Genomic DNA, 57671 nt, shown 5'->3' with positions numbered 1-57671 from the left:
AACCATAACCCATGTGTGCCTCAATAGCATGTCCGAATGTGTGACCTAAATTTAAAATTGAACGACGACCAAAATCATATTCATCATTAGATACTATATCAGCTTTTAATTCACAGCATTTACTAATACAATAAGAAATTGTATCTTTATTTAATGCCATTAGCAAATCAATATTTTTTTCAATCCACTGAAAAAATGAAGCATCTAAAATAATTCCATATTTAATTACTTCCGCTAATCCTGAACTGAATTCACGTGGAGGCAAAGATAATAAAAAATTAGTATCTATAATTACTGATATAGGCTGATGAAATGCGCCTATCATATTTTTGCCTAACATATGATTTACGCCTGTTTTCCCACCTACAGAAGCGTCTACTTGAGCAAGTAAGGTTGTTGGTATTTGAATAAAGCGCACACCTCTTTGATAGATAGCGGCAACAAAACCAGTAATATCACCGATAACACCTCCTCCAAATGAAATTAAAGTAGTATTACGATCATGTGATCTTTTTAGCAAAATACCTATTATATAATTAATAGTTTCAAGAGTTTTATATTGTTCACCATCAGCTATGGTTATATAATCGACCTCTATTTTTGATTTTTTCATTAATGATATAAATTTATTTAAGTACATGGGAGACAAAGTTTGATTAGTGATTATCATAGCATTATCACCAGGTCTTAAAGGTAAAAAAGAACATATATCATTAAATCTATCAGAAGATATAATAATTTTATAACTTCTCTTTCCCAATGAAATATTAATTTTTTTCATATAAAAAACCTATTTTGATTTTTATATTATTTCTTTTTCTAACATATGAATAATTTGATTTGCTACAATTTTTGTGCTTTGATGATCAGTGCTAACTGTAATATCAGCTATTTCTCTGTATAAAGGATTTCGTTCTTGGGCCAAAGTAGTAAGTATTTGAATAGGTGATAAATTTACTTGTAATAAAGGACGTTTTTTATCACGTTGTGTACGTGATAACTGTTTTTCTACTGTTGTTTCTAAATAAACAATTATACCACGAGCAGACAGACGATTACGAGTTTTTTGTGATTTTATAGAACCTCCTCCAGTTGCAAGAATAATACCTTGCTTTTCAGTGAGTTCATTTATAATTTTTTCTTCTCGATCACGAAAACCGTTTTCTCCTTCAACATCGAAAACCCATGTTATATCTGCTCCAGTACGTCTTTCAATTTCTTGATCTGAATCAAAAAAATCCATATTTAGCTGATTAGCTAAATGACGGCCAATCGTGCTTTTTCCAGCACCCATTGGTCCAACTAGAAAGATATTACGTTTCTCTGCCATTTTTTTTGATATTATATAAAGGTTTGTTAATGATATCCAGCATATATAATTGCTGGTAAGATAAAAGAATTGAAATACAATTATTGTCAAAAATTTTTACCATTTTTGAAAAAAATTGAATCTATTCTGTTAATCAGTTCAAATTATCTATGAATAAAGTTAATCATTTGAAATGACTCACAGTTCTTTATTATGACATATTGATTTTTATATTCATAGCATTATTTATAAAATATTAATTTTTTATAAGTTTTGTTTTGAATATATATTCAATAATATAAATAAAAAATAACAAGAAAATACTAGTTTTATTTTATCAATACATTGTTATATTAATATTAACCATATATAATCTATATTTTTGCGAATATAATTAATAATATGACATATAAAAAGCTATGTTATAATATTATTTTAGTTGGAAATTCAAATAAAAATATTTATTTTGTAAAGTATTATTTATATTTTATGTATTAGGAAACAATTAATAATTAATACGGCCCTTTTTTATTAAACTTTCTCGTATAAGAAATAAAGCACTTACATTACGTGCTTCACAAAAACTTGGTTCTGTTAATAATTTCATCATCTTATCTATAGGCCATTGATGTTTTATCATGAATTCTGGTTCATCTCCTTGTAATTTTTTTTCATAAAGATCTTCAGCTAATACGATATTATTGATACTGTAAAGATAAGATGGCGCAATAGTCAATTTACCAACTATTTCTAGTTTAGTGGAACCAAACCCTATTTCTTCTTTAAGTTCACGATTTGCAGCTTCTTGTATTGATTCACCTGAATTAATTAGACCTTTAGGGAAACCAAGTGTATAATCTTCCAGACTGACTGCATATTCTTGAATCAAGATTAAATGATTATTGATAACAGGTACAATTATAACTGTTTCAAGATTAGATGATTTAATGCGTTCATAAACACGATGCTTACCGTTGTTAAAAATTAAATCTACTGATTGGATTTTAAACAATTTAGAGTAAGCTACAGTTTTTACATTAATAATTTTAGGTTTTTTGATTTTTTTCATTTTTAATATTAAAATTTATAATATTGCTAGTTTAATGATAAAATAAATTATCAGTTCATACTTTGTTTGTCTGTTAAAAACGAACCTATAATTAAAAGTAATCAATTCATATTAATTTTTATCGTATTTTAATGTTAAGTAATAATAAATATTATATTTTAATTTCTTATTTATATTAAAAATTCAGAAATATATTTACAAAATGTATCAGGATGAGAAACAAAAGGAGCATGTGCTGCTTTTTTAATAATCATAGAAGATGATGCTGGAATTAGTTTATCTATCATTGGTACGATATCGCGAGGTACTAAACTATCTAGAGCACCATAAATACGTAAAAACGGTATTTTAATTGATACTAATTCTTTGCGCATATCTGTAACAATTAATATTTTTAATCCATCATTCAGTACTTCACTGGATGGAATAGGTTGAGTAAATATCGCTTTTTTTAATTTTAATATATCTAAATTGAGTTGTTTCGAACTTGATGTTTGCAATATTAAAAAACGTTCTACCGATCGCTTTAAATTTTTCTGAAAATAATATTGGAAATTTTGCAATACTTCCAATTTTATACCTGGCCAAGAATCTGTAGCAATAAATTTAGGTGATGATGATACGGTGATAATGCCACCTAGATTTATTGACTCAATCAAAGCTAATTTCATAGCTACTAACCCTCCTAAAGACCAACCAATCAAAACTGCTTTAGGAGGTATAAATGGTATTAGACTTTTCGCTAAATCATTTAAATTTAAATTATTAAAACTTTGACTACGTCCATAACCTGGTAAATCAACTAAATGTAAGCGAAATTTTTTTCTTAAAAAAGGTATAATACAATTCCATACTTCTGAATTAAGTGCCCATCCATGTATTAAAACTAGATCTATATTGCCTTTTCCACAAGTATACCAATACATTTAAATAATCATTGAAAGTTAAAATAAATTAATTAATGCTACATTGATAATTTTATTTTTACAATGACAAATTTTCACTAAATAATTATTTATTATTTATATTATATAAAATATAATACATAATTTTAATGTGTCATTTATGCATTAAAATAAATATACTCATAATTAATTTAACTTAATATATAAACATTGAGTAATGTAAAATGATTAAAATAAGTAATTCTGCAAAAAAACATTTTTTAAAATTACTAAAAAAACAAGAACATGGTACACAAATTCGTATATCTGTAACTAATCCTGGTATGCCTAATGCTGAATGTAGTGTTTCTTATTGTCAATTACATAATATTAGAGATACAGATACTGAATTGAATTTTGAAAATTTATCTGTTTATATTGATCCATTAAGTTTACCGTATTTAAAGGCAGCAGAAATAGATTTAATTGTTGACAAATTTGGATCTCAATTAACTTTAAAAGCTCCAAATGCTACTAAAGAATATAAACTACCTGAAGATGCACCAATTAATAAACATATTGAACGTTTATTACAAACACAGATTAATCCAAGATTATCTGAACACGGAGGGTACGTGTCTTTAGTTGAAATTACTGAAGATAGCTATGCTGTACTTAAATTTGGAGGAGGATGTAATGGATGTGCAATGATTAATTTTACATTACAGGATAGTGTAGAAAAAGAACTATTATCAGCTTTTCCATCTTTAAAAGGTGTTATTGATGTTACTGAACATTTGCATGGAAGACACTCCTATTTTTAATGTAAAGATTTAATTATTTAAAAAGATCATAAAATTTATTGAAAATAGTGCATAAAAATAATGATGTGCATCGGAAAGAATATTATTTAATTTCTTATGTTTTAACAAGATATGAAATTAATCTATTAATAAACGCAACATACGTCGTATAGGTTCTGCTGCACCCCATAATAATTGATCACCAACAGTAAAAGCAGAAAAATATTTTGATCCCATATTAAGTTTTCTTAAACGACCGATTGGCGTAAGTAATGTACCGGTTACTGCAGATGGAGTTAAATAAAGCTTTGTTTCATCAGGCTCATTAGGTATTACTTTGACCCATGGATTATGTGATGCTAAAATTTGTTCAATTTCTTTTAATGATACGTCTTTATTTAGTTTAATAGTAAATGCTTGACTATGACAACGTAATGTTCCAATACGAACACATAATCCATCAACTGGAATTATTGTTTTGTTAGAAAGAATTTTATTTGTTTCTGCTTGACCTTTCCATTCCTCTCGACTTTGACCATTATCTAATTTTTTATCTATCCAAGGAATTAAACTATTTGCCAAAGGTACACCAAAATTATCTACTGGTAAAGAACCAGATTTAACAAAATCACTTATTTTACGTTCAATGTCTAAAATTAGTGCTGCTGGATTATTTAAAGATTGTGATACATAATTGTAGATTAAACCCATTTGTATTAATAATTCTTTCATGTGACGAGCACCACTACCAGATGCAGCTTGATAAGTTGCTACTGATATCCAATCAATTAATTTTTGAGAAAACAAACCACCTAATGACATCAACATCAAACTTACAGTACAATTACCACCAACAAAAGTTTTAATACCACTATCTATACCTTGACAGATTATATTATAATTAACTGGATCAAGAGAGATGATTACATCATGATTCATACGTAATACAGAGGCAGCATCTATCCAATATCCTGTCCAACCCGTATTTTTTAATTTTGGATAAATTTTTCTAGTGTATTCACTGCCCTGACATGTAATAATAATATCTAAGTTTCTTAAGATTTTTATATCAAAAGCATCTTGAAGAATATTATTGTAGTAACCTCCAAAATTTGGAGCTAATTCTCCTTTTTGAGATGTAGAAAAAAAAATAGAATTAATAATACTAAAATCATTTTCTTCTATCATACGAGACATTAATACTGAGCCAACCATACCACGCCAACCAACAAAACCTACATTTTTCATATTATATCCATTTTTAAATTATTTAAATTACTAATTTCTTTTAAAATAAACACCAAAGTGTTAATTTTACTTAGCTATGTGTAATAATTAGATTTACGAAGAGATAGTACTTGATACATTGTATTAATTTCAACAAATAAAATTTATTTAAAAAAAGTGCTATAGGATATCAACTAATAATAAATTATATTCACAATCAAGGTGTATATTCAATGAATGAGATAATTTCTGTCACAATACTTTTGTTATTAATAATGGATCCATTAGGTAACTTACCTATTTTTATGTCAATTTTAAAATATATAGAACCCAAGCGAAGACAAATAATATTAATTCGTGAAATGATTATTTCTTTAATCATTATATTATTATTTTTGTTTTCTGGAGAAACAATCTTAAATTTTTTAAATTTACGTACAGAATCAGTATCAATTTCTGGTGGTGTTATTTTATTTTTAATAGCTATTAAAATGATTTTTCCGTCACCTGAAGATAATAATACAGGATTACCAGCTGGTGAAGAACCATTTTTAGTGCCTTTAGCTATTCCATTAGTTGCTGGTCCATCATTATTAGCCACTTTAATGATGTTAGCACATCAGTATTTTAATCAAATGCATATTATTATAATTTCTATATTAATAGCCTGGTTAATCACATTGATAATTTTATTACTTTCAGAATTGTTTTTACGTATCTTAGGAGAAAAAGGTGTTAATGCATTGGAACGTCTTATGGGATTAGTATTAGTTATGTTAGCAACACAGATGTTTTTAGATGGTATCAGAGTTTATTTGAAATTATAGATTTATCTATAATAAAATACAAACTTTGATATATCCATTAAGTTTTTTGTTGAAGTACATAATTAAACTATTATGAATATAAATTCAAAAATAGTTTGACTATTCTGAAATGATTTTTTTGAATTAGTTGCTAAACAGTTAGTAAATATGGTGTTTTATCAAAATTAAAGAAATTAATTACATATATTATATGTTTATGATTCAATGGCTACTCTAAGCTTTTTCATTGCATTTTTTTCCAACTGACGTACTCTTTCTGCTGATACACCATATTTATTAGCCAGTTCTTGAAGAGTTGTTTTATTATCCTCTTCAAGCCAACGAGTACGTATTATATATCTACTACGTTCATCTAAACTTTCTAAGGCATAACTTAATTTGTCTGCAGCATGTAATTCCCAATTATTTTCTTCAATATAATTAGCAAAATCAGAAGTTTTATCTTGTAAATAAAGTACTGGTGCCATTGATTTATCATCATTGTTTTCATCACTATTAAACAAATCAAAAGTCATATCCTGAGCTGCCATACGTGATTCCATTTCTCGTACATCCTTACTACTTACACCTAACTCACGTGCTACCATTTCTACTTCATCTTGATTGAACCATCCTAAATGTCTCTTGGTTTTACGAAGATTAAAAAATAGTTTTCTTTGTGCTTTAGTAGTAGCTACCTTTACAATACGCCAATTACGTAAAACATATTCATGAATTTCAGCTTTAATCCAATGCACAGCAAATGAAACAAGTCTAACACCAACTTCTGGATTAAATCTTCTTACAGCTTTCATTAAACCAATATTTCCTTCTTGGATTAAATCAGCTTGCGGTAATCCATAACCAGAATAATTACGAGCTATATGCACTACAAAACGTAAATGTGATAAAATTAATATCTTAGCTGATTTTAGATCACCATGATAATGTAATTGTTGGGCTAAATTTCTTTCTTCTTCTGCTGATAACATAGGGAGAATATTAGCAGCTTGGATATAAGAATCTAAATTACCTAATGGAGCTATATTTAAAACCGGTGTTTTTTTTATCATTAAAACTCCTTTTTGAACTAATGGAAAATAGGTATTGATTATTTAATATAAATATTTTTATAAAAATTATATAATAATTAATGACATATTGATCGTTTTACAGTTTTTTAATTATTTTAATGATAAAATCTTAAATAATAAACTGATATTGAGAATAATATGATAATATACAATACATTATAGTTGATAATAATAGAAATATTACAGGAAACGACAAGTTTCTAATTTTAGAGAAAACAAACTAAAATTAGAAAATTTTTGTTGCATAAATATATCAATTGATATGAAAATTTTACATAAATAAAATAGCTATCATTTATAATAGTGGATTATATCATCAGTAAAACAGTGAGTAAATCTGTAAATAAAATTTTATATCATTTTAAAGAAATATAATTTTAATTATAAATGTTTATTTGAAATTTTTACTCTAGTTTAAACTTAAGAAAATATTGCTTCAATAAATTCTCTAGACTTAAAAAGTCTAATATCTTCTACTGTTTCTCCTATACAAATAAATCTAATTGGTATATTTAATTGGTTAGCTATAGAGAATATCACACCACCTTTTGCAGTACCATCTAATTTTGTAATTGTAATTCCTGTTACATTAATATATTGATGAAATAATTTAGCTTGCGCAACAGCATTTTGACCAGTATTAGCATCTATAATTAACATTATTTCATGAGGTGCAGATATATCTAGCTTTTTTATTACACGAATAGTTTTTTGCAATTCTTCCATAAGTTGCAATTTGTTATGAAGACGTCCAGCAGTATCTGCAATTATGATATCTATTTCACGAGATTTAGCAGATTGTATAGCATCAAAAATTACAGAAGTAGAGTCAGCTCCGATATTTTGTGAAATTACCGAAATTTTATTTTTTTTACCCCAAAATTGTAATTGTTCAACAGCGGCTGCACGAAATGTATCTCCTGCTGCTAAAATAACTGATTTACCTAATTTACTATAATGGTAAGCTAATTTACCAATAGTAGTTGTTTTTCCAACGCCATTGACTCCTACTACTAATATAACAAAAGGTTTGTTTTTGTTTATTTTAAGTGAATTATCTGTTACTTCAAGCATACTAGTTAACTCAGTTTTTAATAAATTAAAAAGATCTTTTGAATCATATATACTTTTTAGATTTACTTGTTGAGATAATCTTTCAATAATTGTTTTAGTAGTTTCTATGCCAACATCTGCTATTAATAGTTGTTCTTCCAATTTTTCAAATAAATCATCATTTACTGATTTCCCATGAAATAATTTCATTAAATTCAATGTTAAATTTTGACGTGTTCTTATAAGGCTATGTTTTAAACGTGCAAATAATCCTTGTTTTTCTTTAGTATTATTTATTTTTATATTTTGATTTTTTTCGTTAATCTCTATAATTTTTTCTGGCTGTTTTGTCATTAAATTATCATTATTTATTTTTTTAGCAAACGATGTTTGTGTTTCTTTATCTTTTTTTAATCCTAACCAAGAAAAAAAAGAACTATTTTTTTTTACCATTATATTGAATATCTCCGATATTAATAACAAAAATATAATTTTTGTATTTCTTTTTCATTCATGTTGTCTTAACATTTTCAATTACATATTATCATAATAAATATCTCAATGAAAAAATTTTATAATAATTATCGTTCTGGTTATATTCGTATTATTGGAGGTCAATGGAAAAGACATAGATTACCTGTATTAAATAAAAATGAATTACGTCCTACTACAGATAGAATTAGGGAAACTTTATTTAATTGGCTAACTCCTGTAATTGAAAAATCTAATTGTCTGGATTGTTTTGCAGGTAGTGGATCACTTGGATTTGAAGCAATATCAAGATATGCAAATTATGTGATAATGCTAGAATTAAATTTTTCCATAGTAAAACAACTACAAAATAACCTTAATAGATTTAAGGTTATTAATAGTGAAATTATACAAACAGATACTTTGTTATGGCTAAAAAGAAAAGGTACACCATTCGATATAGTGTTTATTGATCCACCATTTAAGAATAATTTAATAAATAAAACTGTATATTTACTGAATAGAAATGGTTGGTTAAGTAGTTCTTCTCTTATATATATTGAAAACAAGATAAACGCTATAACAATAAACATACCAAAAAATTGGAGTTTATGTCATAAAAAAACTGCTGGAAAAGTAATGTATTCTTTGTATCAAATTAAATAAAACATTATTAACTAATATCTTAAAACAACATTAAACAAATCAAATAAAATTTTAAGCTTTAAACGCATTAAATAAACTAGCAGGTAATATCATTTTTTATATGAGTTGTTATTGTCATATTAAATTTGAACTAGCAAATATTATTATTTGATACATTTATATTTAAAAAACACGAAATTATTTGTAAATATAATAAACTATAAGTTTTGTAATATATTATTTTATAAATATTTTTTCAAAGCATCAATAATATTATTTAAATGGTTATAGTATACTATTTGAACATAGCCCTAAACATAGCACTAGTATAGCAGTAATTTATAAAAAATTATTTATTAAAGTGTTATAATTTTAATTTAATATATTATAAAACAATTCATATGAAATTTATTAAATTAATACATCGTCCAAGAAGACTACGTGCAAATGTTTTAATACGTCAAATATTTCAAGAAGTTAATCTTAGTCTAAATAAATTAGCTTATCCAATTTTCATAGAAGAAGATTTACATGACTATAAAGAAATATCAAGTATGCCGGGAATCATGCGAATTCCTGAAAAAAAATTAGCCTATGAAATAGAGCGTATAGCTAATGCAGGTATTAAAGTAGTACTATTGTTTGGTATCTCTCATAAGGTTGATGATATAGGAAGTGATACATGGAATGAAAAAGGTCTAATGTCGCGTATTATTCATATATGCAAAAACATCGTCCCAGAAATAATCTTAATATCTGATAATTGTTTCTGCCAATATACTACTCATGGACATTGTGGTGTAATACATAATGATAATATAGATAATGATAAAACATTAATAAATATGTGTAAACAAGCAGTAGTAGCAGCAGCAGCTGGAGTTGATTTTATTGCTCCATCAGCCTCTATGGATGGACAAGTGCAAAATATACGTAGATCTTTGGATTTATCTGGTTTTACTCAAACTGCTATTATTTCTTATTCTACTAAATTTTCATCTTCTTTTTATGGTCCTTTCCGTGAAGCAACTGGAATTAATTTTATAGGAGACCGGAATACCTATCAAATAAATCCAATGAACCGCAGAGAAGCAATTCGAGAATCTTTAATTGATGTTATCGAAGGTGCAGATGTACTCATGGTAAAACCAGCAGGTGCTTATCTAGATATTTTGCGTGATATACGTGAAAAAACAGAAATACCTTTGGCTGCATATCAAGTAAGTGGAGAATATTCTATGATTAAATTTGCCGCTCAGGCAGGTGCAATAGATGAATATAAAGCAATACTAGAAAGTTTAGGTGCAATTAAACGAGCTGGTGCCGATCTTATTTTTAGTTATTTTACTCTTGATCTAGCTGAAAAAAAAATTATTCAATGAAAATTGATTTTTATTGTTTGCAACATGATTAATGTTAATTATTTAAATGTTAAAATAATCTTGATATAATAATTTTATTGTTATTAATTAATATTTTATTAAAAATAGCATAATTTTTAATTATGTTACAATAAAAAATAATTCAATTATTTTTTATGCAAGTCAACTGAAATTATTTTTGATTTACGTTATTACATTAACTAATGTGAATTAAAATTCATTAAATGTTTTTATACTTAATTTTAAAAGTATCTAACTAAATAGTTATATTGATTTTATACACGTATTAAAAAATAATTTTATATATTAAATCTCTCTAAGGAGATAATAATGATTAAACTTGGCATATTAATGGATCCAATTTCTTCTATTAATATAAAAAAAGATACTACTTTTGCTATTTTATTAGAAGCAAAAAGACGTCATTATAAAATTTATTACATGGAAATAAATGATCTTTCTATACGTGAAAATACAGCTTATGCAAATGCTTGTTTATTAGATGTACAAAATAATAAAGAAAATTGGTATAAATTTGATAAAAAACAAAATATTAAACTTTCTGATCTTGACGTAATTATGATGCGTAAAGATCCACCATTTGATATGCAATATATTTATGCAACATATATCTTAGAATACGCTGAAAAATTGGGCACTGTAATTATAAATAAACCACAAAGTTTGAGAGATTGTAATGAAAAATTATATATATCATGGTTTAACGAATTCACTCCTAGTACTTTAGTGACTTGTAATAAAAAACAGTTACAACATTTTTGGAAGAAACATAATGATATAGTAGTAAAACCACTGGATAATATGGGTGGTAAATCTGTTTTTTATTTAAAAAATAATGATCTTAATTTTTCAGTGGTTATAGAAACGTTAACTAAAGATGGTAGTATATTTTGTACAGCACAAGAATATATTCCGGATATTAAATATGGCGATAAACGAGTTTTAGTAGTAGATGGAGAACCAATGCCTTATTGTTTAGTTAGAATGCCTAAACAAGGAGAACATAGAGCCAATCTTATAGCCGGTGGTCATAGTGAAATAAAACTCCTCAGTCAAAGTGATTTAAAAATTGCTAAAAAAATTGGTGTAGATTTAAAAAAGAGAGGTTTAATTTTTGTTGGATTAGATATTATTGGTAATAAACTTACAGAAATTAATGTAACTAGCCCCACTGGTGTTTGTCAAATTGAATCAGCCTTTCCAATTTCAATTACTTCCATATTGATGAATGCAATTGAAAAGCTCTTGTATTGATTATAGGAACTGTAATTTACAATTCAGCACTTGTATTAATATTGTACTAGATGAATTTTGGTATATTATGTAATAATGAATTTACAACATCATTTTTTAATTGCTATGCCTTCATTAAATGAGCCATTTTTTAAGCGTTCTGTTATATATATTTGTGAACATAATGAAAATGGGGCAATGGGATTAATTATCAATAAACCTATAAAAAACTTAACTATAGAAGATATACTTAAAAAATTAAAAATTTCTATAGATGATAGAGATCATAATATAAAAATTGATAAACCAGTTTTTAGCGGAGGTCCATTAGCTGAAGATAGAGGATTTATATTACATTCTGCACAGCGTATTTTTAATAACAGTATATATATCTCTGAGACTGTTGTTATTACAACATCAAAAGATGTATTAGAGATTATTGGTTCGCATTTACAACCAAGTGATATCTTAGTTTCACTTGGCTATTGTGCGTGGGAAAAAAATCAATTAGAAAATGAAATAATGACAAATTCTTGGTTAACTATGCCTGCAAGTAATATAATTTTATTTCAAACTCCAATATCTGAACGCTGGAGTAAAGCAGCTTTAAGCATTGGAGTGAACATAAATAATATTTCTAGTGACACAGGACATGCCTAAATTTTTGACAAAAATTATACTAGGATTTGATTTTGGTTCTAATAATATTGGTGTTGCAATTGGACAGTTAGTTACTGGTACAGCACATCCTATTGATACTATAAGGGTAAAGAATGGAATACCAAATTGGCTACAAATTGAAAAATTAATAAAGGAATGGCAACCAAGTTTACTTGTAGTTGGTTTACCATTAAATATGGATGGAACAGACCAATGTTTTACTGACTGTGCTAGAAAATTTGCTAATTATTTATGTGATAGATTTAATATTCAAATTTGTATGCAGGACGAACGTTTAAGTACAAAAGAAGCACGTTCAGAACTATTTAGATACGGAGGATATCGTAATTTAGTAAGAAGTTCAATTGATTCTAAATCTGCTGCAATTATTTTACAAGATTGGATAACTGCATATCTTTCAAAAGATATTTTAACATATAAATAAAATATTAAATTAAAAATTTAGCTATAATATTCATATACCAATATAGATTAGATAACATATATAGATTATATTGATATCTTGGTGTAAATTAAAAATACACTACTTAAATAGAAATTTAATCATTTCATTTTCTAAAAATTTACGATCGTTTTGATTAATTAAGTTAAGTTTATTTTCATTAATTAATGTAGTTTGTTTATTTATCCATTGTTGCCAAGCTTTTTTTGAAATTTCATTGTGAATACGTTTACCAATACTACCAGGATAAACTTGAAAATCTAACCCTTCAGATTGACATTGTAAGAAAGCACAAAAAACAGTACGACTCATTATAATTTTTATACCTTATTTGATAATGAATTGATATCAATATGATAATTTAAATAAATTAATAGTTAAAGTATTTTTTATGTAAAAAATACTTTTGTATCACATGTAATATTATTATAATATTAATCATTTTATACAAATTTTTATACTGAATGTTTTTATGATTGATAACATTTTTTCATTAAAAAATAAAAGCAGTAAAATTTATAATAATTCATTCTATCCTAGAATTCGTAGTTTTGTACATCGCAGAAAAAAATTAACTAATAATCAACAATTAGCACTGGATGATTACTGGGCGTCAATAGGTATTGAGTTTCAATCAAAATTAATAAATTTATCTGAATTATTTGGTTCTGATAAATTATTAGTTTTAGATATTGGATTCGGTATGGACAGTAATTTAGTTAATATGGCGAGAAATAATTCTGACCAAAATTTTTTAGGAGTAGAAACATATCTACCGGGTATTTGCAATTGTCTTATTGAAGCAAAAACAGCAGAAATTAAAAATTTACGTCTTATATATCACGATATAGTTGAAGTATTAGAAAAAATGATACCTGATAATTCAATACATAGATTGCAATTATTTTTTCCTGATCCATGGCCAAAAACTTGCCATCATAAACGTAGAATTGTAAATTTGCCATTTATTAATCTAGTAACACAAAAACTTAACTTATATGGTGCCTTATTTCATATAATAACAGATTGTGAAAAATATGCATTTTATATAATTAAAATTATAAATAATACAACTAATTACAAAAATAGATCTTTAAAAGATTATAATAAAAATGATAGTAGTCCAATTACTAAATTTGAAAAACGTGGACAAATTTTAGGAAATAAAATTTATGAGTTAATTTTTGAAAAAATAAAATGATTTAATCAATTTAAAAATAGATATTTCATTAATCTATAATAAATAATTCTAATAAATCATTAAGAAATAATTTACCTTTTTTACTTAATTGCCAATTTTCTTTTGTTTCAAATATATAGCCTTTTTCTATTGCTATATCCATGTGTGCACGAATAAAATTTTCTTTTAAGCCAGTTGAGAATTCAAATTCTTTACGACATACAGCTGATGTCAAACGAAATCTATTAATAAAATATTCAAAGGGTTTATCATTTTCAGAAATAAAATATTTTCTACTAAGATATAACCCTTTCATAAATTTTTTAGGATGACGGTTTTTTATAGTACGTAAAGTTTGACCATCTGGTTGAGTTATTTTTCCATGTGCACCGCAACCAATACCAATATAATCTCCGAAATACCAATAATTAAGATTATGTTTGCAAAAATAATTTGGCTTAGAATAATTTGAAATTTCATATTGCTGATAGCCAGCTTTTCTTAACAAAGAATGTCCTTTTTGAAATATACTCAATAATATTTTTTCATTAGGTAAATCAATACATTGAGAACTGAAAAATGTATTAGGTTCAATAGTCAGTTGATACCAAGATATATGTGAAGGGTTTAATGAGATAGTTTGGTATAAATCATTTATAGCTTCTTTAATAGATTGATTTGGTAAACCATACATTAAATCAATATTAAAATTATTTAATTCAAATTTTTTAACTAATTCTATTGTATTTTTTATGTCTTTTGGATTATGAATACGTCCTAAAGATTTTAAATGATTTATATTAAAACTTTGTGCACCAATTGAAATTCGATTAATTCCAACATTTTTGTAAAAAGATAATATATTATCATTAGTGATACCTGGATTTATTTCTATAGTAATTTCTATATTTTCTGAAAAATTTAAAATTTTTCTAATACCATTAATTAAAATATCCATTGAATTTATATCAATTAAATTTGGTGTTCCTCCTCCAATAAAAATGGTATATATTTCTCTATTACTAATTAAATAAAAATCATTTTTAAGATCCAACAACAAATGATTTATATAATCAATATAAGATACCTGTTTTGTTAATTCATGAGAATTAAAGTCACAATAGTAACACTTTTTTATACACCAAGGAATATGGATATAAAGGCTTAATGGAGGTAAATAATACATTTATCTGAATAATATAATATATAAAAAATATTAATAATATTTTTTATCTTTATTTAAGATTATTTCTAATACCAAATATTGCAGTACCAATACGTAACATTGTACTTCCTGCAACAATCGCTGCTTCTATATCATTGCTCATACCTAATGAAATAGTATCAATATGATTAAAATGTAATTTAAGATATTTAAATATTTGCACCATTCTTTTATATTCATTTAATTGTTTATTGTAATCATTTTCTATTTTAGGAATAGCCATTAATCCACGTAATTTTAAATTAGGTAAAGATATGATTTGTTTTGCCATATCAAAAACATCATTTATTATTATTCCAGATTTTTTATCTTCATTACTAATATTAACTTGAATTAATACATTTAATGGAGGTAGTGATATCGGTCTTTGTTTGTTTAATCTCTGTGCAATATGAATTCTATCAATCGTTTGACACCAAGAGAAATTTTCTGCTACTAAACGACTTTTATTAGACTGCAATGGACCAATAAAATGCCATTCCAAATTGGGATGTGAGATTTTTAACATTTTAATTTTTTCGATACTTTCTTGTACATAGTTTTCTCCAAACCTAATTTGTCCGAAGGATTTAGCTTCTAAAATGTCATTTATAGATTTATTTTTACTTACTGCTAGTATTTTAATTTCTTTAGGATTACGATTATGTAATAAAGATATATTGTATATTTTTTTTATTATTTTTTCTAAATTATATTGAATCGATATCATAAAATTAAATTTTTTGTTCCTTTAAAAATGCAATAAGATCTTTTTTTAGTTGATCTTGATGTGTAAATATAAATCCATGTGGACCGTTTTTATACAATTTTAATTTTGAATTTGATATAAGTTTATGTGTCAATTCACTTGTAAATTGATATGGTAAAATTTGATCATTAATTCCGTGAATAATTAATGTAGGAATATTAATTTTAGTCAAATCATCATAAAAATTAGTTTCAGAAAATGATGTTACACAATCAATAGTAGCTTTTATAGAAGCTAATAAGGCAATATTTAGTGTTTGATTAATTATTTCATCTGATACCATATGACCATAAAATGTTTTTATAAACTCTTTAAGGAACTGCGGTCTATCTTTTAACAATTCTAATTTTATACTATCGAATACAGATTTTTCAACACCATTAGGATTATTTTTGGTTTTACTAACCATAGGTGTTACAGAACTTAATAAAACAAGTTTTTTTATTTTATCTGTGCCATATTTACTAATATAACGTGATACATCACCTCCTCCCATAGAAAAACCAACTAAAGTAACGTTTTGTAATTTTAGATATTGAATTAAACAATGAATATCATCAGAAAAATTATCATAATTATAACTTACCCATGGTTGTTCTGAACGACCAAAACCGCGACGATCAAAAGCAATGACACGATAACCATTGTTAGCTAGGAAATACATTTGGATATCCCACATGTCAGCATTTAAAGGCCAACCATGACTGAATATAATTGGTTCTCCGTTTCCCCAATCTTTATAATAAAGATTAAGATTATCTTTACTTTTAAATATGCTCATTATTTAATGATCTCTTATTTTTGATAAATTTATAATAATATATATTTATATTTTATAATATTAATATCTATTAAATATAATATATCAAATATTATTATTTTTTGATATCCTAATATTTTATTAAATAAAATTTCTAGAGTATATTCTGTATTATCTTCAAGTTAGTTTTGCAAAGCGTCCATATTATAACATGATTAAATCATAATTGATCTATGATACTGATATTTGTATTAAATTATTTTTATTGTTGCTTTCAAACGATTATTGAAACGAAATATATAAAAATTTTTCAGGAAAGATTTTTGATATTTAAGTAAAATTTATATTTTTACTTTTACAACATAAAAATCCCAGTCAAATAAATCAAAAACAATTAAAATATCTTTTAATTTGCAAAAGTATAAATTTAACTATAAATAACTGATATGTAATTTATCTCATATTCAGAAAATTTATTATAATATGTAATTTGTTTTTTTAATTAACTAAATTATCTTATTAAGTTGTTTATTTATATATTATGTCAGATTATATTCACAATGTTTTAAAAGATTTACAGTTTTTCATATTTCTCTCTAGCTTTCACTTCTTCATTCAATTTATTCAATTTATTCAGCATTAAATTATGACATAATTTAGATATTTCGCGGATTGATAAGTGTTGATATGTTTTTAAGTTTATAGGAGAAAGCATTTCAATAATTACTAAACCATTTTTCAATCTATTTAAATTTATTTTGTCATGAGTATTTGAAAAAACAACAGGAATAATAGGTACACCCGCCATTACCGCAGCTTGAAAAGCCCCAGATTTAAAAGGTAATAATCCTCGTCCTTGGCTACGAGTTCCTTCTGGAAAAATCCAAAAAGAAATACGTTTTTTTTTAAGTTGATCAACTATTTGCATTATAGTGTTATAAGCTTTAATTTTATTACTGCGATCAATCAATATATTGCCGGTAATCCAATAAAATAAACCAAAAAATGGAACCCAAAATAAGCTTTTTTTACCTATTGTAACAGTGTTATTTGGTATAACTTTAGCGACAATGATCATATCATAGTTGTTCTGGTGATTTGCTATATAAATGGCATTACCCAAATAATTTTCAGTAAATTTAGATTTTCTTACTTCGATTTTAATGCCAAATAATGATGATAATTTTCCAAGCATATGTCCAAATTTAGCTGCATAATGTGGGTTTCTAGGAGAAAATGAACACCAAACAACACCGATTATAAAAATTATCAATGCATAAATAACAAAAAAAATAATACGTAATATTAGCAACATATATATCTCTTTATTATAATTGTAGACATATTTTTATTAAAAAATAATTAAAAATTAATATGTTTTCCTTTAATACATTATTTAAAATGTATCAGTTTCAATATAGCAAAATTCTAATAATAAGCATATTAAAAATTTTTAGTAACGAAATTATATATCAATGAATAAACTTCGTATTTAAAATAATTTTTTATTTTTACGAAAAAAAATTAAATCTTCAATAGTTACTATAGGCATTTTATGAAGTTTTGCAAAAATAATAGCTTCTTCCATATGTGCCATAGAACCATCATCATTAGTAAGTTCACACAGCACTCCAGCTGGTTTAAATCCAGCTAACGATACTAAATCTATTGTTGCTTCAGTATGTCCTCTTCTAACTAAAACTCCTCCGTTACAAGCACATATAGGAAAGACATGTCCAGGACGATTTAGATCTTCAGGTTTTGCATTATCAGCTATTGCAGCACGAATAGTAGTAATTCGATCTTTAGCGGATACTCCTGTAGTTACACCTTTTGCTGCTTCAATAGTAACAGTGAATCTAGTACCGTAAGAACTTGTATTGTTTTTTACCATCATTGGTAATTTTAACTTTTTACGAAGATTTTCAGTTAAACAAAGACAAACAATTCCGCTACCATAACGAATTGTCAATGCCATTTGTTCTATGGTCATAGTCTCAGCAACGAAAATAATATCACCTTCATTTTCACGATTTTCGTCATCAACTACTATTACACCATTACCGTTACGCATTGCATAAATTGACTGTTCTACGCGTTCTTCTAATGTTCCAAATTCAGAAAGCAACTTCTGATTCATGGTAATTAACCTTATAATTATATTCAATTACCAAAACCAAAGCAAATTTAACATTAAAATCAAAAAATTAACATTAATTAATATGAATCGCAAATACTATTATTTTAAGATATTATTTTGAATTTTAAGATTGGTTCTGGGAACACCTCTATTTGTTGATTTATATAACAAAATTATTAAAATAATTAATAGTGATTTTGTATTGTTGATATATTAATTTTTTATAAAAATCAAAATCTTCTAAATTAAAAATAATATATTTATTATATTTGTAGTTTTTAATGGTTATTAATTATAGGATAAAATATTTTACAAAATTTTATGAAGATAATTTTAAGTTAGAATATTTAAATATCAACTTGATTGATTATATTGGTTGATAATAATATTTTTTATTCTAATTATACAAATTTATTTATAATGATATATTTATGTTTTTTATAATTATTTTTAAATGATAATATAACAAAGTTATTTAAAATAATTACAAATAAATTAAGTTAATACATCAATTCCTTCATGATATTATAAAACTTATATAATATATTAAATCCCAAATTATTTATATAAAAAATATTCTATAATAAAAATTTGCTTATTATTAATATTTTATCTAAATTTTCCAATTAAAGTAGTAGAATATATTAAATTTTAACAAAAAAGTGGTTTTATATCTAATATATCAAGTATCAACTTGAAGGTTAAATACCTAAAAAAAATAAAAATTAATTTAAAATTATTTTTTCTAAAGAGATATTGATAATGAAAATCTTTCTTGTTGGTGGCGCAGTACGTGATAAATTACTTAACTTGCCTATTCAAGATAAGGATTGGCTAGTAGTAGGTGCTACTCCAGAAATCATGTTAAGTAAAGGTTATACCCAAGTGGGTAATGATTTTCCTGTATTTATTAATCCAGATAACGGTGAAGAATATTCACTAGCGCGTACTGAACGCAAAACCGGAAAAGGATATAATGGATTCATCACTTGGTCCAGTCCTGATATTACATTAGAACAAGATCTAAAAAGAAGAGATCTAACTATTAATGCTATTGCATGTGATGAAAATGGTATATTATTTGATCCTCATAATGGTCAAAAAGATATTTTAAATAGGCAATTACGTCATGTATCTTCTTCTTTTCATGAAGATCCATTACGTGTTTTACGTGTAGCAAGATTTGCAGCAAACTTTGCTCATTTAAATTTTCGTATCGCAAAAGAAACAAAAGTATTAATGTATCACATGACTAAAAATGGAGAATTATCTAATTTAACCATGGAACGTGTGTGGAGAGAAACTAGTAAAGCACTTATATCAAGAAATCCACAAATTTATTTTTATGTATTGCATGAATGTGGTGCATTAAAAATATTACTTCCAGAAATAAATGAATTATTTGGAGTTCCATCTCCAATTGAATGGCATCCAGAAATTGATACTGGAATGCATTCACTAATGTCATTAACGATATCTGTAGCATTATCTAATTCAATAGCTGTAAGATTTGCTGCGTTATTACACGATGTAGGTAAATCGCTAACAAAACATAGTAAATGGCCAATTCATCAAGATCATGGTGTACTAGGAATATCATTAATCAAATCCTTATGTAAACGTTGGTCAATACCAAATTCAATTCGTGATTTAGCTGTTTTAGCAACAGAATTACATGATCAAATACATATTATTGAACAACAATCAATAGAATGTTTAGTAACATTTTTTAATCGTATTGATGCATGGCGTAAACCATATCGTGTTGAACAAATGGCTGTTATTGGTGAAGCTAACGCAAGAGGACGTGCTGGATTAGAAAGTACTTTATATAAACAAGCTAGTTATTTACGTTTAACTTTTAAGTTAGCAAACACTGTTTCTAGTCAAGAGATTATTCAACAAGGGTTTAAAGGTGTTCAAGTTTCTGAAGAATTAACTAAAAGAAGAATCTATGCTATTAAGAAAGGATTAATTTAAAATACTAAATAAATTTTTATATTGCTTAATATAAAAATTTATTTAGTATTTTAAAAAATTATTCCACGTTTAATTTTGATACTTACTTGTTTTGCTTGTGCAATTGCATTAGGCTTACTAACCTTTATATGTACTCCAAGAGAATTGAAACGTTGCATCAATAAATTTGCAACATCTTCAGCTACTTTTTCAATTAGCAAGAAGCAATTAGTTTCTAAATAAATTAAAACAGCTTCCGATACGTCGGAATAATTTAAATAATTTCCAATAGAATATTTTTCATTTAATATTTTATTATCACATATCATTTCGATATCTAAGATTAGTTTTTGTTTTATATTTTGTTCCCAATCATATACACCAATCTTGGTAAATACCACTAATTGTTCTATAAATAGAATATCCATTATTTTGCTTTCTATATCAATTTTTATAGAGAATAAAATGAAAAAACACTAAATTTATTATGAATATTATTTATAATAATACATAACTTTATATAAATAAATTTCATAATAAATTTTTCAATTAAAAAGATCATTATATTAAAGAGAAGATAATTCTGTCAATGACCAACGAGGATGCACTTCAATACTTAATTCCTTAGATATATCACTTTTGATACGTAACATACCAACATAAGCAATCATTGCAGCGTTATCAGTACAAAATTCTGGACGAGAATAAAATATCTCTCCTTTACGTTTTTTTATCATTATTGACATTTTATTTCGTAAACTATAGTTAGCACTTACTCCTCCAGCTATTACTAATCTTTTAAATCCAGTTTTGTCTAACGCATGATTACATTTAATTAATAATGTATCCACAACTGCATCTTCAAAAGCACGAGCAATATCAGAACGTGTCTGATCATCAAGATAATTATTTCTAATAACATTCGCTGCAAAAGTTTTCAATCCAGAAAAACTAAAATTTAAACTATCGCAACCAGTCATTGGTCTTGGAAAAATAAATTTCTTTTGTTTTCCTTTTTTGGCTAGTTGTGATAGTAAAGCTCCTCCAGGATAATTAAGACCTAAAAGTCTAGCTGTTTTATCAAAAGCTTCACCTACTGAATCATCAATTGATTCACCTAATAATTTATATGATCCAACGTCATTTACAATAACTAATTGGGTATGCCCTCCAGAAACTAATAATGCTAAAAAAGGAAATTTTGGAGAATTACTTTCTAACATTGGAGACATAATATGTCCTTCCATATGATTAACAGGAATAGCAGGTATATTCCATGAAAAGGCTAAAGTACGACCAACTGTTACACCAACTAACAATGAACCTACTAAACCTGGCCCTGCAGTATATGCTATTCCATTAATTTGGTTTGGGTATAAATTAGCACGTTTTAAAGATAATAAAATTAATGGTGCAATTTTACATGTATGATCGCGCGATGCTAATTCTGGAACAACACCTCCATAATAAGAATGTAATTTTGCTTGACTATATATTTCGTTACTTAGTAATCCATTTTGTTTATCGTAAATTGCAATAGCAGTTTCATCACAAGAAGTTTCAATGCCTAAAATACGCATAATTTATACCATGGGTTTTTTATTATTCAGAAAACAAATAATGTATTTTTTTCAAGACATGTTAGAAGGAATTTTATTCTGAATTTAGCTTTCATTTATCAAAATAATGTGGTAATTATTAATTTATTTGCAAAATATTAATATTTTGCAAATAAATTAATAATAGACTAGAATATTTCAAATTTTACACGTAAGTATAATGTATTATTATAAATACATCAATATAATTGATATTATAAGGAATTAATTAAATGCCAATAGTTAATGTTCGTGAAAATGAGCCATTCGATGTAGCATTACGTCGCTTTAAACGTTCTTGTGAAAAAGCTGGTATATTAACTGAAGTTCGTCGACGCGAATTTTATGAAAAACCTACATCAGAACGTAAACGTGCTAAAGCATCAGCAATCAAGCGTCACTCAAAAAAAATAGCGCGTGAAAATGCACGTCATATTCGTCTATATTAAATATTTTTTATATAAAACTAATAAATTTTATTTTGTTAAATTTCAAATATAAAAAAAATAAAATAAAAGTCTTTGCTTTTCTAAAAGAAGTAGACCTTTTTCGTTTTGATGATATTAATGATCATAGGCTTTATGACTGAAAAAATTTCACGTGAATTTATTATTAATTTACTTGCAAAGACAGATATTGTTAATCTGATTAATATTCGCATGAATTTGAAAAAGCAAGGAAATAATTTCTATGCATACTGTCCTTTTCATAAGGAAACAAACCCCTCTTTTACAGTTAGTGCTGAGAAACAATTCTATCATTGTTTTGGCTGCGGTAATCATGGTAATGCTATTGATTTTTTAATGAAGTATGAACATCTTGAATTTGTTTCAGCTATAGAAGAACTAGCTAATTTTAATAATGTTGAAATAATTTTTGAAAATCATCAATTTTCAAATCAAAAAATTAGATTTTATCGTAAAAAATTATATATACTAATGAGTGATATTTACAGCTTTTATAAAACAGAACTAAATAAATCTAATACAAAATATGCATTAAATTATCTTAATAATCGTGGTCTAAATTCTGAAGTCATTAATCGCTTTGGTATTGGTTACTCACCTATAGGTTGGAACAATATTCTTAGAAAATTCGGAACAACTTCTACAAAACGTGAGTTATTAGTAAAAACTGGTATGTTAGTAAATGATAAAAATGGTCAATTATATGATCGATTTCGTGGAAGAATTATGTTTCCAATTAGAAATAAAACTGGTTATATAATTGGTTTTGGTGGACGTTCTATTAAAAATCAAACTCCTAAATACCTTAATTCTCCAGAAACCACACTTTTTCATAAAAGACGCCAGCTTTATGGATTGTATGAAGCACTTAAGTATAATCCAAAACCCAATTATTTACTAATAGTTGAAGGATATATGGATGTAATAACATTATCACAATATAATATAAATTACTCAATTGCTTTATTAGGAACTGCAATAACAAATGAACATATTCAACAGTTATTTTATAATACAACGAATATAATTTTCTGTTATGATGGCGATGAAACTGGACGTAAAGCTGCATGGAAAACACTTAAAACTGCATTACCATATATGTATGATGGTTATCAACTTAGTTTCGTATTTTTACCTTGCAGTGAAGATCCAGATACACTAATTCGTAAAGAAGGTAAAGATATTTTCGAAAAACGAATACAAACAAGTACACCTTTTTCTTCTTTTTTATTTAATATATTATTAACGAAAGTAGATCTTAGTTCATATGACAGTAAAACTAAACTAAGTGCATTAGCCTTACCTTTAATTTCTCAGATTCCAGGAACAACTTTACGTATTTATATGCGTCAACAATTAGGTATGAAATTAGGTATACTTGATGATAATCAAATTGAAAAATTAATGCCCAAAGCAATAAAAAGTCATGTTACACTTAATTTACCATCTATTAAATTTACTACTATGAAAATTTTGCTAGCATTATTAATACAGAATCCAAAATTAGCAATACTAGTACCTTCTTTTACTGATTTTCCAGAACAAAAAATCGCTGGTTTATCTATGTTTATAGAGCTAGTAAAGCAATGTAATAAAAAATCTATATTACATACAGCACAATTATTAGAGTTATATAGAGAGACAAATTTTATTACTAAGCTTGAAACATTAGCATTATGGAACCACATGATAGTAAATGAGCAAATCAAAACAGTATTTCAAGATTCATTAAGTAAAATTCGCGATAATTTACGTGAACAAAAACTTGAATCTTTAATTACTCGTGATCGTATTCAAAAACTGAATAGCGAAGAACGAAATCAATTTTGGATGTTAAGCAAAATATTCGCAAAAAAATAAAAGAATAGTTTGTTTAATATTTTATACTTTTAAAGTTTAATATTTCAGATTAATAAATTTAATAGCACGGTTAACGATTAATAAATCGATTTGTCACTGTTTAAGCCATGCCTTATTAAATATTGTTCTGCTAGAGACTGTACTCTTGCTTTATTTATGAGCAACACGTTAGCTCGTAGCCAATAGATACTAATTTAACTAACAGGAGTGTAGATACCATCTTATGGAACAAAATTCACAGTCGCAGCTTAAACTTCTTATTACTCGTGGCAAGGAGCAAGGATATTTAACCTATTCTGAAGTGAATGATCATTTACCAGAAGATATTGCTGACTCAGATCAAATTGCAGATATAATTCAAACAATAAATGATATGGGAATTAGAGTGGTTGAAAAAGCTCCAGATGCCGACGATTTAATATTAAACGAAAGCAATTCTAGTAACTATGATGATACTGCAGAAGAGGTTGCTGCTCAAGTATTATCAAGTGTTGAATCTGAAATTGGTCGTACTACTGATCCTGTACGTATGTACATGCGTGAGATGGGTACAGTTGAATTACTTACTCGTGAAGGAGAAATTGATATTGCAAAAAGAATTGAAGATGGTATTAATCAAGTTCAATGTTCAGTAGCTGAATATCCTGAAGCAATAAGTTATTTATTAGAACAATATGATAAAGTAGAAATAGGAGAGTATAAATTATCTGATTTAATAGTTAATTTTGTTGATCCCAATGCTAAAGAAAATTTAATACCCATACCAGCACATATTGAATCTGAATTATGTGAAAAAGATTGTAAAGATTGTGATGAAGACAATGAAAGTGTTGATCCAGAATTGGCACGAGAAAAATTTTCAGCACTTAAAGCTCAATATGAAATTACTAAGACTACTATTAAAATAAAAAGTCGTACTCATATAGATGCTATCGCTAAAATTCATACTCTTTCAGAAATATTCAAACAATTTAGATTAGTGCCAAGGCAATTTGATTATTTGGTTAACAATATGCGTAATATGATAGAACGTATACGCTCTCATGAACGCATAATTATGAAATTTTGTGTAAATTTATGTAAAATGCCTAAGAAAAATTTTATTAGATTATTTTCGGGAAATGAAACAAACCAAATTTGGCTGAAAAACGCAATTCTAATAAATAGACCATGGTCAGAGAAAATTTTACAGTATAAAAATGAGATTGTAAATTGTATACATAAGTTGTTTGAGATAGAACAAGAAACTGGATTAACTATAGAACAAATAAAAGATATAAATAAACGTATGTCTATTGGTGAAGCTAAAGCTAGAAGAGCAAAAAAAGAGATGGTAGAAGCTAATTTACGGTTGGTTATTTCAATTGCGAAAAAGTATACTAACCGTGGTTTACAATTTTTAGATCTAATTCAAGAAGGTAATATAGGTTTAATGAAAGCAGTTGATAAATTTGAGTATAGAAGAGGTTATAAATTTTCTACTTATGCTACATGGTGGATTCGTCAAGCAATTACTAGATCTATAGCTGATCAAGCACGTACTATCCGTATTCCTGTACATATGATTGAAACTATTAATAAATTAAATCGTATTTCACGTAAAATGCTACAAGAAATAGGACGTGAACCAACACCAGAAGAATTATCAGAACGTATGTTTATATCTGAAGATAAAATTCGTAAAGTATTAAAGATAGCTAAAGAACCAATTTCTATGGAAACTCCAATTGGTGATGATGAAGATTCACATTTAGGTGATTTTATTGAAGATACTACTTTGGAATTACCTTTGGATTCAGCAACATCTGAAAGCTTGCGTTCAGCGACAAATGATATATTGTCTAGCCTTACCGCACGTGAAGCTAAAGTATTGAGAATGCGTTTTGGTATAGATATGAATACTGACCACACATTAGAAGAAGTAGGTAAGCAATTTGATGTTACACGAGAACGTATAAGGCAAATTGAAGCTAAAGCTTTACGAAAATTACGCCATCCTAGTCGTTGTGATATTCTTAGAAGTTTTCTAGATGATTGAAATTTAAATTTTATTTAAAAATTTGTCACTAGTTGAAAATAAATATAAACAAGCGAATTTTTATTTTAATTAGCTGTAATAATTTTATTTTTATGTTATCATAAATTTAATGATTATTTAAATTTAGGCCCCTTAGCTCAGTGGTTAGAGCAGGCGACTCATAATCGCTTGGTCGCTGGTTCAAATCCAGCAGGGGCCATTTGTTATAGAATTGTTTTAAACTTATATCAAATATATTTATAAAAATGTACGTAGTAATGTATATTTTTAATCTTTATTTGTATTTGGTATGTATTTTTGTTATTTTAAAGATAACTATATGAAAGAAATAAAAATACTTAATTATAATAATTCATATCCATGTAAATAATTATTTTTATATGATCTTATAATATAAAAACTTAAATATCAATTTTTAGATGATTTGCTAACAATGATAAGTTAGTATCAATAATTTTTACTAAAATTCCAACTAAATATTCTTATATATGCTATTTTTATTTATAATATAAAGATATTCTTTTTTATTAAGAATGTAAAAATACATTTCGTATAAAAATAGGTTTTTACCAAATATTTCTTATTAACTTTCTTTTTAATAAAAAATCATTAGATTAGTCTTTAAAAATTTTGTATTACATATACTTCCTATTTTGCTATCCTAGCAGAATAAGATATGTTGTAGAATAATTTTATAATTATGAAATAATTATATAGATATAAAATAATCATATAGATATGAAACATTATTTAATGAAAAATTCAGGAATTATGAATGCATATTTTACAAACTTTATTACATGCTTTATGGCAAAAAGATTATAATACTTTATCGGATCCATCAGTAACGTGGTTTATCTATGTAATTTTATTTGTAATAGTATTTTTAGAAAATGGATTACTACCAGCAGCTTTTTTGCCGGGAGATAGTCTATTAATTCTAGTTGGTGTTCTTGTAGGAAAAGGAATAGTAAGTTTTCCACTAGTTATTTTTATACTTACTATTAGTGCTGGCTTAGGTTATTGGATAAGTTACATTCAAGGAAAATGGTTAGGTAATACCGTAATAGTACAAAAATGGCTTTCACAACTTCCTGATAAGTACCATCAGCGTGCACATAACCTTTTTTATCGTCATGGATTAGCAGCATTATTGATGGGTAGGTTTATAGCTTTTATTAGAACCTTATTACCAACAATTGCTGGAATGTCAGGTTTAAATAATATACGTTTTCAATTTTTTAATTGGATTAGTGGACTGCTATGGATTGTAATACTTATTACTATAGGATTTGTATTAAGTAAAACAAAAATTTTTATTCATTATGAAGATAAATTAATGTTTTTATTAATATTATTACCTTTAGTATTACTTTTTTTTGGCATAATAAGTTTATTAATAATGTTATACAGTAAAAAAAAATCTGATAGAAATAAAAGTAAGTAACAAGTTGTTTTATAATTTTACTTGTATTATCATATTTGATAATTTGATAGTTACAATTAAATTAATTACTTGATAATTAAATATTACATAAAAATTACAAATATTAATTTATTTTGAATTTTTAATTGCTAATGTCTATAATATGTTATTGTTTAATTAATTTTGTTATAAAAGTAAAAATTAATATATAATTTTATTAAAAATCAATATTATATTATTTAATTTTAACTCAAGATATTATATTTTAACTCAAGATATTATTATGAATACTTTAAACAGCAAACCAAACCCCACCAAAAATATATTAGATATTGGCCAAAGTATTATTGCTAAAATTGTAGGAATATTAGAGACTAGATTGAATTTAATAATTTTGGAAATAGAAGAAGAAAAGTTTAAAGTCTTACAAATTTTATTAATGATTGGGTTAATATTTTTATTTGCCTCCTTAGGTTTTTTTTGTTTATTAATATTAATACTATGGTCTGTGAATCCACAATATCGTATTGCAGTGCTAGTTGCTATTAGCACTACATTGTTATCACTGTCATTTATCTTTAGTGTTTTAGTTTTTAAAAAATCTCGCCAATCTACATTACTGCAGCATTCTTGTGAAGAATTAAAAATAGACCGTAGTATGCTTGAGGATAAAAAATAATGCATTATCAAAAACGTAGAATATTGATAAATTTAATATGTAGTGAAATACACAATCAACGTGTGAATTTATCAAAACTAAAATCTGAATTGATGTTAAAAACTAAAAAATACGATAATTGTTGGTTGACTTTACTAGACATGCAAAAATATTTACTTATTGGTACTAGTATATTAGCCATATGGTCTACAAGAGCAAGAAAATTTAATTCATTGATAAGATTGATGAGGTATGGATTTGGATTGTGGAATGTTTGGAAAACTATTAGATCCTTTAAAGAAACCTTTTTTAAGAAATATTTACTAAGATAAAATGATATAGTATAAGATATACCATATCATTTTAATTAAAAAGTCAACCTGTAAGCCGGGTTCTGTCGTGAACAGTCATTCATCTAGACTAACAATTACTTGTTAGTTCAAGCAGCCTACCCGGGCATTAGTATGGGTTATACTTTAAATCCCTGTTTGGCCTTGCTCCAGGTGGAGTTTACAATACCATACACTGTTACCAGGTATGCGGTGTGCTCTTACCACACCTTTTCACCCTTACTTAAAATTACAACTTAAGCGGTTTATTTTCTGTTGCACTAGTCGTAAGCTCTCACTTCCCAGGTATTACCTGGCACCCTACCCTAGGAGCCCGGACTTTCCTCCCCTTTTTATATATACAAATTAAAATATAAATTAATATTAAAAAGCAGCGACTGTTTAGTTAACTTTAGAATAGAATAATAACATATTTAATATATCATGTCATATAGGTTTATTATAAATTCAATAAAATTTACGTAAATATAATTTTTATCAAAACATATTATAAAATAGATAATTTGTTTTAATAAATTATTTGTTATAATAAAAATTGAATAATAAATTTATTTAAATAATATAAACACATGAGGTATATCTATAATGAGTTTAGACCAAATACCAGCAGGTATAAAAGTACCGGAAGATATTTATGTAATTATTGAAATTTCTGCAAACGATAATCCAATTAAATATGAAATTAATAAAGAATCAAATATTTTGTTTGTAGATCGTTTTATCTCTACAACTATGTTTTATCCTTGTAATTATGGCTATATTAACAATACTTTATCTCTTGATGGTGATCCAGTTGATACATTAGTACCAACTCCATATCCATTAAAACCAAAATCTGTTATTAGATGTCGTCCAGTTGGTATTTTAAACATGATTGATGATTCTGGAATAGATTCTAAATTAGTTGCTGTTCCTCATACAACAATATCAAAACAATACGATTGTGTTCACAATATAAATGATTTGCCAGAATTATTGCGAAATCAGATAATTCACTTTTTTTCACATTATAAAGATCTTGAAAAAGGAAAATGGACAAAAGTCAATTCATGGGGTGATGCTGTAGAAGCTAAAAATGAAATTATTTCTTCTTTTGAAAGAGCTAAAAAATACAAGAACAATTAATATTATTATTTTTTTTACTAATATTGGAACATAATTTTATAGTTTTAAATTTATTTTTAAAGCAAATATTAAGAAAAAAATATAAATATTTTAATGTATTAAATTTAATCTACTAAGTAGACACTAGAAAATTTGGATTAAGAAAGGATTCACGTGGTATATAATTTAATGGACTACCATTCCAATCGTTAACATGTGCTCCTGAAGCTATAGCGACTGCTTGTCCTGCACCTGTATCCCAAATATTTGTATTATTAAAACGTGGATACAGTTGTGCTTTACCTTCAGCTACTAAACAAAATTTTAGTGATGATCCAATTTTTATAATTTTATGTTCACCTAAATTAGACAAGAATTTATTCATTTTATCAACATCATTATTATGAGAACGACTAATTATCACTGACATCGGATTTGCTTGGCAACAACTAATTGGTCTAATATGCTTATCCGTTTTTTTCCATGCTTGCTTTTCTGATGCAAAATACATTAAATTTAATGCTGGCGCGTAAACTACACCTAATATAGGTTTACCTTTTTCAATTAATGCGATATTTACAGTAAATTCGCCATTATGTTGAATAAATTCTTTAGTTCCATCTAAAGGATCTACTAACCAATAATCTTGCCAATTCTTACGGATATCCCAAGGTATCGGATTTTCTTCTGATAAGATAGGTATATTTGGTGTTATATTCTTTAAACTACTAAGAATTATATTATTTGAAATAATATCCGCTTCAGTGACTGGAGATTTATCTATTTTTTTGCGAATTTGATAATTTGTCATATCATGATATATGGCTATTATAGATTCACCTGCCGACTTTGCTATTACACAAATGTTCTGCAATAAACTTTCTTTATTTATATTCATATGAATTTATAACTTTTAAAAATAATTAATTATTATATTATTCAATACTAATTTTTTATAAAAAAATATAAATATTTATATAACACTATTGACAATCTATAATATTTACAATTAACTTTGCAAATATTTCATTATATAAATGAAAACATACTTCATGTTGTCCAACAGTACGTAATACACCATTTGGTAATCTTACTTCATTTTTATTAACCTTAATTCCAGCTGAAGTAATAGCATCAGCAATATTACGAGCGCCTACAGATCCAAAGAGTTTACCTTTTTTCCCAGCTTTAGAAATAATTGTAATTGACCCTAATTGATTAATTTTTTCAGCTCTATTATTTGCCATCATTGCATTTTTAGTGATTTTATCTTTCATTTGCTTACTATGTTCTTCAAAAGAACTTATATTTTTTTTCGTAGCAAGTATAGCTTTTCCTTTTGGAACTAAAAAATTACGAGCATATCCGGATTTAACATTAATTATATCACCAATATCACCCAGTTTTTTTATTTTATCAAGAATAATAATTTTCACTATGCAATCCCATTGTATCTAAAAGTTAATAAAAATTATTTATGACGATCAGTATAAGGTATTAAAGATAAATAACGTGCACGTTTTATAGCTTGAGCTAATTGACGTTGATATTTTGCACAAGTGCCAGTAATACGGCTTGGTACTATCTTACCATTTTCAGTAATATAATTTTTAAGCATTACTATATCTTTATAATCTATTTCATTAATTCCTTCTACAGTAAAACGACAAAACTTGCGACGACGAAAATAACGTGTCATTTAATTAACTCCTTAAATTAATTTTAAAATAAATTGAAAACTAAAAAATACAGATATTATTCTTCAGAATCTTTAATATTAGACAAAATATTAATAGGTTCATTAATAAAATCTTCACGTTTGTTACGTCTATCATCTTTAATCTTCATTATACAGGAAGGTTCATTTATTGCATTCTTAACACGTATAATTATGTTACGTATTATGGAATCGTTAAATTTAAAATTATTTTCTAGTTCTTTAATTGTTTCTTTAGATACTTCAATATTAAGCAAAATGTAATGAGCTTTATGAAGTTTATTAATTGGATAAGCTAATTGACGACGACGCCAATCTTCTAAACGATGTATCTTACCTTTAGATTTTTTTATAAAACTAGTATAACCTTCAATTATATCTGTAACTTTTTCACTCTGATCTGGATGTATCATCAATATAATTTCATAGTGACGCATTTTAAGTGCTCCTCTCGGATTATAGCTTCTGTGTTTTATAGACTACAAGAAGCAAGGAACTTTCAAACATATATTCTATTTATAGTAATAAACAACATTTTTTAAATAATAAAATAAATTAAATATTAATTTTTAGAAAAGTCTATGAATACACAATTAACTAATATTTAATTTTAAATACCATAATCATACGACAAAAACTAACGGAGTAAAATAGCTGTTTAAAAATAGGTATCATAATAAATTTTTAAAAAAACAAAAAAATATTTATTACATTATGATGTTACCTCTTTTTGTTGGCGTAATATTTCAAACAAACATATACCAGTTGCAACCGATATATTCAATGATGGAATTATACCATGCATTGGGATGCTTATCAATTCATCACAACATTTACGAGTTAAATAACGTATACCAGTACTTTCTGAACCCATTACCAATGCTATTGGAAGAACTAATTTTCTTGTGTATAAGTTATATTCTGATTTACTTGAAGTGCCTACTATCAAAATATTTTTTTGCTGTAAAAAATATAACGTTCTTGCTAGATTAGTAACTCTTATTAATGGAACATTTACTGATGCACCACTAGCTACTTTCTGTACAGTTTCATTAAGTGAAGCTGAGCGATTTTTTGGAACTATTATTGCATTAACTCCAGCTGCATCAGCGGTGCGTATGCAAGCACCTAAATTATGGGGATCTGTAATACAATCTAAAACTAATAATAATGGTTTTTTTATATTTTTAAGAAATTTTTCAAGAACATTTTCATTATGTTGATTAAAAGATCTTATTATTGCTACTACACCTTGATGATTAACGCCTTTCCTAACTTTAAGATCAATTAATTGACGATCTATTAAATTTATTTTAATTCCTTGTTTTTTAAGTGAAATATATAATAAATTTAAACGATCGTTTCTTCTATTATCTTTAATGATAAAAACTTCTTTAAGACTATTAGGATTGGTATTTTGTATAGTTTGTACAGTATTTATTCCAAAAATGATATTATTCATAATGATTATTGAATTTAATAAAATATAAATAGACTAATAAATATAACATATATTATTCATCATTTTTATTATTAATTATTAGAAAATAATCATATTGTTATCTTTATGTTTCATATTATTTTCACTAGCAATTAACGTAAAGTCTATTCTTCTTTGATCCATATTTACAGATGTAATATAAACTTTTACTGCATCACCTAAACGATAAACATATCCACTAGATTCGCCGATAAGACTTTGACATATTGTATCAAATTTATAATAATCTTTTTTAAGAGTTGAAATATGTATTAATCCTTCAATTAAAAATTCATTTAAACGTACAAACAAACCAAAATTTGTAATGCTAAAAACAACACCATCAAATGTTTTACCTATTTTTTTTCTCATGAAATCACATTTTAACCAATCTGAAACATCACGAACAGCCTCATCAGCTCGACGTTCAGTTAGAGAACATTGATAACCTAGTTTTATCATTTCTTTAATATTATAATGATGACTTCCATGGTTAATGGATATATTTTTTTTTTCTTTATATAATAAATATTTAATTACTCGATGTAATAAAAGATCAGGATAACGACGGATAGGAGATGTAAAGTGTGCATATGAAGTTAATGCTAACCCAAAATGTCCTCTGTTTTGTGGATCATAAATTGCTTGTTTCATAGAACGTAATAACATAATTTGTAACATATCAGCATCTGGTCTTTTAGAAATTTCCATTAATAATAATGAATAATCAATCGGCTTAGGTTGATTTCCTCCTGATAATTTAATACCTAATTCATTTAACACATGATGGAAATTTTTAATACTATCAACACTAGGACAATCGTGATAACGAAATAAAACAGGTTCTTTACTTTTTTCTACAAAACTAGCAGAAGCAAAATTAGCTAATATCATACATTCTTCTACAATTTTATGTATATCATTACGAAAAACACGTTTAATATTTTCAATACGATTTTCAGAATTAAATATAAATTTAATTTCTGAAGTTTCAAAAGAAATACCACCTCTGTTCTTACGAGCTGTTGCTAATACTTGATATAACTTATAAAGATTTTCAAGAATATTTTTTAAGGATAAATGTCTATCATTTAATTTAGAGTGATCCTGTAATATATCCAATGCTTCATTATAGGTTAAGCGAGCATGTGATTTCATTATTGCTTCATAATGTTTGAAATCAGTTAATCTACCTTTAGAAGAAATATTCATCTCACAAACGATACACAAACAATCAATGTTTGGGTTAAGAGAACACAATTCATTAGAAAGAAGTTCTGGTAGCATTGGTATTACTTTTGAAGGAAAATAAACTGAATTACCACGCAAATATGCTTCTTTATCTAACGGTGTACCTGGACGAACATAGTAACTAACATCCGCAATAGCAACCCATAATCGCCAACCATTACAAGTTTTTTCACAATATAATGCATCATCAAAATCACGTGCATCAGCATCATCAATCGTAATTAATGGCAATTTACGTAAATCAACACGACCTACCTTAGATTGTTGTGTTAATTTGTGACTAAACTTATTAAGTTGTAATTGTACTTCTGATGACCATGTATAAGGAATTTCATGACTCCTTATTGCTATATTAATTGCAAGATTAGTACCCATACTGTCACCTAAAATTTCAATTATTTTTCCAATTGCTTTATTATGAACAGTAGGACGATGTAATATTTCTACTACTACAATAGAATTTTGGTTAGCATTTAAATTGAATTTTAGTGGAATTATTATATTAAAATTTAATCTATTATCGTCTGGTACAACGAAACCATGTTCTAATTTTCTAAAATAACGACCAATAATTCTTTTACTACGTGATTTTTGTACTTTTATTACTCGTGCTTCTTTGCGACCTTTACGATCAATTTCTATTAATTGGGCAATTATAAAATCTCCATGAATACACAATTTCATTTGTTCAGAAGATAGATAGAAATCATCTTTTTTACCATCTACTCGTAAAAAACCATATCCATCACGATGGCCAATTACTCTACCCTTTATCAAATTAAAATTTTTTGGTAGAATGTAATATTGACTACGTGTAAACAATAATTGACCATCACGTTTCATTGCACGGAGTTGACGACGTAAAGCTTCAAAATTATTTATATTTTTTAAACACATTTCTTTGGCTAATTCTTTATAACCTATTGGTTTATTTTTCTTTTTAAAAAAAGAAATAATAAATTTACGACTAGGAATAGATTTTTTAATTTCTCTATTTTGAGAATATTTTGACATAATATTTCCTAATATATCATTTAATATTTATTATTGCTTTTTATTAAATAGTATTAATGATATTCTTAATGTACTAAAATACATAACAATCCTTATTTGAAATAATTGTAATATTATCCGTATAATCTTATATGTCAATAAATCCTTATTATAATTAAATATTATTTAGACATTTATAATCATTATGCATGGTTAATATTTTTATCATACTCATTTTATATTTAATAATTTATTTAAAATAATAAATAAAATGTATTACGATAATTTTATTTTTAATATTTATATACCAAAAGGATCACGTATTATTATAGTATCTAGTCTATCAGGACCAGTAGAAATAATATCAATAGGAATACTAACTAATTCTTCTATACGATTTATGTAATTACGAGCAAATTTTGGTATTTTATTCAACTTCTTAACGCCAAATGTTGATTGATTCCATCCTGGTAAAGTTTCATATATCGGTTTTATTTTTTCCCAATTTTCTATAGTTAGAGGCGTATTGAACAACTTACTACCATCTGGCATACTATAGGCTACGCAAATTTTTATTTCATCCAAATTATCTAATATATCTAATTTAGTTAGACATAAACCTGAAATTGAATTTATCTGTATTGAGCGACGTAATAGTACGCAATCTAACCAACCAGTACGGCGCCTGCGACCAGTAGTAGATCCAAATTCTTGTCCTTGATGACATAGGAAATCGCCTGTTTTATTATTTAATTCCGTTGGGAATGGACCTGCACCTACTCTTGTAGAATAAGATTTCGTAATACCCATTATATAATTTATATGAAATGGGCCAATACCTGTACCGGTTAAAACTCCTCCTATTGTAGTATTAGAAGATGTAACATATGGATAAGTACCATGATCTATATCTAACATAGCACCTTGTGCACCTTCAAAGATGATAATCTCACCACGATTTACAGCCTTATTCAAAATTTCTGGAACATCTACCACTATATTATTTATATAATCTGCAAGCAACATTGTTTCTTTCAATATTTTATTATAGTTTACTGAATTTGACTTAAAATAATTTACTAATTGAAAATTATAATAATCTATGATTTCTTTTAACTTATTAGCAAAACTATTTTTATCAAAAAGATCACCAACACATAAAGCACGACGAGATATTTTATCTTCATATGCTGGACCTATACCACGCCCAGTAGTACCAATTGCTTTAATATCTCTAAATTTTTCTCTAGCTAAATCCATTTCTATATGATATTGAAAAACAAGAGGACATGATATAGAGAGCAATAAACGTTTCAATACTGGAATATTACGATTTTCTAAAAATTTTATTTCTTTCATTAGTTCTTCTAGAGATATTACTACACCATTACCAATAACACTTGTTACATTATCTCTTAAAATTCCAGAAGGAATTAAGTGAAGTATGGTTTTTTTACCATTAATTACAAGTGTATGACCAGCATTATGTCCACCTTGATACCTAACTACATAATTTGCTTTTTCTGTTAAAAGATCTACAATCTTACCCTTTCCTTCATCACCCCATTGTGTTCCTAGTATTACAATATTTTTAAACATTTATTACAACCACCTATTAATCGCAAGTAGATTATTTTTTATTTTGAGATAAAAATGTAACTTATTAAATACTAATTTTTTAGTACATTCAAAATATCTGATTAATATATAAAAATTAAATTTTATTAATCTAATTAATAGAGTGACATTAATTTAATACTGGTAATATACTAAATTTATTTAATTTCAAACCATTTATTATTTAATAATTATTAATTTTTAATTCATCTTATTAAAAGGATTTTTAATGTATTTAAAAAAATCACTATTCAAGCTTAATACTATTAGGTCTTTGGTCTTATCCACAATCATTTTATAATTTTTTAAACTGTGAATAAAGATGTAAAATTCTATGTTCTTACCAAATGCATTGGTAAGCATTTTTGATATCTTTAAATCATTTTTAACACCAATCATTAATGCATCATTTTTTGCTTGATTAAGCATAAGGATTGCTTTGTAATCCGCTTGATTTTTTAATTTTTGTGATTTATTTTGACCATCTAAAAGTTCATTTTGGGCTAATAAATAACGTTCAGAACGAATATTATTAAATACATAATTTAATTCATTATGTGGTAAAGTAATATTATTGATTTGTATATCAATCACTTTAATACCTAGCAATTTAGTAGTATCAAAATGTAATATTAATTTATTAATTTTATTAAAAATTATTTTGTTATTGATTGATTTTTTAATTAGTTGTCGTTGATTTGTATTAATATCATTTAAAGCATTACGAACATTTATAGTTAATTTATTATTTAAATCATTTATAATATCTTTAATATTTAATTTAGCTATTTGAATCCGTATAACATCATTAGATATAAGATTTAATAATTTTTCTATTTGTAAAGCATTACCTCCTGTAGATGTGTAATAATTTTCAAAATTACTAACACGCCACTTAATATAATAATCGACTATAATTTCTTTTTGTTCTTTAGAAAATAAATGAGTTGCTTTTATATTCATACTGTGAATACGGGTATCTAAGGTTTTAGCAACGTCAACAAATGGAATTTTAAAATGCAAACCTGGTTCTAACAATACAGCGGTATTATTTTGATCTTTTACTAATTTAGTAAAACGTATCAAAATAGCTTTTTGATCTTCATTTACTATAAATAATGAGAATTGAAATATTATTAAGGTTATAGTTGTTATTATGATTATTTGTTTACGCATGAATCAATTCTCTCTATATTTACGCTTAATGTTATTTCTAATTGCATGTTTTTTTGCGTTTTTCTATAATATTTTCAGTATTATGGAATTTTTTATTCGAATGATAAATGGTATTATTAGTAGATAATAATTTTTTAATATTATGTTCAGCAGATTTTGTTTTATTTATACAATTTAAATCATCATTTAATAATGATTCAGATAAAAATAATATTTTATGTTTATTACTGTCAATCAAAATTTTTCTGGTATTGTTTAAGATGTTTTTGATTGTTTCAAGATACAAAAGTTCTCTAAGAATTTTAGGATGAGATTTGTATTCTGGCAGTAGTTTTAAAATTCTTGCAATTTCTCCGGTAGTTTTTAATAATCTATTTTCCTGATATATTTGTTCTTTTTTAATGATATGATATGCTTTATTTTTAGCAATCATTTGAATTTTATTTGAATAATTTTTTGCATTCAATATTAATTGGATTCTATTTTCTTTTGCTTTATTTATACTTTCAAATGCTGTTTTAACTTCTTCAGGAATATTTATCTTTTTAATATTAACATCTAGTATATTAATGCCCATGTTATAGGGATGAATAATTTTGTTAATTTGATGTTTTGTATCACGGCAAATAATACTGGAATTTTTAAATAAAATATTTTCTATATTTGTTCTTCCTATAATGCTACGTAATGCACTATTGGTGGCTTTTAATAAGCTGTCTTCAATATTTATCATTGAATATAAATAATATTTGGGATTAGTAATTACATATTTTAAATTAATTTCCGTATTTATTAAATTTACATCAGAAGTTAACATAAGATTTGAGGTATTTAATTCTCGTATTTTTTTTACATTAATAATTTCAACTTGATCTATGAAATTTAATCTCCAATTTAATCCTGGTGTAACTATGTTATTAAATTTACCAAAACGAGTCAATACGCCACATTCTGCTTCTTTAATAGTGTAAAATCCACTTAATATCCAAATACATAACACACAAATTGACATTATAAAAATTAATTGATTCGCTATAATATCAGATTGTTTGATGTTATTATTTTTATTATTATTTAATCCAATAATATTTTTTACTAATTCTTTAAATGTATTCCCTAAATTGAAAATATTTATATTTGATTTATTATTTTTCTCACCTTTCCATGGATCACGATCCTGATTATTATTTCCAGACTGATTCCACGTCATTTCCTCCACTCCATTTTTTGTTTTTATGTTATACAATTATATAATACATACTATTTGTAATTACTAGTTAAATATGTCTTAATATGATAACAAAATTAGTTAAAAAATCACCAGAAGATGTTATGTAATTACTATTAAATAACAAATTAATGTTTTACTATATTAAAAAATCATTTTGATTAATTCGAAAAAATAATATTGTCGAATTATAAGAACATACTAAATATTAATATAAAACATTTAGCTATATTTATAATTTAGGTAAAGAAATGTATTACTAAACGAATTATTTTCCAAATAATATTTTTAATATTGAATTAATAGCTAATTTAATATTATCACTTAACAAATGAATATTTTTCCATTTACGCATCCAAGTCATTTGATGTTTAGCAAGCTGTTTTGTTGCACAAATTCCTTTATCAACCATCTCATCATAATTTATTTCATTATGTATATAAGACCACATTTGGCGATAACCAACACAACGAACAGAAGGCATATTTATATGTAAATCTCCTCTTGCAAATAATTTTCTGCATTCAGTTTCAAATCCCAATGCTAACATTTGTTTAAAACGTAATTCAATACGTTTATGTAATAACTCACGGCTATAAGGGATCATGCCAAATTGGTATAAATTATATGGTAGTGGTTCCATGAATGTACTTTTCATATCAGTAAAGGTTTTGCCAGAAATATAAAATATTTCTAATGCTCTTTTAATTCTTTGTAAATCATGATGATGAATGTAATTTGCAGATATAGGATCTATTTTACATAATTTACCATATAAAAAATCCCAACCTTTTTCATGTGCTATTTTATCAATTTCGTTACGAATATTAAAATCAGCTGGTGGTAAAATTGATAATCCTTCAATTAATGTTTTAAAATAAAACATAGTTCCACCAACCAGGCAAGGAATACGACCCCTTTTTAATATATCTTCTATTTCTATCAGTGCATCATGTCTAAAGGCTGCTGCCGAATAGCATTCAGCAGGGTCTTTTATATCCAGTAAGCGATGGGGAGTTGAATTTAATTCTTGTGGAGAAAGTTTTCCTGTGCCAATATTCATTTGACGGTATATTAATGCTGAATCCACACTTATTAGATCAATTGGTAATATTTCGTGTAATTTAATTGCTAAATTAGTTTTTCCTGAAGCAGTTGGTCCCAATAAACAGATAACTTTTGTATGCTTAACATTATTTAATTTAACCATGATTTAATGTATCTATTGCATTGTTAATATTGATATGTTGTATTAAATCAGAAGGCATATTATTTATCAAATATGGGCAGAAATATTCAATTTCAGCCAATAAGATATTGACTTTTAAAATATCCCAATCTATATTTTCATTGCTGTCTGAATAACTTAATAACCAATAAAATAGCTGTTTATCAGAAGTGTTTTTTTGTTTATTCAAATATTCCAACATCTCAAAAATTAAATTTTTCAATCTATATTTATGTAAAGTTGAAGGCACTGAATATAAGTTTAATGTATCTCTTTCTATTTGAAATAATATTCCTGTTTTTTTTATTAACTCATAATTTTCTAGAATAATTTTAAGGTAATATTCATTAATTTTCATTTTTAATGGGATTATTAGAGGAGTCGTTTTATATTTAATTTTGTTATGATGTAATTGTTCTTGTTTTAAATAACGTAAAGCTGTAGATAGTGACATTAATAGTAATTGCTGATTTTTTTTAAGTACTGCATAACGATTTTTCAATATAGTAAGTAATTGACCAAATATTTTTGAATAAGTTTTTAAAATTGGGGATTTATAAATTGAAATATGATTATCATAATTTGTTTTAATTTGCTTATTTTTTAAATTTAATATATCATCTTCATAATACCAATCTGGTAAAGAAAAAAAATTGTTACTTTTTAAATGATTATTATTTATTTTTAATTGATATTTATGGTTTTTAACACAAGATATATTTATCTTTGTTTTTTCAAAAATATTTTTTAATAAATCAGTAACACCTTGAATAATGAAATTATGAATTAAGCCGGATTGGTAAAAACAAACCTCTTTTTTTGATGGATGAATATTTACGTTGACTTGATTGGGATCGATTTCTAAATAAATTATATAAGACATTTTTTTATTGTTTTGTAATATAGATTGATATGCTTGCTTAATAGCATCTGTTATTATCTTGTTTTTTACAATTCTTCCATTAACATAACAATATTGTAAAGTTTTATGTGACATACAAATATTTATTGCTGACATCCAACCATGCAAAAATAAATTATCACGTCGATAATCAATATAAAAAGCATTTTTTACAAAATCGATTCCGCAAATAGATATTAATCTTCTTTTTGTTTCACTTTCAGTCACTACTGATGGTTGGTAATATATCAAATTTCCATTATGGCTTAATGAAATGGTAATATCAAAACGAGCTAATAATATTTGATTTAATATTAAATCGATATAATTAAACTCAATTTTTTCAGTTTTCATAAGTTTTCGACGTACAGGAGTATTATAAAACAAATCAAAAACTTTAATTGTAGTTCCAACAGGGTGTGTTGCTGGTTTTATTTTTATGTTTGATTGAATACCTTCTGTATAAATTTGCCATGCTTGTTTTTGATTTATTGTTTGTGAAGTTAAAGTTAAACGAGAAATAGAACTAATAGTAGTTAATGCTTCCCCTCTGAAACCTAAAGTTTTGATTTCTTCTAAATCTTTTGCATATCTAATCTTACTAGTTGCATATCTTTGTAAAGCTATACATAGCTCATTTTTAATTATTCCACAACCATTATCTTGAATTTGGATTAATTTTGTACCTCCTTGATTAATATTAATATCAATACGATTAGCACCAGCATCAAGACTATTTTCCATAAGTTCCTTAACAACCGATGCAGGACGTTCAATAATCTCACCGGCTGAAATTTGATTAACTATGTGAGGAGGTAAAATTTTAATTGACATAACCAATAATATTTAAAATTAAAAAATATTATAATATTTCCGTTAAACACTAATTTTTTGTTTTTTACAAATCTAATTTTATTTAATATGTTTATATATAAATACTTTCTTTATATTTCTGTTTTAATTTTTTGGAACAAATTAATTAAACAATGTGAATATATTTATCATTTAGATTATAATATGCAACTTTATTTAAAATTATTTGTAAATTTATTCAATAAAATAAATATAATTATTTGAAATTATAATAGATTATTTTGTTGCCTTATTTATTTCTTAAGTAATATAATTCTTCGAGCAAATATTTAGTAAAAGATGAATATGCGATCAATTGCACTTTTCTCTTATCACCTATGTAATGAAATACTAATTTTAGATCAGGTAATGGTAGCATACCTTTGCCACATTGAGGCCATTCTACTAAACAAATTGTATTACCAAAATATTCGCAAATACCTATTGAATCTAATTCACATTGATTATTAATACGGTATAGGTCGATATGATATAATAATATGTCATATACTTTATAGGATTCAACAAATGTATATGTTGGACTTTTCACGATACCATAATAACCTGATGCTCTTAAAAAACCACGAACGAAAGTAGTTTTTCCTGATCCAAGATCACCATAAAGATAGATATTAACTGGTTGATTATAACATAACAAACCTAACTCGTTTCCTAATTCAATGGTTTTTTTTTCACAAGATAAATTTAAAAAATAATTTTTCATATTTTTTTTATATCAGGATTAATAAATTTCCATAGAATTTTAAATAAATCTGTCGCCAGTATACCTCTTAGTCCACGATTAGAAGCTAATTCATCTGCTGCAGTACCATGTACTATACAACCTGCACAAGCAGCATCGAACAATGTTAATTGTTGACCTACTAAGGCAGCTATAATTCCGGTTAATATATCGCCCATACCACCAGAAGCCATACCTGCGTTACCAACATCAGCAATAGCAATTTTGCCTTCTTCAACAATGATAGTTCCTGCACCTTTTAGTACCACAATACCACCGTATTGATTACTCAAACATCTTGCAGTATATAAACGATCCTTTTCAATTTCATCAAGACTACAATTAAGTAAGCGACTAGCTTCACCTGAATGAGGTGTTATTATTCGGTTGCAACATTTATCTTTAGTTGTAGATAGAAAATTTAATGCATCAGCATCCCAAATCATAGGTTTTTTACTTAAAGATACTTTGTTCAGTATATCTTTTGCTAAATTATTATTACCTAAACCTGGACCAATAATGATTATATCTGCCCATAATAGAGATTCTTTTAATACATATTCATTCTTAATATCATCTATCATAATTTCAGGTCGTGTACCAACGATAGGAGCAATATTTTCCTTATATGTTAATAATTTTACTAATCCAGCTCCTGTTCTAAGTGCTGCTTCTGCCGCCATAAATATTGCACCTGCTGTTCCAATATTGCCACCAATGAATAGTAGTTTACCATAGTCACCTTTATGTGATGTTGGTCTACGCGGTTTTAACCAATATGATAAACAACTGGAATCAAAACGTAATATAGGTGCTTTTTTGTTTAAGAAAAAAGATGATAATCCCAAATCGATATAATGCAATTCTCCAATGAAATCTCTTGCTTTTCCAATAAGTTGTCCTGGTTTTAAAGTAATAAAAGATAAAGTATGTGAAGCATAAATAGCATTTCCTAGTACATTACCATTAGAGGCAAATAATCCAGAAGGTATATCTACAGACAAAATGGGAGCCGAATGTAAATTTGCTTTTTTTATCAAACTAGAATAAGCAGAATTAGGGACACGATTAATACCAGTACCTAATAAAGCATCAATAATTATATCTATTTTATCAGGCCATTTTGCATCTACTTCATGAATTTTTCCACCTATTGATATCCATTCGTTATAAGCAATTTGAGCTTCTCTAGACAAATCTTTTATTTCGTTACTATATGAAATTAATGTTACTTTTTTTCCAGATATTTTGGCTATACGAGCTGCTACATAACCATCTCCTCCATTATTTCCATGTCCGCATAAAAATAACCAATTTATTGCATCAGGCCAATATTTGCTGATATGGTTGCAAATAGCATTTCCAGCACGTAACATAATCTCATATAAACTAATATTTAAATAACAAGCAGCATCAACTTCTAATTTATTTAATGATTTTATAGGCCATACAGAATACGGTAAGCGATTTTTTTCAACCAAAAATATAATCTCCAAGTGTTAATTGATTGAATTTATATCTAAAAAAGATCATATATTTACGTTAAATTATACAATTAAAATATAGACATGTAAAAATTATTAAGAAAAGGTTAATTTAATTCGTTTTAATGCTAATTTAATACATTTTTATATTAAAAATATAATACAATTTTAATTTTTTGACATAAAAAACAAGATAAAATATTAGATTTTAGACAAATTAAATGATAATCAACTTATTAAAACACATGGAGCGGGAAACGAGACTCGAACTCGCGACCCCGACCTTGGCAAGGTCGTGCTCTACCAACTGAGCTATTCCCGCAAAATGATTTCTTAACCTAGTTTAATCTGTTTTAAAAAAAGATCTTACTGTTGCAATAAAATGTTTTATTTTACAATACGAATATTGTTACTGAAATATCCAATGAAATTATATATTTAATTCAATAAATATTTACGGTAATATTTCAATTCTTCTATTGACTCAATTATATCATTTAATGCACTATGTGAACAGGTTTTTTTTCTATTTAATAGAATCTCTGGCTTCCAACGATATGCTAATTCTTTTAAGGTGCTTACATCAATACAACGATAATGAAAATATTTTTCTAATTCAGACATATAATTACATAAAAAAAGACGATCGTGGCCGACGCTATTACCACACATAGGGGATTTTTTTGCTGGCACCCATTTTTTCAAAAATGTGATTGTAGCTTTTTCAGCGCTTTTTTCTGTGAATGTACTTTTTTTTACTCTGTCTAATAATCCACTATTAGCATGTGTTCTTAGATTCCAATTATCCATTTGTTGAAGATGTTCATTTTGTTGATACACTGCTATTATTGGACCTTTTGCTAAAATATTTAAATTTATATCAGTTATTATTGTAGCAATTTCAATGATACGATCCTGTTCTGGATTCAATCCAGTCATTTCTAAATCTATCCATATTAATTTATTTTCGTTATCTTTAATTTTCATAAATATCAATTATAATAATTGTGTTCAGATATGCTTTGTAATTTTATTAATAATTTATTATTATATAATAGGTTAAATAATTTTTAGATCTATTATTTTTTAATTAAATATCATTAAACAACATTAAAAATATCAATATAATATTATTATGCTATAATATGAGTTTAATTGTAACATCAAAATAATATGTTGAAATTAATATTAGTTTTTTTAATTAATTTGATTTCGTTTGATAAGCAAAATTTGTAATTGAATACGTTGATATGTTGGTAATATTGTATTCGATAAAGTATTAAATATTTAATTAATACTTCATTAATTTTGCGTATGTGTGTAATTAAATATTCCAACTATAATTAATTTCTTATTTTTTAATAAATTTAACTAAAAATCACATAATATTAGTAAAAATTATATGTTTAGTGTATATAAACAGGATATAGGGTGTTTAATAGTTTAAAAATTTATTTTACTAGTGATTTTCTAAAAAAATGGATTACTGGAATTTTAGGTTGGTTTGCTAGTAACAAGTTTGGTTTGGTTACACGATTAATGATTGAATTTTTTATTAGTTTTTATAAAATAAGTTTATCTGAGTGTATTAAATCACATAGTAATGAATATTCAACTTTTAATAGTTTTTTTGTTCGTATTCTTAAAACACAATTACGCCCGATAGATCCTAATCCATATATAATAACTGTACCAGTTGATGGGAAAATTACTCAAATTGGATATATCAAAGGTAATAAGCTACTTCAAGCTAAAAATCACTACTATACTATCGATGCACTTCTAGCTGGTGACAAAATTATGTCTGCAAAGTTCCTCAATGGTGATTTTATTACTATTTACCTTTCACCTAATAACTACCATCGTGTTCATATGCCATGTGACGGAGTACTACGTGAAATGACATATGTACCAGGTTGTTTATATTCGGTAAACTTAATAAATGTATATAATATTCCTAATCTATTTGCTCTTAACGAGAGAGTAATTTGCTATTTTGATACTTATATTGGACCATTAATCCAGATCATGATAGGTGCTATAATTGTAGGAAGTATTGAAACTGTATGGGCAGGAACTATAATTCCGCCACGTGGTAGGGTTATTAAAAAATGGTACTATCCTGATGCTAATAATAAAAATGCTATAAAACTGCTTAAAGGTCAAGAAATGGGGATGTTTAAGATTGGTTCAACTGTAGTAAATTTATTTACTCCAGGTCGTATACAATTTATTAAAGAACTAGAACCTAAAAAAAATATCCTGTTAGGCGAACCTTTAGCAATTAAATTACCTATAATTCCTAAAATTACTTTTTGTTCATAAAAGATAAGTAACATGTACATATTACCAAGTATACGTGTAATTATATTTATTATTATGGCTTTATGTATTAACAAATCAATATTTGCGATTAATATTTCTGATTTCTATCAATTAAAAAAACAAGAAGAAAATATAACAATTGCAAATAATTCTTCAAATCAAATGAACAAAAAATTTTTATTCTCTAAAAACAATCAAGATTTCGTTCATCACCAGAATAATTATATCGATAATATAAAAAAATATAAAAAAATTATTAATTTATTTCCTAAATTAAATTATGTGTTGAGACAACAAATTTATAATTTAAAAAGAATAGGTAAAATAAATTTAAACAATAAGAAGACGAATAAATTAGATCAAGAGATCATGCAAGTTATTTTACAATTAATAGAAGAAGGACGTCAATCTCAAATAGAACAAGAAAAAATTCATGAAATTAATAATTCATTATCGACATTACCTCAAAGAATCACTGAAACAAGAAATTTAATATATAAAAATAACATAGAAGAGAATAAAAACTTAATAGAAAATAAAATTGTATTCTCAAACGATCAAAAATTAATTATACGTCAAAAAGAAAACAATAATAACGAACTATATGCTAATGAATTAGAATTGGAACAATTGTCAGCTAATAATCGTCAAAAATTAGCACGTATACGTGCAAAAATTCATCAACTTAAAGCAATGTATTTAAATAATTATTTAAAATATCTACGTTTTAAAATAAAAAATCAACATCAAACAAAACCAATAGAAGAAATTATAAAAAAATTGAACAATCATAATAAAAATAATCAATTATCAGTAAAATTGGTTTTAAATGATATGATTACAAATCAAGATTTATCTAGTGCTTTAGGTGACCAAATTCAATTAATGAATACAATACAATATCAACAAAAATTAATTGATAACCAAATAAATAAAGTTAAATATTTAAATTTCATGCTAAGTGAACAATCAAATGGATTAAATTACTCTATTTTACTAAGTGAAACTTTAAGACTACGTATAGCACAATTACCTGAAATACCTAAATTAAAACAAATTGATCAAGATATCATAAAAACACGTTTACAACGTCTACATTATGAATATTTAGTAGATAATAAAGAAAATTTAGTTCAAAAAGAAAAAATACGTATTTTTAGTAGTTCAAAAAAAGATTTTATTAAAAAAATATTTAATAAACAAATTTTTATACAACATGAATTAATTAATTTATTAATTTCCGGATGTGATAGCCTAATTATAGAAAATACTAAATTAAAAACATCAACAATACAATTACAAGATGCTTTAAAAAAGGTAAAAAAATTATCACAAGAACGTCTTTTTTGGATCGCTGATACAAATCCAATTGATTCTACTAATTTAATTAAAGTGATAAGTGATATAAAATATCTACTATCTTTAAATATATTAAAACATCTTAAAGCAGGTATAGTTGAAACCATTTTTCATATAAAAACATTATTACCAATTTTAGGTGCACTGTTTTTAGTTATTTTAAATTTTAGCTTACGCCATAAATATGACGCTTTTTTAGAACTTTCAGCTAGTAAAGTAGGTAAAGTAACACAAGACCGATTTATGTTAACTATTCGTGCTGTATTTTGGTCTATTATAATGTCTTTATCTATTCCTATAATGTGGTTACAAATAGGTTATGGTTTACAACAATCTTCATCTTATCCTATTATAATTGCTATAGGTGATGGTATCATCAATACTGTACCTATATTAACAACCTTTATAATTATAAATACATTTTCCAGACCAAACGGTTTATTTATAATGCATTTTCGTTGGTCACAAATTTTAGTTAATCGTGGTATCAAAAATTATTTAATAACTTTATATTTCATTTTACCACTGGTTGTTTTGTTAACTATAATCGATAATTTAGAAGAACATAATTTATCTTCATCTTTAGGCCGCTTATGTTTCATTCTTATATGTACTACTATCAGCATAGGAAGTTTGAGTTTAAAAAAATCTCAAGTGCCACTCTATGTTAATAAAAATGGAAATACTAATAACTTTATAAATAATACAATATGGAATATTATAATTATAGTTCCAATTATTGCTGCAATTACTTCTGCATTAGGTTATTTATCAACGGCTAAAGCAATCTTATTTCATATAGAAATATCAAATATCATTTGGTTTTTACTGCTAATAGTATATCATATTATTCGTCGTTGGATGCTTATTCAACATCGTAAATTAAGTTTTGATCGTGCTAAACAGAAAAGAGCAGAAATACTTGCTCTTAGAGCTCGTACTGAAGAAGAAAAAGAACAAAGTATGCAAAATGCAGATTCTATAGAGATAGAAGAACCAGTAGTAAATTTAGATATAATTAGTGCACAATCATTGAAACTTGTAAGATGGATATTAATGTTGGTAGCATTAGTATTGTTAATATATTCATGGTCAGAAATACATTTAGCTCTCGGTTTCTTTGACAATATTTTATTGTGGAATACAAATAGTTCAGTTCAAGGAAGTGGAAATTATCATCCAATTACGCTTGGTGCATTATTAGTTGCTGTTTTAACATTTATTATAACTCTACAATTAGTTCGTAATATGCCAGCTTTAATTGAACTAGTATTACTCCAACATTTAAATTTAAGACCAGGTACTAATTATGCTATTTCTACAATAACTAAATATATTACAATCATACTTGGTGGATTATTTGGTTTTTCTGTAATTGGTATTGAATGGTCTAAATTACAATGGTTAGTTGCAGCATTAGGTGTTGGATTGGGTTTTGGTTTACAAGAAATTTTTGCTAATTGTATATCTGGATTAATTATTTTATTTGAAAGACCAATACGAATTGGTGATACTGTTACTATACGTGAATTAACTGGTAGTATTACTAGAATTAGCACACGCGCTACTACTATTACTGATTGGGATCGTAAAGAAATAATAGTGCCAAATAAAGCTTTTATAACTGAACAATTTGTAAATTGGTCACTGTCAGATTCGGTTACACGTGTAGTTTTAACTATTCCAGCATTAAGTATTAACAATAGTGATAAAATAACAAAAATATTAAAACATGCAGCTGAGTGCTGTAATTATGTTTTAAAAACACCTGCACCAGAAGTGTTTTTAGTAGATTTACAACAAGGAGTATTGTTATTTGAATTACGTGTATATGTAGCAGAAATGGGACATCGTATGCCATTACGTCATGAATTAAATCAATTAATTATAGATAAATTTACACAAAATAATATAATAATACCTTTTCCTCCATTTCAAATGCGTGTGGAATCAATAAAAGGAAAGTCTTTTAAAAATAGAATTTTTAATAGTAATTTTTTTCAATCAAATTAGTTAATTAAAAAATGCAATTAACTAAAATATTTTTTTGCAAATAATTCTCCATATAAAATATCTTTATTTAAATGATTAATAATATTATCTAGAATTTTTTGTTCAAAATTACTTAAAATACCTATTTCCTTATATTGTATAACACCGCTTTTTCCAAGTAAAAATGGTTGAGAAAAAAATCTTGTATATTTTCCATCACCTTCAATATATGCATATTCCAAGATATTGTTTTTACCTTGAATAGCTTTTATTAATGATAAACAAAATCGTGTAGCTGCATAAGCCATTGATAAAGATGCAGAACCATTACCGTCTTTAGCTTTTACTACTTCACTACCCGCATTTTGGATACGCCTAGTAATTTCAATTATTTCTTGATCAGTGAAAATAACATTTTTCAATTGCGATAATAAAGGTAAAATAGTTTTATCAGAGTGTCCACCTACAACTGGTACATTAGTATCATTTATTTTTTTCCCTTTAATATCAATAACTAATTGATTAGCACGAATAATATCAAGTGTAGTAATACCAAATAATTTATTTTTATCGTAACATCCATACTGCTTTAGCATCTCTGATGCAATAACTACAGTAGTATTTACTGGATTAGTAATGATACCAATTAAAGCATTAGGAGAGTTTACAATTATTTGTTCAATTAAATTAAGAATAATTTTAGCATTAACATTAAATAAATCAGCACGTTCCATACCTGGTTTTCTAGGTATTCCTGCTGCAATTATTATAATATCTGAATTTTTTAATGCTGGAGCTACATTTGTACCAGTAAAACCTATTACTTTTATATTACTAGGAATATGATTAAGCTCTAAGGTTATTCCCAATACAGAAGTTTTAATATCGTATAAACATAATTCTAAATCTTTATCTTTAGGTATATTGAGTTTTAATAATAGTGCAAGGGCTTGACCTATGTTTCCAGCAGCACCTAAAATACAAATCTTCATTTTTAGTTCCTTACAAATATTTTAATATTTATTATATACATTAAAATATTTGACATTATAATACATAATTTATTTTAATGACTGTTATTATTTGTATTTCTTAGTTATTCAAATGTAATTTATATATATTAGTATTAATTAATAATCAAGATATCTTTTTAATAGTAAAAAAAATGGCCAAATCATACCATTCATAATACTATTTAAAAAAATTTCATATCTAAACGAAACTCCAAGCACTAAAAATTCAATTAAAAATATTGTTAAATTCATAAATATAGATATCAATACAACAATTAAAACTTGTTGCAATAAATTTGAATTTCTAATAAATTCAAATTTTATAGAAATAAAATAAGCTATAATACTCATTGGTAAAGAACTAATACCTAATGTAGATCCCGCAGTAATATCTACAAGTATACCTATTAAAAAACCACTACTGATATTAATAGAATGAGGTAAAGATAGCACTAAATATATAAGAAACATTAACAGCCAAGAAGGACGTAACATATAAATTATATTTGGCCAAGGCATTATTTGTAATAAAAAAACTACTATAAAAAATAGATAGATAGATCTGTTATTAAACAAATAATAATTTTTCAAATTTAACCTTTATATAATACTTCTATTGGTTTAGTTCTTGTTGATGAATCTTCTATTGGTTTAGTTCTTGTTGATGAATCTTCTATTGGTTTAGTTCTTGTTGATGAATCTTCTATTGGTTTAGTTCTTGTTGATGAATCTTCTATTGGTTTAGTTCTTGTTGATGAATCTTCTATTGGTTTAGTTCTTGTTGATGAATCTTCTATTGGTTTAGTTCTTGTTGATGAATCTTCTATTGGTTTAGTTCTTGTTGATGAATCTTCTATTGGTTTAGTTCTTGTTGATGAATTATTATTTTTTTTCCATAATAATAATAAATAATTTAAATTTCTAAAATTAGTAGAAGGATGAATTTGAATGTATATATTAAAGTTTTGTTTGTCTCTTTCTATCGAAGATACTACGCCAACTGGGTAACCTTCTGGAAAATCATTATCTAAGTTTGATGTAACTACCATATCTCCAATGTGGATATCACTAATATCATTATTACTGTCATAAATATCATCATTATAAATATCGTTATTTTTATTTATTAGATATTTTAGTTGAAAATCATTATTACAACCTTTTCCTAAGGCAATTGCCTGAATATTATTACGTAACAATTTTACAGAAATTCCATTTAAAGAATTACAAGATAGCAACACATGGCTAGTAGTATCATTGACTGAAATGATTTGTCCTACAACGCCTTTATCTGTAATAACAGGCTGATTTTTATAAACACCATCTATTTTACCTTTATCTATTATCACTTGATCAGCAAACGGAACAGAAGTTGTATAAATAATTCTGCTAAGCATTACACGTTCATTATGATCTAAAGTGGCATTTAATAGTTTACGTAATTTTTCATTTTCTTTCTTATATTGTGATAATAAAATAGTGTCACTGTTTTTTATAAATAATTCATAATGTAGTTTTTTATTTTCTATTTGAATTTGTTTGTTTTGATAAAAATTTTTTAATGTATTATTTATAACTTGATAAGGTTGTGTTATTAATGAACAAAATAAACCTGTAGACATTTCATAATAACTACGTATCTTAGTAAATAAACCTACCTTACAATCGATAATAATAACTATAATAGCTAAGCATATCGTAAAAAAAAGACGCAATCTAAGAAAAAAAAACTTTGTAAAATTCAACTTCATTTTTTTATATTATCAATTTACAGAAATGAATTAAAATTCTGTTACTCTTCGCTAAATAGATCACCACCATACATATCAATCATTTCTAATGCTTTACCACCACCTCTTGCCACACAAGTTAATGGGTCGTCAGCAATAATAACTGGAATACCAGTTTCTTCTATCAATAAACGTTCTAAATTACGCAGTAAAGCACCACCACCAGTTAATATCATACCACGCTCAGAAATATCAGAGGCTAACTCTGGAGGACATTGTTCTAATGCAACCATTACAGAACTTACAATGCCTGTTAAAGGTTCTTGTAATGCTTCAAGAATTTCATTAGAATTCAGTGTAAAACTGCGGGGTACACCTTCTGCTAAATTACGACCTCTTACTTCAATTTCATTTACTTCATCACATGGATAAGCTGAACCAATTTCATGTTTAATACGTTCGGCTGTTGCTTCGCCTATTAATGAACCGTAATTACGACGTACGTAATTAATAATTGCTTCATCAAATCTATCACCGCCAATACGAACAGAAGAAGAATAAACAACTCCATTCAAAGATATTACTGCTACTTCAGTAGTACCTCCTCCTATATCTACAACCATGGATCCTGCTGCTTCAGAAACTGGTAAACCTGCACCAATAGCAGCAGCCATTGGTTCTTCTATTAAAAATACTTCACGTGCACCTGCACCTTGTGCAGATTCTCTAATAGCACGTCTTTCAACTTGAGTTGCTCCTACAGGCACACAAACTAATACACGGGGACTAGGACGCATAAAACTGTTACTATGAACTTGTTTAATGAAATGTTGAAGCATTTTTTCTGTTACAAAAAAATCAGCAATAACACCATCTTTCATAGGACGTATAGCTGCAATATTTCCTGGTGTTCTACCAAGCATTTGTTTAGCGTCATAACCTACAGCAGCAACACTTTTTGGTGAACCAGTACGATCTTGCCTAATAGCAACTACAGAAGGTTCATTCAATACAATACCTTGACCTTTAACGTAAATCAAGGTATTTGCAGTACCCAGGTCAATAGATAAGTCATTAGAAAACATACCACGAAATTTTTTAAACATATCTTAATAAAAAACCTTACATTAAAAATCCTACACTAATGAATAAAAAAAAGATAATATGATTTATTAAATAATTATAAATATATTATCAAACATTATTTATTATAGATAATTTTTTTATTAATTTGAATTTTATTAAAATATTTTTAAAACGAAAATATATGATATCTAATAACTACAATTACAAATTAAATAAAAAAATAATATATAAGTTACTAAAATTTAAGCTTACTACTTAATATTGAATTATACAAGTTTATAACATTAAATTAATTTGTGTTTGTTTTTATATTAAACTATTTGAATTTTTTATAAAAATTATTTGATTGATTGTATCATAGAATGGTTTTTTGTTAAAATAAGTTTTTATTGTTTCTGTACACATTATGTATCATATAAATATAATTTTTAGCTTATTAAAAATAATTATTTTGCAGGAGTAAATATAACATATGGAATATAAATTTCATATATTGATTCTCAATGGACCTAATTTAAATTTATTAGGGATAAGAGAACCAAAAAAATATGGTCATATTAATTTGGATAATATATTAAAAGAACTAAAAGCATACGCTAATACTTTAAACATAAGATTAAGTCATTTGCAATCTAATAATGAATGTAAATTAATAGATCGTATTCATGAAGCTTATGATAATGTGGATTATATTCTTATTAATCCTGCAGCATTTACTCATACAAGTGTAGCATTACGTGATGCCTTATTGGCGGTAAATATTCCTTTTATTGAAACACATATTTCAAATATATACTCTCGTGAACCATTTCGTCATATTTCTTATTTTACTGATATATCGGAGGGGATAATATGTGGATTTGGAACTGATAGTTATTTGTGGGCTCTAAAAATAGCAATAAAACAACTTTCTAAAATTAATTTATAAATAAAATACGGAAAATTTTTACATGGATATTCGTAAAATAAAAAAACTAATTGAGATGACAGAAAAATATAATATATCTAAATTGAAAATTTCAGGACAAACGGAATCTATTAGTATTAGTCGTATATGCAAAGAAATTGATTTTATAAACAATCAAAAATGTTTCAATACGAATACATCGAATATTTCTCAAGATATTATTCAATCTAAGCAATCGGAGTTAAAAAAACAAAAAACTGACCAAAATACAAATTATATAGTACGTTCACCAATGGTAGGTATATTTTATTTAACACCTAATCCAGAAGATAAAGCTTTTATAGAAATAGGTCAAGAAATTAATATAGGAGATGTTTTATGTATTGTAGAGGCGATGAAAATGATGAATCGAATTGAAGCGGATATATCCGGAATAGTGAAAGCAATTTTAGTAGATAATGGACAACCAGTTGAATTTAATGAACCACTAATTATTATTGAATCTTAGGATATCAAATGCTAGATAAGATAGTTATTGCTAATCGTGGAGAAATTGCATTACGTATTTTACGTGCTTGCAAAGAACTGAATATTAAAACTGTAGCAGTACACTCAGATATAGATAGAGACCTTAAGCATGTATTATTAGCAGATGAAAGTATTTGTATTGGACCAGCACAATTAATTAAAAGTTATCTCAATATCCCTGCTCTTATTTCAGCTGCTGAAATTACTGGTGCTACAGCTATTCATCCTGGTTACGGTTTTCTTTCAGAGAATGCTGATTTTGCAGAACAAGTTGAAAGTTCAGGTTTTATATTTATTGGGCCAAAAGCAGAAACTATTCGTCTTATGGGAGATAAAATATCTGCTATTAGTACAATGAAAGCATTTGGTATTCCATGTATACCTGGTTCTGATGGTCCTTTAAGCAATAAAATAAAAATAAATCATGAAATTGCAGATAAAATAGGTTATCCAGTAATCATTAAAGCTTCTAGAGGTGGTGGTGGACGTGGTATGCACGTTGTTTATCAAAAAAAAGATCTAGAAAGATATATTAATATTACTAAAATAGAAGCAAAATCAATTTTTAATAATGATATGATTTATATGGAAAAATATATAGAAAACCCTCGTCATATAGAAATTCAAGTAATAGCTGATGGTAAAGGAAACGCCCTATATTTAGGTGAACGTGATTGTTCCATACAACGAAGACATCAAAAACTTCTAGAAGAATCACCAGCCTTAAATATTTCATCAGAATTAAAAAAATATATTGGAGAACTCTGTTCTAAAACATTTATTGAAATAGGTTATAAAGGAGTAGGTACTTTTGAATTTCTATATAAACAAGAACATTTTTATTTTATGGAAGTAAATACTCGTATTCAAGTTGAACATACACTAACAGAAATGATTACTGATATTGATTTAATTAAAGGACAGATCAGAATAGCTAATGATGAAACATTATGGATAAAACAAAAAGATATTCAATTTCGCGGTCACGCTATCGAATGTCGTATTAATGCTGAAGATTCAAATACTTTCATACCAAATACAGGAAAAATAAAGCGCTTTCATGCTCCTGGTGGCTTAGGAGTAAGATGGGAGTCACATATTTATACTGGATATAATATTTCTCCTTATTATGATTCAATGATTGGCAAATTAATAACTTATGGAGAAAATAGAAATATAGCGATTGCACGCATGAAAAATGCTTTATCTGAACTTATAATTGATGGAATAAAAACAAATATAAATTTACATAATAAAATTATGCATGATAAAGATTTTATCAATGGCAACACTAATATCTACTATCTTAATAAAAATTTCAAACAAAACTAATGTATTAGATAATTAATGCCTGGCAGTTTCCTACTCTCACATGGAGAAACTCCACACTACCATCGGCACTACGACATTTCACTTCTGAGTTCGGCAT

53 protein-coding genes, 2 tRNA genes, 1 other RNA gene and 1 pseudogene (1 of these 57 running past the window's edge) are annotated in these 57671 nt (G+C 26.1%); 22 read left to right on the top strand and 35 right to left on the bottom strand.

What is annotated here, in order from left to right; all coding sequences use genetic code 11:
* From aroB to bioH, 4 genes are all read right to left on the bottom strand, one after another.
* Positions 1 to 781: the 5' portion of a 3-dehydroquinate synthase gene (aroB, locus tag CRV12_RS02650; protein ID WP_136131094.1), read on the bottom strand. The gene continues 311 nt to the left of window position 1, outside the view; only the first 781 of its 1092 coding nucleotides appear in the window; it begins with the start codon at positions 779 to 781; its stop codon lies beyond the left edge, outside the window.
* A 21-nt stretch (positions 782 to 802) separates the two neighbouring features.
* Positions 803 to 1330: a shikimate kinase AroK gene (gene aroK / locus CRV12_RS02645; protein ID WP_136131093.1), complete on the bottom strand. Its 528-nt coding sequence runs from the start codon at positions 1328 to 1330 to the stop codon at positions 803 to 805.
* Between the two features lie 484 nt (positions 1331 to 1814).
* Positions 1815 to 2378, bottom strand: a complete 564-nt coding sequence (nudE, locus tag CRV12_RS02640; protein WP_136131092.1) for an ADP compounds hydrolase NudE — start codon at positions 2376 to 2378, stop codon at positions 1815 to 1817.
* A gap of 170 nt (positions 2379 to 2548) precedes the next feature.
* Positions 2549 to 3304 (bottom strand): pimeloyl-ACP methyl ester esterase BioH, encoded by a 756-nt coding sequence (gene bioH / locus CRV12_RS02635; RefSeq protein WP_241973768.1) that lies wholly within the window; start codon positions 3302 to 3304, stop codon positions 2549 to 2551.
* 203 nt (positions 3305 to 3507) lie between these two features.
* Here bioH and CRV12_RS02630 point away from each other — a divergent pair, with 203 nt between their 5' ends.
* Entirely contained in the window at positions 3508 to 4086 is a 579-nt protein-coding gene (locus CRV12_RS02630; protein WP_136131091.1) for a NifU family protein, read from the top strand.
* Positions 4087 to 4203: 117 nt separating this feature from the next.
* Here the strand turns inward: CRV12_RS02630 and asd (CRV12_RS02625) are convergent, their stop codons facing one another.
* Positions 4204 to 5313, bottom strand: coding sequence for an aspartate-semialdehyde dehydrogenase (gene asd, locus CRV12_RS02625; protein WP_136131090.1), 1110 nt, complete (start codon positions 5311 to 5313; stop codon positions 4204 to 4206).
* Positions 5314 to 5525: 212 nt separating this feature from the next.
* Between asd (CRV12_RS02625) and CRV12_RS02620 the strand changes: the two genes are divergently transcribed.
* Positions 5526 to 6119, top strand: coding sequence for a YhgN family NAAT transporter (locus CRV12_RS02620; RefSeq protein ID WP_136131089.1), 594 nt, complete (start codon positions 5526 to 5528; stop codon positions 6117 to 6119).
* Positions 6120 to 6313: 194 nt separating this feature from the next.
* On the opposite strand, the gene rpoH is transcribed toward CRV12_RS02620, so the two are convergent.
* Entirely contained in the window at positions 6314 to 7171 is an 858-nt protein-coding gene (rpoH, locus tag CRV12_RS02615; RefSeq protein ID WP_136131088.1) for an RNA polymerase sigma factor RpoH, read from the bottom strand.
* 441 nt (positions 7172 to 7612) lie between these two features.
* Positions 7613 to 8524: pseudogene (gene ftsY, locus CRV12_RS02610) on the bottom strand (signal recognition particle-docking protein FtsY); the annotation flags it as partial.
* A 282-nt stretch (positions 8525 to 8806) separates the two neighbouring features.
* On the opposite strand from ftsY, the gene rsmD reads away from it, so the two are divergent.
* The 5 genes from rsmD (at position 8807) to ruvX (ending at position 13102) form a co-directional block, all read left to right on the top strand.
* A complete protein-coding gene (gene rsmD, locus CRV12_RS02605; protein WP_136131086.1) occupies positions 8807 to 9382 on the top strand; it encodes a 16S rRNA (guanine(966)-N(2))-methyltransferase RsmD in 576 nt (191 codons plus the stop codon).
* Positions 9383 to 9762: 380 nt separating this feature from the next.
* Positions 9763 to 10743, top strand: a complete 981-nt coding sequence (gene hemB, locus CRV12_RS02600) for a porphobilinogen synthase (protein WP_136131085.1) — start codon at positions 9763 to 9765, stop codon at positions 10741 to 10743.
* Positions 10744 to 11073: 330 nt separating this feature from the next.
* Positions 11074 to 12018: a glutathione synthase gene (gshB, locus tag CRV12_RS02595; RefSeq protein WP_136131084.1), complete on the top strand. Its 945-nt coding sequence runs from the start codon at positions 11074 to 11076 to the stop codon at positions 12016 to 12018.
* Positions 12019 to 12093: 75 nt separating this feature from the next.
* Positions 12094 to 12657: a YqgE/AlgH family protein gene (locus CRV12_RS02590; protein WP_136131083.1), complete on the top strand. Its 564-nt coding sequence runs from the start codon at positions 12094 to 12096 to the stop codon at positions 12655 to 12657.
* Positions 12650 to 13102 carry a Holliday junction resolvase RuvX gene (gene ruvX, locus CRV12_RS02585; RefSeq protein ID WP_136131082.1) on the top strand — a complete coding sequence of 151 codons (453 nt, stop codon included), beginning with the start codon at positions 12650 to 12652 and terminating at the stop codon, positions 13100 to 13102. The genes CRV12_RS02590 and ruvX overlap by 8 nt, the downstream gene beginning before the upstream one ends.
* A gap of 99 nt (positions 13103 to 13201) precedes the next feature.
* Here the strand turns inward: ruvX and CRV12_RS02580 are convergent, their stop codons facing one another.
* On the bottom strand, positions 13202 to 13432 hold the full coding sequence (locus CRV12_RS02580) for an oxidative damage protection protein (protein WP_136131081.1): 231 nt from the start codon (positions 13430 to 13432) through the stop codon (positions 13202 to 13204).
* Between the two features lie 160 nt (positions 13433 to 13592).
* Here CRV12_RS02580 and trmB point away from each other — a divergent pair, with 160 nt between their 5' ends.
* The gene (trmB, locus tag CRV12_RS02575; protein WP_136131080.1) at positions 13593 to 14321 is read left to right on the top strand and encodes a tRNA (guanosine(46)-N7)-methyltransferase TrmB; all 729 of its coding nucleotides are present in this window, start codon (positions 13593 to 13595) and stop codon (positions 14319 to 14321) included.
* 28 nt (positions 14322 to 14349) lie between these two features.
* On the opposite strand, the gene hemW is transcribed toward trmB, so the two are convergent.
* The 5 genes from hemW to ribB form a co-directional block, all read right to left on the bottom strand.
* Positions 14350 to 15486 carry a radical SAM family heme chaperone HemW gene (gene hemW / locus CRV12_RS02570; RefSeq protein ID WP_136131079.1) on the bottom strand — a complete coding sequence of 379 codons (1137 nt, stop codon included), beginning with the start codon at positions 15484 to 15486 and terminating at the stop codon, positions 14350 to 14352.
* A gap of 49 nt (positions 15487 to 15535) precedes the next feature.
* Positions 15536 to 16234, bottom strand: a complete 699-nt coding sequence (locus CRV12_RS02565) for a YggS family pyridoxal phosphate-dependent enzyme (protein WP_136131078.1) — start codon at positions 16232 to 16234, stop codon at positions 15536 to 15538.
* A 4-nt stretch (positions 16235 to 16238) separates the two neighbouring features.
* Positions 16239 to 17054, bottom strand: a complete 816-nt coding sequence (locus CRV12_RS02560; protein ID WP_136131077.1) for an alpha/beta fold hydrolase — start codon at positions 17052 to 17054, stop codon at positions 16239 to 16241.
* 553 nt (positions 17055 to 17607) lie between these two features.
* Positions 17608 to 18348, bottom strand: a complete 741-nt coding sequence (locus tag CRV12_RS02555; RefSeq protein ID WP_136131076.1) for a 1-acylglycerol-3-phosphate O-acyltransferase — start codon at positions 18346 to 18348, stop codon at positions 17608 to 17610.
* A gap of 177 nt (positions 18349 to 18525) precedes the next feature.
* On the bottom strand, positions 18526 to 19173 hold the full coding sequence (ribB, locus tag CRV12_RS02550; RefSeq protein WP_136131075.1) for a 3,4-dihydroxy-2-butanone-4-phosphate synthase: 648 nt from the start codon (positions 19171 to 19173) through the stop codon (positions 18526 to 18528).
* 762 nt (positions 19174 to 19935) lie between these two features.
* Between ribB and CRV12_RS02545 the strand changes: the two genes are divergently transcribed.
* Entirely contained in the window at positions 19936 to 21153 is a 1218-nt protein-coding gene (locus tag CRV12_RS02545; RefSeq protein ID WP_136131074.1) for a multifunctional CCA addition/repair protein, read from the top strand.
* A gap of 50 nt (positions 21154 to 21203) precedes the next feature.
* On the opposite strand, the gene folB is transcribed toward CRV12_RS02545, so the two are convergent.
* Positions 21204 to 21560 carry a dihydroneopterin aldolase gene (gene folB, locus CRV12_RS02540; RefSeq protein ID WP_136131073.1) on the bottom strand — a complete coding sequence of 119 codons (357 nt, stop codon included), beginning with the start codon at positions 21558 to 21560 and terminating at the stop codon, positions 21204 to 21206.
* Positions 21561 to 21698: 138 nt separating this feature from the next.
* Complete coding sequence (tsaD, locus tag CRV12_RS02535; protein WP_136131072.1) at positions 21699 to 22712, bottom strand: tRNA (adenosine(37)-N6)-threonylcarbamoyltransferase complex transferase subunit TsaD; 1014 nt, start codon at positions 22710 to 22712, stop codon at positions 21699 to 21701.
* A 251-nt stretch (positions 22713 to 22963) separates the two neighbouring features.
* Between tsaD and rpsU the strand changes: the two genes are divergently transcribed.
* The 7 genes from rpsU to CRV12_RS02500 all read left to right on the top strand — a co-directional run bounded on the left by rpsU (position 22964) and on the right by CRV12_RS02500 (position 29511).
* Positions 22964 to 23179, top strand: coding sequence for a 30S ribosomal protein S21 (rpsU, locus tag CRV12_RS02530; RefSeq protein WP_136131071.1), 216 nt, complete (start codon positions 22964 to 22966; stop codon positions 23177 to 23179).
* 132 nt (positions 23180 to 23311) lie between these two features.
* A complete protein-coding gene (gene dnaG, locus CRV12_RS02525) occupies positions 23312 to 25057 on the top strand; it encodes a DNA primase (protein ID WP_136131070.1) in 1746 nt (581 codons plus the stop codon).
* 223 nt (positions 25058 to 25280) lie between these two features.
* Complete coding sequence (gene rpoD / locus CRV12_RS02520) at positions 25281 to 27095, top strand: RNA polymerase sigma factor RpoD (RefSeq protein ID WP_136131069.1); 1815 nt, start codon at positions 25281 to 25283, stop codon at positions 27093 to 27095.
* 126 nt (positions 27096 to 27221) lie between these two features.
* Positions 27222 to 27294: transfer RNA gene (locus tag CRV12_RS02515), tRNA-Ile, on the top strand.
* Positions 27295 to 27870: 576 nt separating this feature from the next.
* Positions 27871 to 28542, top strand: a complete 672-nt coding sequence (locus CRV12_RS02510; RefSeq protein WP_136131068.1) for a DedA family protein — start codon at positions 27871 to 27873, stop codon at positions 28540 to 28542.
* 262 nt (positions 28543 to 28804) lie between these two features.
* Complete coding sequence (locus tag CRV12_RS02505; protein WP_136131067.1) at positions 28805 to 29200, top strand: phage holin family protein; 396 nt, start codon at positions 28805 to 28807, stop codon at positions 29198 to 29200.
* Positions 29200 to 29511, top strand: a complete 312-nt coding sequence (locus tag CRV12_RS02500) for a YqjK family protein (protein WP_136131066.1) — start codon at positions 29200 to 29202, stop codon at positions 29509 to 29511. Before CRV12_RS02505 ends, CRV12_RS02500 begins: the two co-directional genes overlap by 1 nt.
* 35 nt (positions 29512 to 29546) lie before the next feature.
* Here CRV12_RS02500 and rnpB read toward each other — a convergent pair.
* Positions 29547 to 29922, bottom strand: an RNA gene (gene rnpB, locus CRV12_RS02495) — RNase P RNA component class A.
* Between the two features lie 192 nt (positions 29923 to 30114).
* On the opposite strand from rnpB, the gene ppa reads away from it, so the two are divergent.
* Positions 30115 to 30654 carry an inorganic diphosphatase gene (gene ppa / locus CRV12_RS02490; RefSeq protein ID WP_136131065.1) on the top strand — a complete coding sequence of 180 codons (540 nt, stop codon included), beginning with the start codon at positions 30115 to 30117 and terminating at the stop codon, positions 30652 to 30654.
* Between the two features lie 112 nt (positions 30655 to 30766).
* On the opposite strand, the gene cysQ is transcribed toward ppa, so the two are convergent.
* The 15 genes from cysQ to orn all read right to left on the bottom strand — a co-directional run bounded on the left by cysQ (position 30767) and on the right by orn (position 46283).
* Positions 30767 to 31531, bottom strand: a complete 765-nt coding sequence (gene cysQ, locus CRV12_RS02485) for a 3'(2'),5'-bisphosphate nucleotidase CysQ (RefSeq protein ID WP_136131064.1) — start codon at positions 31529 to 31531, stop codon at positions 30767 to 30769.
* Positions 31532 to 31616: 85 nt separating this feature from the next.
* Entirely contained in the window at positions 31617 to 32069 is a 453-nt protein-coding gene (gene rplI, locus CRV12_RS02480) for a 50S ribosomal protein L9 (protein WP_136131063.1), read from the bottom strand.
* A 35-nt stretch (positions 32070 to 32104) separates the two neighbouring features.
* Positions 32105 to 32332 carry a 30S ribosomal protein S18 gene (rpsR, locus tag CRV12_RS02475; RefSeq protein ID WP_136131062.1) on the bottom strand — a complete coding sequence of 76 codons (228 nt, stop codon included), beginning with the start codon at positions 32330 to 32332 and terminating at the stop codon, positions 32105 to 32107.
* A 56-nt stretch (positions 32333 to 32388) separates the two neighbouring features.
* Positions 32389 to 32787, bottom strand: coding sequence for a 30S ribosomal protein S6 (rpsF, locus tag CRV12_RS02470; protein WP_136131061.1), 399 nt, complete (start codon positions 32785 to 32787; stop codon positions 32389 to 32391).
* 275 nt (positions 32788 to 33062) lie between these two features.
* Positions 33063 to 33812: a 23S rRNA (guanosine(2251)-2'-O)-methyltransferase RlmB gene (rlmB, locus tag CRV12_RS02465; protein ID WP_136131060.1), complete on the bottom strand. Its 750-nt coding sequence runs from the start codon at positions 33810 to 33812 to the stop codon at positions 33063 to 33065.
* A 78-nt stretch (positions 33813 to 33890) separates the two neighbouring features.
* Complete coding sequence (rnr, locus tag CRV12_RS02460; RefSeq protein ID WP_136131059.1) at positions 33891 to 36095, bottom strand: ribonuclease R; 2205 nt, start codon at positions 36093 to 36095, stop codon at positions 33891 to 33893.
* Positions 36096 to 36374: 279 nt separating this feature from the next.
* Positions 36375 to 37673 carry an adenylosuccinate synthase gene (locus tag CRV12_RS02455; protein WP_136131058.1) on the bottom strand — a complete coding sequence of 433 codons (1299 nt, stop codon included), beginning with the start codon at positions 37671 to 37673 and terminating at the stop codon, positions 36375 to 36377.
* 219 nt (positions 37674 to 37892) lie between these two features.
* On the bottom strand, positions 37893 to 38867 hold the full coding sequence (gene hflC / locus CRV12_RS02450; protein ID WP_136131057.1) for a protease modulator HflC: 975 nt from the start codon (positions 38865 to 38867) through the stop codon (positions 37893 to 37895).
* A 37-nt stretch (positions 38868 to 38904) separates the two neighbouring features.
* Positions 38905 to 40077: an FtsH protease activity modulator HflK gene (gene hflK, locus CRV12_RS02445; RefSeq protein ID WP_136131056.1), complete on the bottom strand. Its 1173-nt coding sequence runs from the start codon at positions 40075 to 40077 to the stop codon at positions 38905 to 38907.
* 286 nt (positions 40078 to 40363) lie between these two features.
* Positions 40364 to 41305: a tRNA (adenosine(37)-N6)-dimethylallyltransferase MiaA gene (gene miaA / locus CRV12_RS02440; RefSeq protein ID WP_136131055.1), complete on the bottom strand. Its 942-nt coding sequence runs from the start codon at positions 41303 to 41305 to the stop codon at positions 40364 to 40366.
* A complete protein-coding gene (gene mutL, locus CRV12_RS02435; protein ID WP_136131054.1) occupies positions 41298 to 43058 on the bottom strand; it encodes a DNA mismatch repair endonuclease MutL in 1761 nt (586 codons plus the stop codon). Before mutL ends, miaA begins: the two co-directional genes overlap by 8 nt.
* 268 nt (positions 43059 to 43326) lie before the next feature.
* Positions 43327 to 43800 carry a tRNA (adenosine(37)-N6)-threonylcarbamoyltransferase complex ATPase subunit type 1 TsaE gene (gene tsaE / locus CRV12_RS02430; RefSeq protein WP_136131053.1) on the bottom strand — a complete coding sequence of 158 codons (474 nt, stop codon included), beginning with the start codon at positions 43798 to 43800 and terminating at the stop codon, positions 43327 to 43329.
* On the bottom strand, positions 43797 to 45299 hold the full coding sequence (gene nnr, locus CRV12_RS02425; protein WP_420022062.1) for a bifunctional ADP-dependent NAD(P)H-hydrate dehydratase/NAD(P)H-hydrate epimerase: 1503 nt from the start codon (positions 45297 to 45299) through the stop codon (positions 43797 to 43799). Before nnr ends, tsaE begins: the two co-directional genes overlap by 4 nt.
* 249 nt (positions 45300 to 45548) lie before the next feature.
* Positions 45549 to 45624, bottom strand: a tRNA-Gly gene (locus CRV12_RS02420).
* A 116-nt stretch (positions 45625 to 45740) separates the two neighbouring features.
* Positions 45741 to 46283 (bottom strand): oligoribonuclease, encoded by a 543-nt coding sequence (gene orn, locus CRV12_RS02415; RefSeq protein WP_241973769.1) that lies wholly within the window; start codon positions 46281 to 46283, stop codon positions 45741 to 45743.
* Between the two features lie 450 nt (positions 46284 to 46733).
* Here orn and asd (CRV12_RS02410) point away from each other — a divergent pair, with 450 nt between their 5' ends.
* Together asd (CRV12_RS02410) and mscM are read left to right on the top strand one after the other, a co-directional pair.
* Positions 46734 to 47627: an archaetidylserine decarboxylase gene (gene asd, locus CRV12_RS02410; protein ID WP_241973767.1), complete on the top strand. Its 894-nt coding sequence runs from the start codon at positions 46734 to 46736 to the stop codon at positions 47625 to 47627.
* Positions 47628 to 47639: 12 nt separating this feature from the next.
* Positions 47640 to 50999: a miniconductance mechanosensitive channel MscM gene (gene mscM, locus CRV12_RS02405; protein WP_199736635.1), complete on the top strand. Its 3360-nt coding sequence runs from the start codon at positions 47640 to 47642 to the stop codon at positions 50997 to 50999.
* A 17-nt stretch (positions 51000 to 51016) separates the two neighbouring features.
* Here the strand turns inward: mscM and mdh are convergent, their stop codons facing one another.
* The 4 genes from mdh to mreB all read right to left on the bottom strand — a co-directional run bounded on the left by mdh (position 51017) and on the right by mreB (position 54827).
* A complete protein-coding gene (gene mdh, locus CRV12_RS02400; protein ID WP_136131051.1) occupies positions 51017 to 51970 on the bottom strand; it encodes a malate dehydrogenase in 954 nt (317 codons plus the stop codon).
* A 138-nt stretch (positions 51971 to 52108) separates the two neighbouring features.
* Positions 52109 to 52582, bottom strand: coding sequence for a rod shape-determining protein MreD (mreD, locus tag CRV12_RS02395; protein WP_241973766.1), 474 nt, complete (start codon positions 52580 to 52582; stop codon positions 52109 to 52111).
* A gap of 2 nt (positions 52583 to 52584) precedes the next feature.
* Positions 52585 to 53742 carry a rod shape-determining protein MreC gene (mreC, locus tag CRV12_RS02390; RefSeq protein WP_136131050.1) on the bottom strand — a complete coding sequence of 386 codons (1158 nt, stop codon included), beginning with the start codon at positions 53740 to 53742 and terminating at the stop codon, positions 52585 to 52587.
* 41 nt (positions 53743 to 53783) lie between these two features.
* Positions 53784 to 54827 carry a rod shape-determining protein MreB gene (gene mreB, locus CRV12_RS02385; RefSeq protein ID WP_136131049.1) on the bottom strand — a complete coding sequence of 348 codons (1044 nt, stop codon included), beginning with the start codon at positions 54825 to 54827 and terminating at the stop codon, positions 53784 to 53786.
* 452 nt (positions 54828 to 55279) lie between these two features.
* On the opposite strand from mreB, the gene aroQ reads away from it, so the two are divergent.
* From aroQ to accC, 3 genes are read left to right on the top strand one after another with little or no spacing between them, the layout of a single operon-like run.
* Entirely contained in the window at positions 55280 to 55735 is a 456-nt protein-coding gene (gene aroQ, locus CRV12_RS02380; protein ID WP_136131048.1) for a type II 3-dehydroquinate dehydratase, read from the top strand.
* 22 nt (positions 55736 to 55757) lie between these two features.
* Positions 55758 to 56222: an acetyl-CoA carboxylase biotin carboxyl carrier protein gene (gene accB / locus CRV12_RS02375; RefSeq protein ID WP_136131047.1), complete on the top strand. Its 465-nt coding sequence runs from the start codon at positions 55758 to 55760 to the stop codon at positions 56220 to 56222.
* 8 nt (positions 56223 to 56230) lie between these two features.
* Entirely contained in the window at positions 56231 to 57574 is a 1344-nt protein-coding gene (gene accC / locus CRV12_RS02370; protein WP_136131046.1) for an acetyl-CoA carboxylase biotin carboxylase subunit, read from the top strand.
* Positions 57575 to 57671 lie beyond the last annotated feature (97 nt).

Source organism: Candidatus Pantoea edessiphila (assembly GCF_002933315.1).
Classification (GTDB): Bacteria; Pseudomonadota; Gammaproteobacteria; order Enterobacterales; family Enterobacteriaceae; genus Pantoea_C.
This window is presented reverse-complemented; position numbering and strand designations above follow the sequence as displayed.

What these genes read in the sequence shown, in the direction of transcription:
- CRV12_RS02505 (WP_136131067.1), top strand. Translation starts at nt 28,805, where the DNA reads ATGAATACTTTAAACAGCAAACCAAACCCCACCAAAAATATATTAGAT.
- rpsF (WP_136131061.1), bottom strand. Translation starts at nt 32,787, where the DNA reads ATGCGTCACTATGAAATTATATTGATGATACATCCAGATCAGAGTGAA.
- CRV12_RS02590 (WP_136131083.1), top strand. Translation starts at nt 12,094, where the DNA reads ATGAATTTACAACATCATTTTTTAATTGCTATGCCTTCATTAAATGAG.
- hflC (WP_136131057.1), bottom strand. Translation starts at nt 38,867, where the DNA reads ATGCGTAAACAAATAATCATAATAACAACTATAACCTTAATAATATTT.
- mdh (WP_136131051.1), bottom strand. Translation starts at nt 51,970, where the DNA reads ATGAAGATTTGTATTTTAGGTGCTGCTGGAAACATAGGTCAAGCCCTT.
- ppa (WP_136131065.1), top strand. Translation starts at nt 30,115, where the DNA reads ATGAGTTTAGACCAAATACCAGCAGGTATAAAAGTACCGGAAGATATT.
- rlmB (WP_136131060.1), bottom strand. Translation starts at nt 33,812, where the DNA reads ATGAATAATATCATTTTTGGAATAAATACTGTACAAACTATACAAAAT.
- ribB (WP_136131075.1), bottom strand. Translation starts at nt 19,173, where the DNA reads ATGAATCAGAAGTTGCTTTCTGAATTTGGAACATTAGAAGAACGCGTA.
- rsmD (WP_136131086.1), top strand. Translation starts at nt 8,807, where the DNA reads ATGAAAAAATTTTATAATAATTATCGTTCTGGTTATATTCGTATTATT.
- hemB (WP_136131085.1), top strand. Translation starts at nt 9,763, where the DNA reads ATGAAATTTATTAAATTAATACATCGTCCAAGAAGACTACGTGCAAAT.
- CRV12_RS02630 (WP_136131091.1), top strand. Translation starts at nt 3,508, where the DNA reads ATGATTAAAATAAGTAATTCTGCAAAAAAACATTTTTTAAAATTACTA.
- CRV12_RS02500 (WP_136131066.1), top strand. Translation starts at nt 29,200, where the DNA reads ATGCATTATCAAAAACGTAGAATATTGATAAATTTAATATGTAGTGAA.
- rpoH (WP_136131088.1), bottom strand. Translation starts at nt 7,171, where the DNA reads ATGATAAAAAAAACACCGGTTTTAAATATAGCTCCATTAGGTAATTTA.
- hemW (WP_136131079.1), bottom strand. Translation starts at nt 15,486, where the DNA reads ATGTATTATTTACCTCCATTAAGCCTTTATATCCATATTCCTTGGTGT.
- CRV12_RS02620 (WP_136131089.1), top strand. Translation starts at nt 5,526, where the DNA reads ATGAATGAGATAATTTCTGTCACAATACTTTTGTTATTAATAATGGAT.
- gshB (WP_136131084.1), top strand. Translation starts at nt 11,074, where the DNA reads ATGATTAAACTTGGCATATTAATGGATCCAATTTCTTCTATTAATATA.
- mscM (WP_199736635.1), top strand. Translation starts at nt 47,640, where the DNA reads ATGTACATATTACCAAGTATACGTGTAATTATATTTATTATTATGGCT.
- accB (WP_136131047.1), top strand. Translation starts at nt 55,758, where the DNA reads ATGGATATTCGTAAAATAAAAAAACTAATTGAGATGACAGAAAAATAT.
- rpsR (WP_136131062.1), bottom strand. Translation starts at nt 32,332, where the DNA reads ATGACACGTTATTTTCGTCGTCGCAAGTTTTGTCGTTTTACTGTAGAA.
- rpoD (WP_136131069.1), top strand. Translation starts at nt 25,281, where the DNA reads ATGGAACAAAATTCACAGTCGCAGCTTAAACTTCTTATTACTCGTGGC.
- CRV12_RS02455 (WP_136131058.1), bottom strand. Translation starts at nt 37,673, where the DNA reads ATGTTTAAAAATATTGTAATACTAGGAACACAATGGGGTGATGAAGGA.
- cysQ (WP_136131064.1), bottom strand. Translation starts at nt 31,531, where the DNA reads ATGAATATAAATAAAGAAAGTTTATTGCAGAACATTTGTGTAATAGCA.
- CRV12_RS02510 (WP_136131068.1), top strand. Translation starts at nt 27,871, where the DNA reads ATGCATATTTTACAAACTTTATTACATGCTTTATGGCAAAAAGATTAT.
- miaA (WP_136131055.1), bottom strand. Translation starts at nt 41,305, where the DNA reads ATGGTTAAATTAAATAATGTTAAGCATACAAAAGTTATCTGTTTATTG.
- trmB (WP_136131080.1), top strand. Translation starts at nt 13,593, where the DNA reads ATGATTGATAACATTTTTTCATTAAAAAATAAAAGCAGTAAAATTTAT.
- aroQ (WP_136131048.1), top strand. Translation starts at nt 55,280, where the DNA reads ATGGAATATAAATTTCATATATTGATTCTCAATGGACCTAATTTAAAT.
- asd (WP_136131090.1), bottom strand. Translation starts at nt 5,313, where the DNA reads ATGAAAAATGTAGGTTTTGTTGGTTGGCGTGGTATGGTTGGCTCAGTA.
- ruvX (WP_136131082.1), top strand. Translation starts at nt 12,650, where the DNA reads ATGCCTAAATTTTTGACAAAAATTATACTAGGATTTGATTTTGGTTCT.
- folB (WP_136131073.1), bottom strand. Translation starts at nt 21,560, where the DNA reads ATGGATATTCTATTTATAGAACAATTAGTGGTATTTACCAAGATTGGT.
- mutL (WP_136131054.1), bottom strand. Translation starts at nt 43,058, where the DNA reads ATGTCAATTAAAATTTTACCTCCTCACATAGTTAATCAAATTTCAGCC.
- aroK (WP_136131093.1), bottom strand. Translation starts at nt 1,330, where the DNA reads ATGGCAGAGAAACGTAATATCTTTCTAGTTGGACCAATGGGTGCTGGA.
- tsaE (WP_136131053.1), bottom strand. Translation starts at nt 43,800, where the DNA reads ATGAAAAATTATTTTTTAAATTTATCTTGTGAAAAAAAAACCATTGAA.
- mreC (WP_136131050.1), bottom strand. Translation starts at nt 53,742, where the DNA reads ATGAAGTTGAATTTTACAAAGTTTTTTTTTCTTAGATTGCGTCTTTTT.
- rnr (WP_136131059.1), bottom strand. Translation starts at nt 36,095, where the DNA reads ATGTCAAAATATTCTCAAAATAGAGAAATTAAAAAATCTATTCCTAGT.
- rpsU (WP_136131071.1), top strand. Translation starts at nt 22,964, where the DNA reads ATGCCAATAGTTAATGTTCGTGAAAATGAGCCATTCGATGTAGCATTA.
- mreB (WP_136131049.1), bottom strand. Translation starts at nt 54,827, where the DNA reads ATGTTTAAAAAATTTCGTGGTATGTTTTCTAATGACTTATCTATTGAC.
- CRV12_RS02560 (WP_136131077.1), bottom strand. Translation starts at nt 17,054, where the DNA reads ATGAGCATATTTAAAAGTAAAGATAATCTTAATCTTTATTATAAAGAT.
- tsaD (WP_136131072.1), bottom strand. Translation starts at nt 22,712, where the DNA reads ATGCGTATTTTAGGCATTGAAACTTCTTGTGATGAAACTGCTATTGCA.
- dnaG (WP_136131070.1), top strand. Translation starts at nt 23,312, where the DNA reads ATGACTGAAAAAATTTCACGTGAATTTATTATTAATTTACTTGCAAAG.
- CRV12_RS02555 (WP_136131076.1), bottom strand. Translation starts at nt 18,348, where the DNA reads ATGTTGCTAATATTACGTATTATTTTTTTTGTTATTTATGCATTGATA.
- CRV12_RS02580 (WP_136131081.1), bottom strand. Translation starts at nt 13,432, where the DNA reads ATGAGTCGTACTGTTTTTTGTGCTTTCTTACAATGTCAATCTGAAGGG.
- bioH (WP_241973768.1), bottom strand. Translation starts at nt 3,304, where the DNA reads ATGTATTGGTATACTTGTGGAAAAGGCAATATAGATCTAGTTTTAATA.
- hflK (WP_136131056.1), bottom strand. Translation starts at nt 40,077, where the DNA reads ATGACGTGGAATCAGTCTGGAAATAATAATCAGGATCGTGATCCATGG.
- accC (WP_136131046.1), top strand. Translation starts at nt 56,231, where the DNA reads ATGCTAGATAAGATAGTTATTGCTAATCGTGGAGAAATTGCATTACGT.
- nudE (WP_136131092.1), bottom strand. Translation starts at nt 2,378, where the DNA reads ATGAAAAAAATCAAAAAACCTAAAATTATTAATGTAAAAACTGTAGCT.
- CRV12_RS02545 (WP_136131074.1), top strand. Translation starts at nt 19,936, where the DNA reads ATGAAAATCTTTCTTGTTGGTGGCGCAGTACGTGATAAATTACTTAAC.
- CRV12_RS02565 (WP_136131078.1), bottom strand. Translation starts at nt 16,234, where the DNA reads ATGATATCGATTCAATATAATTTAGAAAAAATAATAAAAAAAATATAC.